Raw genomic sequence first — 55,958 nt, forward strand, 5'->3', positions numbered from 1 at the left:
TCGCGCACCTGTTCGAAGGCGGGCACCTGCAGGTCGCGCTTGTCGGCGACATGAACCAGGAACCAGCCCTGCCCGTTCTGCAGCGGTCGGGACACGACCTCGCCGGTCGAGGTTTCCGCCAGCTCGGCGGCGAAGTCCTCAGGCACCTGGCTGCGATCGACCCATCCCGGCGCCTCGACCCGGAGTCCTTCGGCTTCGGCTTCGGCCTGGAGCTCGGACACGGTCAGTTCCCCGTCCCGCAGCCGCTGGATGGCCTGCAGGGCGCGCGCCTGGTCCTCGTAACCGATGATCTCGATGCGGTACTGGGTGTCGCCGGAGCGTTCGAGCTGCGCCGCGTAGACGTCCCGCAGGTCCTGCTCGGAAATCGACCCGGACTGCCCGGCGCGATCGAGATAATGCCGGTAGAGCGACTGCATTTCGCCGAGTCGCAGTTCGGCGCGGACCTCCGGGTCATCGGCCAGCCCTTCCTGCCGGGCGGCATTGGCCACCGCCTGCATCCGGATGAGCTCGTCGAGCAACTCGCGCATGCCGTCGTGATCGGACTCCTCGACGCCACGGGCCTCCATCACGCGCTCGAGCATGGTCAGGGTCACCGGTGTCCCGTCGACCTCGACCAGCACAACCGTGTCCTCGTCGGCAGAGCCGGAACCACTGCCGGTCTCGCCGCAGGCGACGAGCAGAAAGGGAAGCATGAATATCGGATAGTTAAGTTTCATTTCTCGAAAGTGCCTCTATGTTGAGCGCGTGAATATCGGTCTGCATCAGGTCGCCGACGGCGGCATACACGCGTCGGTGTCGTGCCAGCCGCGGCAGGCCCGCGAATACGTCACCGACGATGCGCACCCGGAAATGCCCGCGTCCGTCGCGTGCGCCCGGATGACCGACGTGCAGGTGCGACTCATCGACGATTTCGAGCTCGTCGGGGTGCAGCCGCTCTTCCAGCCGCCGGCGAATCATCGCGACCCGATCCGTCACGGTAGCACCTGCTTGAACGGGTGAACCTCCGTGTCCTCCCAGGCGCCGCAGTTGAGGTAGGGGTCGGATATCGCCCACTCGCGGGCCGCCTCCAGGCTTTCGAACTCCGCCACGATCAGCGATCCCGCGAAACCGGCCGGTCCCGGATCGGCGGCGTCGATCCGGGGCAAGGGTCCGGCCAGGACGAGCCGCCCTTCGTCGAGCAGGACGTTGATGCGGGCCAGGTGTGATTCCCGCGCGGCGGCGCGGCGCGACAGGCTGTCCTCGGCATCGCGTCCGACAATCATGTAGAGCATTCCTTCCTCCGACGAGTGGCCTGCCTGCATTGTATCGGCATGTGCAAGACAGGGCATCGGGCCGTGGATGCAAGACATCGATGCCACCCCTGCGGGCGGAAACCGCTACACTTGCACCCCATGAGCGAGACACCGGAAACCCGGGCCCAGCAGGAGGAGATGCCCTTCGCCATCGTGCAGGGGGCGCCCGTGCTGAAACTGCCCGACGACCTCTACATTCCGCCCGATGCACTCGAGGTGTTTCTCGAGGCCTTCGAGGGTCCGCTCGACCTGCTGCTCTACCTCATCCGGCGGCAGAACCTGGACATTCTCGACATCCCCATTGCCGAAATCACGCGCCAGTACACCGGCTACATCGAGATGATGACGGAAATGCGCCTCGAGCTGGCCGCCGAGTACCTGGTGATGGCCGCCATCCTGGCCGAGATCAAGTCGCGCATGCTGCTGCCCCGCCCGCAGGCCGAGGAGGCCGAGGAGGAGGACCCGCGTGCGGAACTGATCCGGCGCCTGCAGGAATACGAGCGTTTCAAGCAGGCGGCCGAGGAGCTCGACGAGCTGCCGCGCCTGGAGCGCGACCTGGCCGTCGCCACGGCCGAGGTCGAGGATCAGGGCGAGGTCAGGCTTCCGCCGGAAGTCGACTTGCGCGAGGTTCTGCTCGCGCTCAAGGACGTGATGGCCCGGGCGGAAATGTTCGCCCATCACCATGTCCAGGCCGAACCACTTTCGGTGCGTGAGCGAATGTCGCGCATCATCGACCTGGTCTCCAACAACCAGTTCGTGGAATTCGACGCCTGCTTCGACTTCGATGAAGGTCGAATGGGTGCGGTCGTGACCTTCCTGGCCATGCTCGAGCTGCTGCGCGAGCACCTCATCGACCTGGTCCAGCAGGAACTGTTCGGCAGCATTTACGTGCGCACTCCGTCCCAAGCCTGAATTCGAAGAAGCCCCGATGGATATCGACTACCTCAAACGCATTGTCGAAGCCGCCCTGCTGGCCGCCGGCAACCCGCTGAGCCTCAACCAGCTCAACAGCCTGTTTCCCGACGGGGAGCAGCCGGGCCACGGCCCGCTGCGCGAGGCGCTCGCCGCGCTCGACGCCGAGCTCGAAGGCCGGGCCGTTGAGCTGCGCGAGGTCGGCAGCGGTTACCGGCTTCAGATCCGCACCAGCCTGATGCCGGTCATCTCGCAGCTGTGGGCCGAAAAGCCGCCCCGCTACTCGCGCGCCCTGCTCGAAACCCTGGCGATCATCGCCTACCGACAGCCCATCACCCGGGGCGAGATCGAACAGATCCGCGGCGTTTCGGTCAGTTCCAATATCCTGCGCACGCTGCAGGAACGCGAGTGGATCCGGGTCATCGGCCATCGCGACGTCCCGGGCCGTCCCGAGCTGATCGGCACCACCAAGGCGTTCCTGGATTACTTCAACCTGAAATCGCTCGATGAACTGCCGACGCTGGCCGAGATCAAGGACATCGACAACCTAGAGCCGGAGCTGGAACTGCAGAGCCCCCGATCCGAACCCGACTCGTCCCAAGCGGAGAACGACAGCCATGAGCAAGAAGACGAGAGGCAAGCCGACGAGAAACAAGGCGACGAAAAAGAAGTCGACGAGCACGCGCCGGAACAAGACAGCGGGCGAACGCCAGCCGCGGCGGGCGGGGACGGAGTCGACGAGGCCGAAGCGGGCACCGGAGAAGACATCGACCCGGCGGCCGAAGTCGAGCGCGAAGCGGCGCGCCACCCTGAAGAAGAGCCGGACCCCGAAAGCGGGCCCGACGAGCGTTCAGCCGGCTGAACCCGCCCTCAGCGAGCGACTCCAGAAGGTACTGGCCCGTGCCGGGCAGGGTTCGCGGCGCAAGATCGAAGCCCGGATCGAAGCCGGTGACATCCGCATCGACGGTGCCGTTGCCGAGCTCGGGGCCACGGTCGGCGAAGGCAGCCTCATCGAAATGGACGGCCAGCGCTGGCGCGTCACCTGCCAGCCGGCCGAACACCGCACCCTGATCTATCACAAGCCCGAAGGTGAAGTGACCACGCGCAGCGACCCGGAAGGCCGCCGCACGGTCTTCGATCGCCTGCCCCGGGCAAAAGAGGGTCGCTGGATCGCCATCGGTCGCCTCGACATCAATACCGCCGGCCTGCTGGTTCTCACGACCGATGGCGAACTGGCCAATCGGATGATGCACCCGTCCGGGCAGGTCGATCGCGAGTACCTGTGCCGCATTCGCGGTGCGGTCAGCGAAGAGCAGGTCGAACAGCTGCTGCGAGGCGTGCGCCTGGACGACGGCCCGGCACGCTTCACCGACATCGTCGCCGGTGAAGTCACCGGCGGTCACAGCTGGTACACGGTGGCGCTCATGGAAGGCCGCTATCGCGAAGTGCGGCGCCTGTGGGAGGCCGTCGGCGCGCAGGTCGCGCGCCTCAAGCGCGTGCGCTTCGGCCCGGTGTTCCTGCCCGCCCGGGTCAAGAGCGGACAGTACGAAGAACTCTCGTCCGCCGATCACCGCACCCTGCGCGAGGATGTCGGCCTGAAATCCGTGCCCGCCGAACTGACGGCCGAACCGGTTCGGCCGTAAGGTTCAGTCTTCGGTCACGGGCATCAGGGTCAGCTCAACCCGGCGATTGGCTTCGCGACCTTCCTCGGTGTCGTTGTCGGCGACCGGGTACTCGGGGCCGTAGCCGTAGGTTGCCAGCCGCACCGGCTCGACACCCTGGGCAATCAGGTAATCCCCGACCGACTCGGCCCGGCGTTGTGAGAGCTGCATGTTGTAGCTGCGCGATCCGGTCGAGTCGGTATGGCCGTCGATGACCAGTACCGTCTTGTCATATTCCTCCAGCACCAGCGCCACGGCATTGAGCACCTCGTAGAACTGCGAACGCAGGCTGGCGCTGTCGAAATCGAAGGTCACGTTGCCCGGCATGTTCAGGATGATTTCGTCGCCGCGGCGCGTGACGGTCACGCCCGTGCCCGCGAGCTTGCGACGCAGTTCGGCTTCCTGTCGATCCATGTAGTTGCCGATGGCGGCACCGCTGAGGGCACCGACGCCCGCGCCGATGGCCGCGCGCTCGAGGCGATCGCCACCGGAGACCGCACCGATGACGGCGCCGATCCCGGCACCGATGGCCGCACCCTGCGAGGTCCGGGTTGCCCGCTCCTCACCCGTGTACGGATCCGTGGTGGTCGCGCAGGCCGAAACGAACACGACTGCCATGACGGCAAGTGGCTTGGCAATTTTCTGTGTGAGGGGGCTCATGCGAACTCCTTGTGGTCTTCGAGTCGAAGGCGTTTCGGCAACGCCCTTCCAATGTGATGTTCTGAATAGCACGGGCGAGTTCAACCCGGGCTGAATCGCGCCGCTGGCAGCCCCGATCAGTCCTCGTCCAGCCAGCGGTAGAGCGTTCTGCGCCCCACGCCCAGCAACGCGGCGGCCCGGCGCTTGTTGCCGTCGACGCGATCGAGCACGTACCGGACATAGCGGCGCCGCAGCTCGTCCATGCTGGGCAGCATCTCACCGGAAGCCAGCATCGAATCGAGTGGATCCCCGGATTCGCCCTGGCTCGCGCCGGCACCGGCCGAGCGCCGCACCCGCTCGGGCAGGTGGCCGGCTTCGATCTCCTCGCCCTCGCAAAAGGTGACGGCGCGCTCCATGGCGTTGCTGAGCTCGCGCACATTGCCGGGCCAGGCATAGTCCCGGATCAGCATCAGCGCCTCGTTGCTGATCGATCGGGCCGGCCGCTGCCGCGCGGCGGCGAAGCGCCCTACGAACTGCATCGCCAGCATCTCCAGGTCCTCGCCGCGATCGCGCAGGGGCGGCACTTCCAGCTGGAAGGCCTCGAGGCGATAGTAGAGATCCTCGCGGAATTCGCCAGCGCCGACCAGTTCATGCAGGTCCTGGTTGGTCGCGGCGACCAGGCGTACGTCGACCTGGTGTTCGTGCTCGGCCCCCACCGGCCGGACCCGGCCGTCCTGGAGCGCGCGCAGCATCTTGGCCTGCAGGGAAAGCGGCATTTCGCCGATCTCGTCGAGAAAGAGCGTCCCGCCCTGTGCCTCGCGGAACAGACCCTTGCGCGCGCGATCGGCCCCCGAGAAGGCGCCCTCGACATGACCGAAGAACTCCGACTCCATCAACTCACCCGGTATGCCGGCACAGTTGACGACCAGGAAGGGCTCGCTCGATCGCGCGCTCTCGGCGTGGATCGCGCTGGCGACGAGATCCTTGCCGGTTCCGGACTCGCCGCTGATCAGAACGGGCCCGTCGGCGCGCGCGACCTGGCCGATGCGGTCGAACAGCACGCGCATGACCCGGCTCGAACCCTGCATGCCGTGGAACGACGGCCCCCCGAGCAGCTCGCGAAAGCGCCGGACCTCTTCGTGCAGGCGTCGATTGTCGAGTACCCGGCGGATGCTCAACATGAAGTGGTCCATGTCCAGGGGCTTGGTCAGGAAGTTCTCGGCGCCGGCCTGAAGCGCCGCCACGGCGCGCTCGACCGTGCCGTATGCGCTGATCATCAGGACGGCAGGCGGCGCGTGCCGCTTGCGCAGGTGTTCGAGCAGGGCCAGGCCGTCTGCGCCGGGAAGCTGCAGGTCGCTGACGACCACATCGGGCTCGAATTCGTCGATGATCTCCAGCGCCTGCTCGGCGGAGGACTGCGCATCGACGGTACAGCCTTCGGCTTCGAGCTCCTCGACCAGCAGCTCTGTCAGGCTCCTGTCGTCCTCGACGACCAGAACACGTGCACCCTTGCTCATTGCGACCTCGTCGGAAGCGTCAGTGTCATGCGGCTCCCACCCAGAGCCTCGCTTTCGCCCACCTCGATGGATGCGCCGTGCTCATCGACGACGCCCTGGACGATCGCCAGCCCCAGGCCGGTGCCGCCGCGCCCCTCCCGGGCCGTGTGAAAAGGTTCGAAGATGCGTTCGCGCTGCTCGGGCGGCACCCCGGGCCCGTCGTCTTCGACCACGACAACCGCCCCGCCCTGCGAATCCTCGTCCAGCGTGACCAGGACCCGCTCCCGGGCGGCCTGCACGGCGTTGCGCACCAGGTTGAGCAGCGCGTGCTCGAGCCGGGCCGACCAACCCTCGATCTGCACGTCACGTTGCTTGATCCGGCAATCCAGCGCAATACCCCGGCTCTCGCACTCCGGTCGCACGCCGGCAAGCACACGCTGGAGCAAACGATCGAGATGCACCATTTCAGGGTCACTGCTGTCGCTGCGGGCAAACTCCATGAGCTGATTGATCAGCTCGCGCGTGCGCGAGACCTGGCGACGAATCCTGTCGAGTCGGCGGCGCGAATCGGGCGAAACCGTTACGTCTTTCTGCAAGCGCCGGGTATCCCCGTCGATGACGGTCAACGGCGCGCCCAGCTCATGCGCGACCCCGGAGGAAAACTGTCCCAGGCGGGCAAGGCTTTCCTGCGAGAGCATCCGCCGTTCCATCCTGCGGCGCTCGCGCCGCTGCTCCGCGAGCTGTTCGGCCATCCGGTCCAGGCCGTCGAGCATGCGGTTGAAGGCTGCGGCAACGCCCGATATCTCGGTCGGCCCGTCAACGCGCGCGCGGTGTTTCCTGTCGCCGGATTCGATCCGGGCCATGGAATCGACCAGGCGCTCCACGTGACGCCCCAGGGCCAGCCTGTAGCCGACGATCACGATCACCAGCATCAGGCACATCACGCCGATCCAGGCCAGCCAGGTTCGATTCCGGATTTCGTCCAGGCGCTGCGCGATATCGCTTTCCAGGCGCACAACCTGCAGCAGGCCGTCGATTCGCCCGGTCGTGCCGGTCAGCGGCACGAAGTAGGAAAAGACTTCCTCGCCGCCAAGCTCGGCGTAGCGGCCGAGTTCCTCACCGATCTGCACCAGTTCGACCGCTTCGATCTGTTCGCGGCGGCCCGGCCTGGCCTCGCCGGCCACGGCAATGCGCCGACCGCCGGCATCGTAGACGTAGGCGCCGTAGACCCGCCCGATCTGGAAGACCGCATCGAGCGTTTGTTCGACGCCTTCGAGGTTTCCCTGCTGCAGGGCGCGCTCGACCGGGACGCGCATCGCACGAGCAACCAGCTCGATCTCCTTCTCCAGGCGGCGCTCGACCGCATCCTGAACGGCCTCGTGCGTAAGCCAGACGACGAGCGTGCCCAGGGCGGCGAGCGGCAGCACCACCAGTAACAGCAGCTGCAGTCGGAGGCTTTGCAGGAGTTTCATAAAGTACACATGCGCCATTATGGCACATAAGATGGCTCACTGCGTCGACGCTCATCTCCGTAACTTATTGTTTTTACTTGCGGCGCATGTTTGGCACGCCGATTGCTTATAGGTAACCGCCAACACAAATCCACACTCACAACCTCAAGGAGTGAATCATGACCTTTGGCAATTCTTTCAAGCTGTTCGCCGCCGCCGTTGCACTGACCTTCAGCGTGGCCACCATCGCCCAGGAACAACAGGGCCAGGGCCAAGGCCAGGGCATGCAACAGCAGCAGCAGGAAACGATCGATGTCAGCGATCAGCAGCTCGAGCAGTTCGCCGACGCGCAGACTGAAATCTCCACCATCCAGCAGGATTTCTCCTCGCGCCTGCAGAACGTTGAAGATCCGGAGAAGGCCCGCGATCTGCAGCGTGAAGCCAACGAGGAAATGACTGCGGCGGTTGAAGATGCCGGCCTGGACGTCGAATCGTTCAACCAGATCGCCATGGCGATCCAGAACGATCCGGAACTGCAGCAGAAGCTGACTGAAATGCTGCAGTAAGTATTCGCTAGCGCGAATCTTCCGGGCCTCGGCCCGGACCGGAAAAGCCGGGGCGCCCTGCGTCCCGGCTTTTTTTCGTTCATGCTTCAGGGGTTGTAGATCGTCTGTCCCCTGGCGGCATAGCGCGTCAGTACGCGCGCCGCCTCCTCCCGCATCACGCCGGTATTGACCGTGATGCCACGCCGTTCGAGCACCTCGATCCAGTCCTGCGGCCTCGTTCCTTCATCGAAGCCCGCAGCTTCGGCATCCGCCTTGGTCGCACCGGTGAGCAGGGACTGAATACCGGACCAGGGAATCGCGCCCAGGCACATGGCGCAGGGCTCGCAGGAACTGACCAGCTGCAGCGGGCCCAGGTGCGTGTCGGCGAGATTCCAGCTGCCCATCACCCGCTGCGCGACACTGAGCGCAACGATCTCGGCGTGCGCGGCCGAGCAAAGCTGGGGTTCGACCCGGTTGACGCCCAGCGCCACGACTTCACCGCTGTCTTCGGCCACCACCAGGGCACCGAACGGACCACCGGTCCGTCGACGCACGTTCTGGTCGGACAGGCTGACGGCCACGGCCATCCGCTCGCGCGCCTCGGGCAGGCGGTCGGGAAGCTTGGCCGCAAACTCGCGCATCCAGTCCGGAAGATCGACGCGAAATCCATGCATGACCATCACATTCTCCTTTCCACGGCGCTGAACAGGGCGACACCCGCCGCCACAGAGACATTCAGGCTCTCGATCGCGCCCGGCATGGGAATCTCCACCAGTTCGTCACAGTGCTCGCGGGTCAGCCGGCGCATGCCGCCCTCCTCCCCGCCGAGCACCAGGGCCAGCGCGCCGTCGAGACGGGCCCGGAAGAGACTCTGACCGGTGCCGGCCGCCAGCCCGACGCGCCACACGCCATGGTCGGCGAGCAGCCGCAGGCTGCGCGCCAGGTTGGTGACCACGAGCAACTCGACGCACTCGGCCGCCCCGGCCGCCGCGCGCCGTGCCGCCGGTGTGAGGCCGACGGCCTTGTTACGCGGGATGATCACGGCCGTCACCCCGGCCGCTGCCGCCGTGCGCAGGCAGGCGCCCAGATTGCCGGGGTCCTGAACGCCGTCGAGTACGAGGAAAAGGCTATGCCGTTCGATCGATTCCACCAGCTCGGACAAGCGCCGGTCGTCGCCGGGCTGGCGCGGTCGGAACTCGGCGACGACGCCCTGGTGGCGAACCCGGCCGGCCATACGGTCGAGGGCGCGCTCGTCGGCGTGTTCTACGGCGACGGCGAGCGCGGTCAGGTCCCGCTCGAGGGCCTTCAGGCGCGCCCCGCCCGGTTTGATCCAGACGCGCACCAGGCGCTCGGGCGCATTGCTCAGCAGCCCTTCGACGGCATTGATGCCCATCGCCAGTTCCCGCTTCATCGCTGCCGAACCTTCAGTCGTCCTCGTCCGCGTCCTCGACCAGGCGGAAATCGATCTTGCGCTCCTCGAGGTTGACCGCGATCACCTCGATGCGCACCTTGTCGGCGAGGCGATAGCGCAGTCCGCGCCGCTTGCCGGTCATGCTCGAGCTGACCGGATCGAAATGATAGTAGTCATTCGGCAGAGCCGTGACATGCACCAGGCCGCTGACGGCCAGACCGTCGAGTTCGACGAACAGACCGAAACTCGTCACGCCGGAAATGATCCCTTCGAACTGGTCGCCGACATGGCGCTGCATGAACTGGCACTTGAGGCGCTCCTCGACATCACGCGAGGCATCCTCGGCCCGGCGTTCGGCCCAGGAGCAGTGCCGACCCAGTTCCTCCATGCGCGCGTATCCGTACTGGAACTCGCCGCGGTCGCGCTTGCGGCAAAGATGCTTGATCGCGCGATGCAGCAGAAGGTCGGGGTATCGCCGGATGGGCGAGGTGAAGTGACCGTAGTGCTCCAGCGCCAGACCGAAGTGGCCCTTGTTCTCGGGCTGGTAGACGGCCATGCTCAGGCTGCGCAGCAGCTGGGCGTTGATCAGGGATTCGTTGGGCTTGCCGGCAACCTTGCGCTGAATGGCGGCGAACTGCTGCGGATCGGGCGTTTCCGACCAGCGCACCTGGATGCCGTTGACCCGCAGGAACTCCTCGAGCGATTCGAGCTTCTCCGTCGGCGGTGGCTCATGCACCCGGTAGAGCATGGGCAGCTTGCCGCGGCCGACGAACTTCGCCGCCTCGACGTTGGCCGCGACCATGAGTTCCTCGATCAGGCGATGGGCATCGTGGCGCTGCTGGAGCCGGATGTTGGCCACGCGCCCGTCCGTGTCGAACTCGAAATAGGCTTGCTGCGAGTCGAAATCCAGCGCGCCGCGCTGTTCTCGACGCTGGAAGAACAGCCGGTAGACCTCGTAGAGCGCCTGCAGGTTGCCCAACACGTGGCCGAATCGCTCGACCAGGGCCGGATCGCCGGCCTCCATGATGCGTCGTACCTGGTCGTAAGTCAGTCGCGCCTGTGAACGCATGACCGCCTCGTGGAAGCGGCTGGACGTCACCTTGCCCCGGGCGTCGACGAACATCTCGCAGACCGTGCACAAACGATCGACCTCGGGGTTGAGCGAGCACAGCCCGTTGGACAGGGTCTCGGGCAGCATGGGAATGACGCGATCGGGAAAGTAGACCGAGGTACCGCGCTTCTCGGCCTCGGCGTCGAGCGGCCGTCCGGGCTGAACGTACTCGGCCACATCGGCGATGGCCACCAGGACGCGGAAACCGTCCTCCCGCGGCTCGGCGTAGATCGCATCGTCCAGGTCGCGCGCATCGGCACCGTCAATGGTCACCAGCGGCAGGTCGCGCAGATCCAGGCGACGCCCGGCGGTTGCCGGATCGACCGCGTCGCCGAAGCGCTCCGACTCCCGGACCACCTCTTCGGGGAATTCCCAGGGAAGCTGGTGGCTGTAGACGGCGATGTCGGTGGCAATACCCGGTTCGTCGGCATGCCCCAACACGGCGATGATCTCGCCCACGGCGCCCCGCTTGAGGGTCGGGGGCTTGTTGATCTGCACCACCACGACCTCGCCCGACCTGGCCTTGCCGACACGCTCGCTCGGCACCAGGATGTCCTGCGTGAGGCGCGGGTCATCGGGCACGACCACCGCCACGCCGGAGTCGATCAGCAGGCGGCCGGCCACCTGGGCATGCACGCGTTCGACCACTTCGACGATGGCGCCTTCCTTGCGACCGCGCCGATCGACCGCGGTGACGGCCGCCAGCACGCGGTCGCCGTTGAACACCTGCCGCATCTGCTTCGGCGCGAGGAACAGGTCGTCGCCGTCGCCCTCGACCACGACGAACCCATAACCGTCCGGGTGAGCGCTGATGCGTCCGGCGACGAGATCCATCTGCGACGGCAGTCCGTAGGCCGCACGCCGGTTCTTCACCAGCTCGCCAGATGCAACCATCTCCATCAGCACCGGTCTGAGCAGTTCATCGGATTGCGGTTTGTCCAGGCCGAACTGGTGTGACAGCTGGCGACGTGAGACGGGCCGATCGGCCGCCTCGAGCGCGGCGCGGATGCGCTCGCGCGAGATATGCGAAGATTGTTTTGTCATGTTTGATATTGTACCTGTCCCGCTGAACGTGCACCGCATCCGCTCAATCGACTTTTGTATTCATCGCGGCATGTGAACGCTGCACGAGCCCGAAGACATTCATGCGAACAAGAACCCATTCGAGTCCTGCAGTTTGCAGGCCGCACCACGTTCGGCTCGGAATCGCCGCATTGATCCTGTTCGGCTCCGGCTGCGCCGTGATCGAAACCGATCCGGCACCGACCGATCCGCCCCCCCAGCGCAACCCGGTCGACCTGCCCGATCCGTTCGCCGTGGTCGAGGAAGCCACCCGCCACCTCGGCGACGACCTCGAGCCGGAACCGCAACCGCCCCGCCCGCCGCATCTGTGGGCGCGCGTGGTCGACCGCTTCGAGTTCACCCGCTGCGCGGCCGACAGCCGGTCCGAGCAGTGGGCGCAATGGTACGGCGAGCACGAGGACTACATGGATCGCGTCCTCGACCGCGCCCGGCCCTGGCTGTACGACATCGCCGACGAACTCGAGCGTCGTCAGCTGCCCGGCGAACTGGCGCTGCTGCCCATCGTCGAGTCCGCCTACGATCCCTTCGCCTACTCGCACGGGCAGGCAGCGGGGACCTGGCAGTTCGTCAGCGCAACCGCGCGCGAGCGCGGCATCGAAATCAACGACTTCTACGACGGTCGACGCGATGTCTGGGCCGCCACCCGCGCGGCCCTGGACTATCTCGAGTACCTTCACAACAAGTTCGGCGACTGGAACCTGGCGCTCGCCGCCTACAACGGCGGCCAGGGGCGTGTTCAGCGCGCAATCGATCGCAACCGGCGCAGCGGCCAGGCGCTTGCCTGGAACGCGCTGCGGCTGCCGCGCGAAACACTCGGCTACGTGCCCAAACTCAACGGGCTGGGCTGCCTGTTCGCCGAGCCGGCTCGCTACGGCTTCGATCTGCCGGTCTGGGACAATCGCCCGCAGATCACCCGGATCGAACTGGACGGGCCGGTGGATATCGTCGCGCTGTCGGCCACGGTCAATATCGACATTGCCGAACTGGTCGCCATCAACCCCGGCCTAAACGGCCACCTGACGCCGCCCGGCGGCCCGCACCACTTGATGGTGCCGGCGGCCCGCGCCGACCGGGTCCGCGCGGCGCTCGATAATCTCGGCACCGATGACATGATCGTGTGGCGGGAGATCCGGGTGCGCTCCGGCGACACGCTCTCCCACCTCGCCCGACGCCACAACACCACGGTCCGCCAGCTGCGCGAAGCCAACAATCTCGACAGCGATCTTCTGCGCGCCGGGCAAAAACTGCGCCTGGCCGACAACGGCCGCACGCCGGAGAACTCGCCGCATGCCGAGCGCTATGCGCAACTCGAAAGCCTGCATCAGCGCCTGCTGCCGTCCCGACGGTTCCAGCACCAGGTGCAACCCGGCGAGAGCCTTTGGATCATTGCCCGTCGCTACGGCGTCACGGTCGACGAACTGCAACGCTGGAACGGCCTGGGCCGCAACAGCCTGATCCGCCCCGGTGATCGCATACTGGTCAACATGACGCAGCCCGGCGGTTCACCCGCGGCGCGCGAATACACCGTCCGGCGCGGGGACTCGCTGTGGACCATCGCCCGCCGCCACGATGTCTCGGTACGCGAGCTGATTCGCTGGAACGGCCTGAGCGAAGAAGTCACACTACAGCCTGGGCAAACTCTGACCATCCGCGGAGGCGGCAATGCCTGAGATCAAGCATCTTTCGCTGGCGTTCACATTCGCCCTGCTGGTGCTCGCCCCGGCGCTGCCGGCCCCGGCCGCCGACGAAGCGGTCGAGTTCGAGGGCGAGATCGTCCAGGGCGGCATGGTCGTCGGGCAGGCCCCGCCGGGCAGCTCGGTAAAAGCCGACGGCGAATCGATCATGGTCAGCACCGACGGCCGCTTCCTGCTGGCCTTCGAACGCGAGCGAACCGAAGCGATCAGGGTCGAGGTCGGGCTGCCCGGCGGCGAGCGCATCGAGCGACAACTCGAGCCGCGCGCACGGGAATTCGACATCCAGCGCATCGACGGCCTGCCGCAGGAGCAGGTCACGCCGCCGGAATCGGTCCTGGCGCGCATCCGCGAGGACGCCCGCCAGACCCGCCGGGCGCGCGAGCGCCGCGACACCCGCAACGACTGGTCGAGCGGTTTCAGTTGGCCGTTGACCGGCCCGATCACCGGCGTCTACGGCAGCCAGCGCATTCTCAACGGCGAGCCGCGCAACCCGCACTGGGGCATCGACATCGCCGCGCCCACCGGCACACCCGTCGAGGCACCGGCGGCAGGCATCGTGACCCTGGCCCACCCGGACATGTATTACTCCGGCGGTACCCTGTTCATCGACCACGGTCACGGGCTGGTGTCGGCCTTCCTGCACCTGGAGGCCATCCACGTCGAGGTGGGCGAGCGGGTCGAGCGCGGCCAGCGCATCGCCGAGGTCGGGGCAACGGGGCGCGCCACCGGACCGCACCTGGACTGGCGGATGAACCTGCGGGACGTGCGCATCGACCCCGCCCTGCTGCTCGACTGGAGCGAGAATCCCGATGCCGATGCGCCCTGATAACCACCGACGCATTGCGGCTTTCTGCGCGCTGGCCTGGGCCATGTCGCTGGTCCTCACCGGCTGCGCGACGACCGATTCGCCGGGGTCGGCGACGCGTGAGGCCCCGCCGCCGGCATTGCAGCAGATCGCCGCCCGCCTGCCCGGTGGCTATGTCAGTGTTCGCAAGGACGACCGGTCGGCGCAAACGCTCGACATCGCGCACCGCCCGGGAGAGACACACGACAAACTGAAACTGTCGATGGTTCAGCAGGACATCGACGGCGGCAACATCCGCCGCTACGGCCTCGAGCTTGAACCGACCGCCGTCGAAAACCGCCTCGACGGCCGCTTCGCCTTGCTCGACGAGGACGATCGCGTGCAGCGGAGCTGCCCGATGCGATTCCACCTTACGGATAAAGGCCTGGTCGGAGAAACCGAGCCCGGCGATTGCCTGTTCGGCCAGGGACCCGAAGTGGTCGGCCTGCTCAAGGAAATCCTCTTCGACGGCCGACGCATTACCATCGGCGATCGCCTGATCGACCCCGATTCGGGCGAGTCGCGCGGGGATGACCGGGTCATCGATTTCCTCCCCGCGCCGGTTTTCGACGGCTGGCTGGGGGTGCGTGAAGGCGGCGAATGGCGGGTCGCACGGAGTTTCGAGCTTCGCGCGGGCCAAGCCGTCGAGCCGCAGGATGCTGCAGACATGAGCCTGGGCCACCGGGTCGAACTACAGTACTACCGCATGGAACGCAACGACTCGGCCATACTGATGCGCCTGAGCGTCGTCGATTCGGAATCCGGCGAAGTCACCGCCGAGGCCTGGGCCGAGCCAGGCTCGTCGAACCTCGGAGTCGCCCTGCCCGACCTCCAGGTCGGGCTGGGCGCTCAAGAACGGTAGGGCCCGTCGGTTCGTGAGCCTCGCGGCTCGTCAGTCGTGGCGCCAACCCGAGGGCTGACCGTCGATCGGCTTGTAGCCGCCTTCGATTCCCTTGGTCACGATCGCCACCGCATTGTGCGGATGCAGGCTCTCGAAGTGGCGACAACGCGCCCAGAAGTCGATGATCCGGTCCTGTGATTCGAGCGCGGTCTGCAGGCGGCGAGCCGCGTCCTCGCAGAACATCAGGTTCTGACCGTTGAGCAGCGCAAATGCCTGCTCGTCCTCGCGCTTGACGGCGGCCTGGACGGGGGTTTTCAGGCACCCCTCGACGGCGTCAATCATTTCCACGAAGGGAAACGCCTCGAAGCTGGGCGCCAACTGCAATCGGACATCGGCAGCACTTCGCTGGCTGTGCGGCGTGGCCACGATGCCTTCCTCGCTACCCAGCCATTCCAGAACCGCCGAGGCGTCGACCGCGCCATCGGCGCCGAAATCCTTGCGGAACTGATCCTGGATCAGCTGACGGGCCAGCGCCGCGGAACACGGGCAGGTGCTCGAATAGGCGATCTGCAGCGCCATCTCGATCTCGAAACCCTGGTCGTCGAGGCTGGCGATCAGGCTGATCGGGTAGCGTTTCCAGCCGCTGTTGTCGCTGACCAGGGACTTGCGGCGCAGCATGTAGTCGAAGTCGAGGCGAACCATCGCACGCGAACTGAGATCCTCGTGCGAGGCAAGAAAATCGCGCAGCAGATGACGCAGCAACGCCGGCGTGACGGCATGCTCGGCGAGGGCACGATCAAGGTGCAGGTACAGGCGCGACATATGGATACCGCGCTTTTCGGGCCGTTCCAGGTCCACGAAAGCACTGACCTGGGCGGTCGTCTGCATGTGCCGGCCGTCGGTCGCATCCAGAAGGATGGGCAACTCGATGCTGTTCATGCCGACCCAGTCCAGCTGCCCGGCAACCTGGGCCCTGGCGTGCGTGGCGATATCCGGCATGTCGGCGACGTTGGGTCGATTTTTCATAAGTGGCTCTCTGCTGCGTTTGGGTCGGTAGTCGCCCTGAATCATTCGGGGCAATTGTATTGCGGAGCTATATTGAACGCCACTCGCAATGAAAAACCCGTGAATCAGGACGCTGCCGCAGAAGGCGCGTGGGAAGGAGAAAATGGTCGGAGCGGGGAGATTCGAACTCCCGACCCCCACAACCCCATTGTGGTGCGCTACCAGGCTGCGCTACGCTCCGACCGAAACTTGCTTGGGGTTAAAACATGCATTTTACCGCGAAATGCCTATCCTGTGCGAGACAGGAAGGGTTCTTTTTCTGGAACCACCGAACACACCGAAGGCACCGAATAACTAACACTAAACCATGAATACAACTAGCTGATTTTAGAGATCTTAAGCGTTCCGTTACGGAGAGCTGGCTTTTCTCGTTCGGTGTATTCGGTGTATTCGGTGGTTCCCGTGTTTTCAGGGACCTACCTTCTCAGGACATGGAGGATTTCTTCCAGTTCGATGCGCATCTGCTTGAGCAGCTGCTGGCTGCGGGAAACGTCGTTCTGGGCGGTATCGCCTTCGAGCCGCTGTCGCGCACCCTGGATGGTGAAGCCCTGCTCGTGCAGCAGGCTGCGGATCTGGCGCACCATCAATACATCATGCCGCTGGTAATAGCGGCGATTGCCGCGCCGCTTGACCGGTTTGAGTTGCGGAAACTCCTGCTCCCAGTAGCGCAACACGTGCGGCTTGACCGCACAGAGTTCACTGACTTCACCGATCGTGAAATAGCGTTTCGCCGGGATCGGCGGCAGCTCCTGGTTACTCCGCGGATCCAGCATACGCCTCTACTCTTGCTCGAAGTTTCTGACCCGGCTTGAACGTCACCACCCGCCGCGCGGAAATCGGGATTTCCTCGCCCGTCTTCGGATTCCGCCCCGGTCGCTGGTTCTTGTCCCGCAGCTGGAAGTTGCCGAAGCCGGACAGCTTGACGTGGTCGCCGTCCTCGAGTGCCTGACGAATGGTTTCGAACCAGGAGTCCACGAACTCCTTGGCTTCGCGCTTGTTGAGACCGACTTCGTCGAACAGCGCTGAAGCCAGATCAGCTTTGGTCAAGGACATCCCCTTTTCAACCTCTCAATTTGGCACCGAAGCGACTCTCGAGATCGGCCAGCACAGTCTGGACCAGCGCGTCGACCTCCCGATCCTTAAGGGTGCGCGAAACATCGCGCAAAATCAAGCCAATAGCCAGACTTCTGAAGCCACTTTCAATCCCCTCGCCGCGGTACTGGTCGAAAACCACGCAGTTTTCTAGCAGCCCGCCGGCCGTTTCGCGCACCGCTTCGATCAGGCCCGAAGCCGGATACTCGTCCGATACGACAATCGCGATATCCCGCCGAACGGCCGGGAAGCGGCCGCTGTCGCGGTGCTCCGGCAGGCGCCGCGGGCTGATGCGTTCGCCGTCGAACTCCGCCACGAAAACGGGCTGGTCGAGCTCCAGCGATTCGATCAGTGCCGGGTGCAGCTGACCCAGCCAGCCGGCCTGTTCACCGTCGATCAGCAAGCGCGCCGCCTGGCCCGGATGCAGCCAGGGCAACTCGACGCGCTCGAACGCCATCTCGCCGTCGATGGCGTTGAACGCCAGCAGCTGCTCGAGCTCGCCCTTGAGATCGAAATAGTCGATCGAGCGCGATCGACCGCTGAAATGCTCGGGCCGGGCATCGCCGGTCATCAACAGGCCCAGACGCCAGGATTCGTCGAAGCCGGCCGTGTCGCTGACGAAGCAATGCCCCGTCTCGAACAGCCGGAGATTGCGCGTCTGGCGCCGAAGATTTCGACCGGCAACGCTCAGCAGGCCGGGCAGAAGACTGGTTCGGAGCACCGCCATTTCGCGGCTGAGCGGGTTGGCCAGCGGCTGAGCACCCTCGCCCATCGACAGGGCGTCGAGCTCGGACTGGCTGACGAAACTCCAGGCGATGATTTCCTGGAAGCCGCGTGCCGCCAGCTGCTCACGAAGCGATCGCTCGCCGGTGCGCGTCTCCCGCGGCGCCTTGACCACGATCTCGCCGCCGGGGTGACGGGTCGGCAGGCGGTCGTAGCCGAAGATCCGCGCCACCTCCTCGATCAGGTCGGCCTCGATCTCGATATCGCGCCGGGCCGAAGGCGCCGTCACTTCAAAGCCGCCTTCGCCGCGACTGACCACCATGCCCAGGCGCTCTAGAATGGCTTCTACCGTGTCGGCGTCGAGATCCGCACCCAGTACCCGGTTGAGGCGCTCGAGGCGCAGGGCCACCCGCGCGACGGCGGGCAGATGCTCCCCGTCCCGGGCCTCGACGACCGGTCCGGGGCGGCCGCCGGCGATTTCGAGAACCAGCCGCGTGGCCCGCTCGAGGGCCAGGCGCTGGAGCGCGGGATCGACGCCGCGCTCGAAGCGGTGCGCCGATTCGGTCGACAGACCGAGCCGACGTGCCCGGCCACTGATGGTCGCCGGATTGAACCAGGCCGATTCGAGCAGGATATCGCGCGTCGACGCGCCCACGGCCGAATCCTCACCGCCCATGACGCCGGCGATGGCGAGCGGCCGCTCATGATCGGCGATCAGCAGCATGTCTTCGTCAGGCTCGACTTCCTGCCCGTCGAGCAGCGTGATCTTCTCGCCCTTGTTCGCCCGGCGTACCCGGATGCCACCGGCGATGCGCTCGAGATCGAACGCATGCATCGGCTGACCGAGTTCCAGCAGCACGTAGTTGGTGACGTCGACAATCGGGCCCAGGCTGCGGATGCCGGACCGACGCAGGCGCTCGACCATCCACAGGGGCGTGGCGGCGTTCACGTCGATACCCTCGATTACCCGACCGACGTAGCAGGGGCAATCCTGCGGGCTGTCTAGGGAAATCTCGATGCCGCGCCCGGTCTCGGCCGCGACCTCGTCGATCCGCGGCTCGAGCACGGGCCGGTCGGCAATCGCGGAGAGCTCTCGTGCCAGGCCCCGCACCGACAGGCAGTCGGCGCGATTCGGCGTCAGGTCGATTTCGAGCACCTGGTCGTCCAGGCCCAGGTAGGCGGCCAGCGACTCGCCCACCGGCGCATCGGCGGGCAGCTCCATCAGGCCGCCGGCTTCGTCGCCCAGGCCCAGTTCCGGCTCGGAACAGAGCATGCCTTCCGAGCCGATCCCGCGCAGCTTCGCGGGCTTGATCTTCATGCCGCCCGGGAGGCGGGTTCCAAGCGTGGCCAACGGCGCCTTCAGGCCCTTTCGGGCATTGGGCGCGCCACACACGATGGTGCGTTCCTCGCGATCGCCGCCGACGCGGCAGACGCGCAATCGATCGGCGTCGGGATGGGGTTCAATCGACAGGATTTCGCCCACGACCACCCCGTCGAGCGGCGGCGCGACGGCTGCGATGGAATCCACTTCGAGCCCGGCGAGGGTGAAGCGCTCGGCGATCTCGGCGGCATTCAACCCGGAATCGACCCATTCACCGAGCCAGCGATGACTGATCTTCATGAGGTTTCCTCTTGGCCTCCCTGATTCATGACGCGTTCGTCGCGAAACGTTCCCAAGTCGTGTAGCTGGTGACTTTTGCGACCGAGCGGACCGGAATCGTACTCGCCTGTACGGTGAGGATTCGCGACCGAGCGAAAGGCAGCAGATGCGCGGCTTGGGGACGTTGCAGTAGAAGGCGTCATGAATCAGGGAGGCTCCTACCGAAACTGGCGCAGGAAGCGCAGGTCGTTATCGAAAAACAGGCGCAGATCGTCGACCCGATAGCGCAGCATGGCGAAGCGCTCGACGCCCAGGCCGAAGGCGTAGCCGGTGTATTCCTCGGGGTCGACGCCGCAGTTTTCCAGCACGTTGGGATGAACCATGCCGCAGCCGAGCACTTCCAGCCAGTCGCCGGCCGTGCCGTCGGCGTGGCGCCAGCGCACGTCGACTTCGGCCGAGGGCTCGGTAAAGGGGAAATAGGACGGGCGCAGCCGCATCTCGAGATCGTCCTCGAAGAACGCGTTGACAAAGTCCGACAACATGCCCTTGAGGTCGGCAAAAGTGACGTCGCGGTCGACCAGCAGGCCCTCGACCTGGTGAAACTGCGGGGTATGTGTCTGATCGGAATCCGAGCGAAACACGCGCCCCGGGGCGACGATGCGAACCGGCGCACCGCGCTCCTTCATGACGCGAATCTGGACCGGAGAGGTATGCGTCCGCAGCAGGCGCCCGTCGGGCAGGTAGAAGGTGTCGTGCATCGCCCGCGCGGGGTGGTGCGGCGGAAAATTCAGCGCCTCGAAATTGTAGTAGTCGTCTTCGACCTCGGGGCCGGTGGCGACTTCGAAGCCCAGGCGCTGGAAGATATCGAGCAGCCGATCGAGCGCCCGGTTGACCGGGTGCACGCCACCGGCCTCGGCCGAGCGTCCCGGCAGGGTGACGTCGATGGTTTCGGCGGCGAGCTGCGCGTTCAGGCGATCCCTGGCGAGCACTTCCCCGCGCTCGGAGATGGCCTGCTCGAGCGTCTGCTTGGCGCGGTTGATCTGCTGACCCGCCTCGCGGCGCTGTTCGGGTTCGAGCTGACCCAGCGCCTTGAGTTGCGCGGTCAGCGCCCCCTTCTTGCCGAGAAAGCGAACCCGGACCTCGTCCAGGGTTCGCTCGCTATCGGCTCGGGCCACCTGCTCGAGGGCGTCCTCGAGCAGGTCCTGCGATGCCGGCGTGTCCATGCTCAGCCCAGGCTGGACTGAGCTTTCTCGGCCAGCGCCTTGAAGGCGGCCTTGTCGTGAACGGCCAGGTCCGCCAGGACCTTGCGGTCGATCGTGACCTCGGCCAGCTTCAGGCCGTTGATGAACCGGCTGTAGGACAGGCCGTGCTCGCGCGCGGCGGCATTGATTCGCTGGATCCACAGGCTGCGGAAATCGCGCTTGCGCTGACGACGGTCGCGGTACGCGTACTGGCCGGCCTTGATGACCGCCTGCTTGGCGACGCGATAGACCTTGCGGCGGGCGCCGTAATAACCCTTGGCCCGGCTGAGCACCTTGCGGTGACGACGACGGGCGACTACTCCACGCTTGACTCTTGCCATGATCGCTCTCCTTTACAGCTTCGGCAGCATCTGACGCACGGCTTTTTCTTCCGAGCGGTTGACCAGAGTGGTGGTGCGCAGGCGCCGCTTGCGCTTGGTATCCTTCTTGGTGAGGATATGGCTGTGGTTGGCACGCTTGCGCTTGATGCGCCCGCTGCCCGTGGCACTGAAGCGCTTGGCCGCGCCCCGGTTGCTCTTCATCTTCGGCATTGTCTTGTCTCCTTGTTTTACCTTCGTGCAGCGGTTACCCGGGCCGTCCGGGCAACGCTTGCGAGCTGCATTCCGGCTAGTTGTATCCGACAGCTCGTGCTGCCGGTTCGTTCAGCGTTCGCGTCCGGAAGGAATCCTTCCCTGTCAGGAAGTCTTCTTCGGCGACAGCATCATGACCATCTGCCGGCCTTCCATTCGCGGGCGCTGCTCCACGACCGTTTCCTCGGCCATGTCCTTTTCGACCCGCTGCAGGATCTCGAGACCGAGCTCCTGGTGGGCCATTTCGCGACCACGGAAGCGAAGGGTCACCTTGACCTTGTCGCCCTCTTCGATGAACCGGCGCAGGTTGCGCATCTTGACGTCGTAGTCGTGGTCATCGGTACCGGGGCGGAACTTCACTTCCTTGATCTGAATCTGTTTCTGCTTCTTGCGCGCGGCCTGCGCTTTCTTGGACTGCTCGAAGCGGAACTTGCCCCAGTCCATGATGCGGCATACCGGCGGCTCGGCCTGCGGCGCGATTTCCACCAGATCCATGCCTTCCTCCGAGGCACGGGCCAGCGCATCCCTGATCGCCATCACCCCGATCTGATCGCCTTCGGATCCCACCACGCGTACTTCGCGCGCCGTGATGTCCTCGTTGCGTCGGGTCTTCTTATCCGTTGCGATGTGTGCTGCTCCTTTTTGCGTTCAGTGCAAGTGAACCGTCAATTATCCGTGATCGGGCCGCGTTGCGCCACCTCGGTGGACAATCGATTGATCAGGTCGTCGATCGGCATGGCCCCCAGGTCGGTGCCGTCGCGCAGACGCACCGCCACCTGGCGATTGTCGACCTCGCGATCGCCCACGACCAACAGATACGGAATCTTCTCGAGCGTGCGGCCGCGGATTTTATAGCCGATCTTCTCGTTACGCAAGTCCGACTCGACCCGAAAACCCTGCTGATTCAGGATCTTGGTCACTTCCTGCACATAGTCGGCCTGGGCGTCGGTGATATTCATCACCACCGCCTGCACGGGCGCGAGCCACAGCGGCAGGTCGCCGGCGTAGTGCTCGATCAGCACCCCGATGAAACGCTCGATCGAGCCCAGGATGGCCCGGTGCAGCATCACCGGCACGCGGCGCTCGCCGTCTTCGTCGACGTATTCCGCACCCAGGCGGCCGGGCATGGAGAAATCGACCTGCATCGTGCCGCACTGCCAGACGCGACCGATGCAGTCGGTCAGCGAGAACTCGATCTTGGGCCCGTAGAAGGCGCCCTCGCCCGGCTGCAGCTCGTACTCGATGCCGGCGGCCTCGAGCGCCTCGGCCAGGGCCTTCTCGGCCTTGTCCCAGACGGCGTCGGAACCGACGCGCTTTTCCGGGCGGGTCGAGAGCTTGACCGCGACGTCGGTGAAGCCGAAGTCATTGTAGACGTCGAACACCAGCTTGTTGAAAGCCAGCACCTCGTCGCGGATCTGGTCCTCGGTGCAGAAGATGTGGGCGTCGTCCTGGACGAAATTGCGCACCCGCATCAGGCCGTGCAGCGCGCCCGAGGGCTCGTTGCGGTGGCAGGAGCCGAACTCGGCCATGCGCAGCGGCAGGTCGCGGTAGCTCTTCAGGCCCTGGTTGAACACCTGCACGTGGCAGGGGCAGTTCATCGGCTTGACGGCGTAGACGCGGTCCTCCGAGGAGGTGATGAACATGTCGTCGCCGAAATTCTCCCAGTGCCCGGACTTCTCCCACAGGCTGCGGTCGACGATCGAGGGGGTGTGGATTTCCTCGTAGTCGGCCTCACGCAGGCGGCCGCGGATATAGTCCTGCAGCGCCAAGTAGATGCGCCAGCCGCGGTCGTGCCAGAACACCATGCCCGGGGCCTCGGGCTGGATGTGGTAGAGATCCAGGCGCGCGCCGAGCTTGCGGTGGTCGCGCTTTTCGGCCTCTTCCAGGCGCTTGAGATAGGCCTTGAGCTGCTTCTTGTCCGGCCAGGCGGTGCCGTAGATGCGCTGCAGCATCTCGTTGTCGGAATCGCCGCGCCAGTAGGCGCCGGCCAGCTTGGTCAGCTTGAACGCGCCGAGCTTGCCGGTCGATGGCACGTGCGGGCCGCGGCACAGGTCGATGAAATCACCCTGGCGATAAAGCGACAGCGTCTCGTCGGCCGGAATGTCGGCGATGATCTTGGCCTTGTATTCCTCGCCCTTCTGGCGAAAGAAGTCGATCGCCTCGTCACGTCTCATCACCGAGCGCTCCACGGCGATATCCTCGGCGACGATCTTCGCCATTTCCTGCTCGATGGCTTCGAGATCCTCGGGCCGGAAGGGCTCCTCCCGCGCAAAATCGTAGTAGAAGCCGTTGTCGATCACCGGCCCGATCGTCACCTGGGTATCGGGAAACAGCCGCTGGACCGCCTGCGCCATCAGGTGCGCGGTGGAGTGACGAATCAACTCCACGCCCTCCTCGTCGCGCGCGGTAATGATGCGCAGCTCGGCGTCGCGCTCGATCGTGTAACTGGTATCCACCAGCCGACCCTCGACCTCGCCGGCCAGGGCCGCCTTGGCCAAGCCCGGACCGATCGACTCGGCCACCTCGTGTACCGTCACCGGATGATCGAAATCCTTCCGGCTACCGTCTGGAAGCGTAATCTGAACCATGGTTGCGAATTCTACCGCCTGTCAGCCCCCAAGATTGGGGCAAATTCCAAAAAAGTGAAGCCTTCCCGGCCCGCTCCGTGGGGGCTTCGATCCCGGCCCGATACGGGATGGCCTGCTTCAGTTCGACGCGGTGGCGAGGCCCTCAGCAGGCCATCCCGCATCGGGCCCGCTCAGGAAGCAACCGTAGGATGTGTGGAGGCCGAAAGGCCGGAACGCATCAGCCAGCATCAAAGGGGAGCCGATGCGTTCCGCTAACGCTCCACGCATCCTACGAACTTCCTGGACTCGTCGATTTCGGCGGCGGGCGCAGCGCAGGCGGAAAACGGATGCGCCTTGCGCAAAGCGCAAGCAGCGTCCGCTTGCAGCCGTCGCGCGTGTACCTTGACGGTACATGAGGATTTCGAGCACGCGTTTTACGGGGCTCCGCCTTGGCTTCTTTCCTCCGGAAAACCACCAAGGCTCCGCCGCCTACGCTGCCCGGCGCCCCGAATCTTCCGTAAGACTCGCTACCGAACCGAATGCTTTCCAGCGCTTTCTGGGTGCGTCGATTTCGGTGGCGGACGCAGCACAGGAACCGCAGTGTACCTAAATGGTACATGAGGATTCCGAGCAGCGCCCGACGCCGAAAGCGGCGTGCACAGGAAGGGCTGGGAAGCATTCGGTGGTGGGCGATGCTGGATTTGAACCAGCGACCTCTGCCATGTCAAGACAGCGCTCTAACCAACTGAGCTAATCGCCCTTCCGAATCAAGCCAGCAAGTCTACCCGATGTTGCCGAAATCGACAAGCAGCAGCCTTGTCCAATGACACATGAGGCTGAATAGGAAGTGTTTCCAGCCATGCCAAAGCTCTCAAACCGAAAGAAAATCGTCCGGCGGAACACCTCCCTGCTTGAGGATCGCCCGCAGCGTGCCTTCGGGCAGGTCACCGGGATGGTTGGGAATGGTCGTATAGCGCTGGGTGTCCGGATGGAACCAAATCTCGTGCGATCCGGAGGCCTGCCGGTCGAAGACGAAGCCCAGCTTCTTGGGTTTCCTTATGACCTGACGATACTTGAACCCTGCCAGTTGACCCACAACGCCGGCTCAGCCTCCGATGACCAACGGACAATCGAAATCGTCTCCTGCCGACGGCAGAATCGGCGGATCGGCGCGCTCTGCACGGGCTTCAAGCAGCTTTTTGCCCACATCGCGAGCGATCTCCAGAGTCTCCTGAATGGTACGGCCCTGCGCAACCAGGCCCGGCAAATCGTCGCAGGTGGCCAGATACACGCCTTCTGGCAATTTTTCAATGTGGAGGTTGATCACTACTTCCATGGCGATTCCGATTCTACATCAGGCAATCGAAAGGACTGCGCCGCCTAGCGGGACCGACCAGCCGCCCACGGATCTCGAATTTGTCGCTGAACTCCGTTTCGATCCTGTTGCTCACTGCCATGCCCGAGAACCGGCGTAATACTGAAAGCAATTCAAGCCAGTTGGACTGCCCCAAAACCCAGGTGGCGGAAGAATCTCGCCTTGTGGCGCCCAACCGGGTGATCCGATGAAAGCAGATAGCCGCGAATCTTTTCCTCGGCAATCTCCGTCTTTTCCCGTGCGGGCAACTTCAAATCCAACCAGCTCCACACAATTCAAATACTTATGCCAGAACCGTTTTCGGACTGGCAGACGGTCGCAATTCAGTCTATGGACCCTAGTGTGTCATTCCCAGCATGCGGATGCTACGAAGAAAACCAAGAAGAACTAGCAGAAAAATAAGTTGAAAACCAAGGAGATATATGGACGCCTCCGGTCTGTCAACCCGCAGATTCTTGCGAGGACTGAGCTGCCCCGGCTCTTCCGGAGAGTTCCGCTTTTCCTCAGGACTCCTGCCAGCTCTGCACGGCTTCCTTGCCGTACTGCTCACGCCACTGGTTGAGGGTCTTGTGATTGCCGCCGCGGGTCTTGACCACCTCGCCGGTGTGCGGGTTCCTGTAGGTCTTCAGGGCGCGCTTGGGGCGGCTGCTCTTGACCTCCTGCTCCACGCCCGGGTCGATCGCGGTCAGCACCTTCAGGACATCGCGCGCTGACTTGTTGTACCCTTCCATGAGCTGCCTGAGCTCGTTTTCGAACGCCAGCTCCTTCTTGAGCGACTGGTCTTTCTCGAGCGACTGCAGCTCCCGGGAGAGCTGTTCGTGCAACTGTTTCTTCTGGTAGTAGTCGTTGATGTCGGTCATGGGGGCATCACCTTGGTTTTGAAGTCACAAGTAATCAATCATACTGACTGATTTAGGCGGCTTTGTTGATTCGAATTCTTGGGGAGGCGGTCAATGATATCGATTCATGGCACGGTTATTCGTATTTCGGGTTTGCTTTTCGTTGCAGGGGCGCTGGTCACGGGAAGTGGTGAGGCGCAGGACGGGATCTTTATCGACGAATTCCAGCAGCAGCTCGTCGCCAATATCCGCGGCCTGGAAGAAGGCTTCGAAGGGTATCGATCCGTCCTGGCCAGAGTCTGTGACTATGATGAGGCGGGCTTGGACTCCGTCCTGTTGAATTACCGCGCCGCGGGAACAGATGGTTGGGTTGAAGTAGATTTAGTGCCAGCAGGAGATGGTGAAACTTCAACTGCAAATACTTCAGCGTGTCAAGAATATCAGTCTATGAACGATCTACCTTTAGTGTATGGGGAAGCTCTTAATGATAATGGACTTATTGAGTGGGAATTTCAAGTTAATAGACCAAATGGAGATGTTGATTTTTATCCATCTGGTGGAGTAAATACTACAAAGTATTGGGCAAATGAAGATACAGCTCAACAAACTATTGAAGATGTGTTGAATAATGATGATAATGTGCATGTTTTTTGTTATGATTGTACTGTAAATATTGGAGGAACAGATTATGGGCCATATGATGTTAATGCATTAAGACTTTCAGATGGAAGAAACTTTGTTTTAGAATATAATGGAGAGGGTAGAACAGAAGATGAAATGCACCAATTAAAAAATCAATATGAAGATGCATCTCAAGGCTCAGGAGATTTTGTAGATATTTTAGAGAATTCTATTGAAAAAATTAGTGATAAAACTACTCAATATACAAATAATAGTTCTAATTAGTAGCAACAAAGCTTTAAGTTTAGTTTAAAAAAACAAGGACACACATTATTTGAAAGCCCCGCTTGACCGCTCGATCGCCCTGCCCTACGAAACTGATTTCCCCCTACCGTTCCCCTTCCACTCTGATTCTTGCCCGACCTGACCGCTGTCTTCAGGCCGCCGTTTCCATTTCCCGAATTTCGCGCACGCCAACACCCGGTCAGTGCCGGTACGTTCGTAGTTGCATTGTTGCTTCAGTCGGTCAGGTCGGTCGTTGCTTGAGGATTTTTCGGGCCGTTTCTGCCGCCACACCCTTCATCCACACCTGGCCCAGCGCTTCGGCCTTGGCCATCAGGGCTTCGGCCGAGCCCACGGCGCGGTAGTAAAGGCTCTCGGTGCCCCGAACCTGGCGCAGCCAGACTTGCGGATGGCTGGCGACCTGCCAGATGCCGGCCGGGGCTGCGGTGCCGGCATCACCCAGCGGTTTGAGCTTGCCGCGCTTGTCCGAGCGGGCCTGTTCGCCGGTCCACTGCACCAGTGCGATATAGCTCGATTCGGTCATCTCGAGCAGCGCATCGGCGTCCAGGCCGGCGACGGGCTTGAGCGGGTGATCGAGCGGGTTGTGGGCGCGCAGTCGTCGCTGGATGGTGGTGTGATGGGAGTCTTTCAGAGTGTCGCACATGGCGGCGCGAGCGGGGTTGAGATCGACGTAGGCCATGCACGAGAGTACGGCGTGATCTTCCAGCAGCGCCTGGCACTTGTAGCGGCTTTCCCAGAATTTTCCCTTGCAGCCGTCTTCGCGGTTGGCCCGGCGGGCAATGGGCTCGTTGAGCGCCTTCATGAACCAGCTCAGGCTGCTCAGACGCTTTCTCAGTTCAACCAGCCGCTCCGGGTTGCCGGTGATGGCCAGTTTCAGGCGTTCGGCGGTCTCCGGGCTGTTGTCGACCTTGAGCGGCCCCGGAAACGCGGTCAGCCAGCGGCGCGCCACCTCCTCGTCGGACAAATCCCGGGCAGCGTGCGGATCGACGCGCAAAACGACATGGTAATGATTGCTCATCACCGCGTAGGCATACACCGACACCGTGAAGCAATCCGCCAGCTCGAGGATGCGCATCTCGATCCACTGTCGCCGGTGTTCGAAGCATTGGCCGGTGAGCTTGTCGCGGCCACACAGGAAGGCGCGCCGGACACATCTGGAAACGACGTGGTAGAAACCGGGTTCTTCTTCCGAAACGATCTGGCTGCGCGGGTAAGTCATGGCGACATTTTCGCCGGGCCCTTGCCGCACGGCATCGGGAGATTTCTGAAATCATTGAAGGAAAAAAGCCACTCGAAGGTTGCCAGCCCTATGTTCGTGGCGAACGCCGTGGCAGGCGCCGCCGCGTCGATCGCTTATTGATCGGGGATGATTTGCCGCAGTCGCATGACAAGCTCCGGAATATCTTCGCTGGCACTGCGGAAAAGCAGTTCATGGTCGATCTGTCCGTATTCATGCGCCAGGATGTTTCTTTGCCCGATAATCTGGCGCCACGGAATGTCGGAGTAAGCTTCTCGAAAGCCAGGCGACAGTCGCCCTGCCGCTTCACCGATGATTTCCAGATTGCGCTCGATTGCGCGCATCAGCATACGGCTGCCAAGAAACGCTGTGACATCCCGATCCCCGAGCATTTCCCGTATTTCTTCAGCCGCCTGGAGCATGTCCCAGGCATAGGCCTGATCGCGTTCTTCAGGCCGCATGCAACACTTTCAGATCACGGTTGATGGCACGACGGCGACGAAAAACAAGGACACACATCATTTGAAAGCCCCGCTTAACCACCCGATCGCCCTCCGCAACTGATTTCCCCCTACCGTTTCCCCCTTCCAGTCCGATTCTCGCCCGACCTAGCCACTGTTTTCAGGCCCCCATTTCCATTTCCCGAATTTCGCGCACGCCAACACCCGGTCAGTGCCGGTACGTTCGAAGTTGCATTGCTTTAGTCGATCAGGTCGGTCGTTGCTTGAGGATTTTGCGGGCCGCTTCCGCCGCCACACCCTTCATCCACACCTGGCCCAGCGCTTCGGCCTTGGACATCAGGGCTTCGGCCGAGCCGACGGCGCGGTAGTAGAGGCTCTCGGTGCCCCGGACCTGGCGCAGCCAGACTTGCGGATGGCTGGCGACCTGCCAGATGCCGGCCGGCGCTGCGGTATCGGCATCATCCAGCGGCCTGAGCTTGCCGCGCTTGTCCGAGCGGGCCTGTTCGCCGGTCCACTGCACGAGCGCGATGTAGCTCGATTCGGTCATCTCGAGCAGCGCATCGGCGTCCAAGCCGGCGACGGGCTTGAGCGGGCGGTCGAGCCGGTTGTGGGCGCTCAGTCGTCGCTGGATGGTGGTGTGATGGGAGTCGTTCAGAGTGTCGCACATGGCGGCGCGAGCGGGGTTGAGATCGACGTAGGCCATGCACGAGAGCACGGCGTGATCTTCCAGTAGCGCCTGACACTTGTAACGGCTTTCCCAGAATTTTCCCTTGCAGCCGTCTTCGCGGTTGGCCCGGCGGGCAATGGGCTCGTTGAGGGCCTTCATGAACCAGCTCAGGCTGCCCAGACGCTTTCTCAGTTCAACCAGCCGCTCCGGGTTGCCGGTGATGGCCAGTTTCAGGCGTTCGGCGGTCTCCGGGCTGTTGTCGACCTTGAGCGGCCCCGGAAACGCGGTCAGCCAGCGGCGCGCCACCTCCTCGTCGGACAAATCCCGGGCAGCGTGCGGGTCGACGCGCAAAACGACATGGAAATGATTGCTCATCACCGCGTAGGCATACACCGACACCGTGAAGCAATCCGCCAGCTCGAGGATGCGCATTTCGATCCACTGTCGCCGGTGTTCGAAGCATTGGCCGGTGAGCTTGTCGCGGCCGCACAGGAAGGCGCGCCGGACACATCGGGAAACGACGTGGTAGAAACCGGGGTCATCTTCGGAAACAATCTGGCTGCGCGGGTAAGTCATGGCGACATTTTCGACGCGCCCTGGCCGCACCGCATCGGGAGATTTCTGAAATCATTGAAGGAAAAACGCCACTCGAAGGTTTCCAGCCCTATTTCCATGGCGAGCGCCGTGGCAGGCGCCGCCGCGTCGATCGCTTATTGATCGGGGATGATTTGCCGCAGTCGCATGACAAGCTCCGGAATATCTTCGCTGGCACTGCGGAAAAGCAGTTCATGGTCGATCTGTCCGTATTCATGCGCCAGGATGTTTCTTTGCCCGATAATTTGGCGCCACGGAATGTCGGAGTAAGCTTCTCGAAAGCTAGGCGACAGTCGCCCTGCCGCTTCACCGATGATTTCCAGATTGCGCTCGATTGCGCGCATCAGCATACGGCTGCCAAGAAACGCTGTGACATCCCGATCCCCGAGCATTTCCCGTATTTCTTCAGCCGCCTGGAGCATGTCCCAGGCATAGGCCTGATCGCGTTCTTCAGGCCGCATGCAACACTTTCAGATCACGGTTGATGGCACGACGGCGATACGGATTGTTGAGGATCGAGGGTGTTGCCAGGTCGACCCGACGCCCGCCCAGCAGATCCGACAATCGATCGCGCAATTCGACCAGGCCGCCCAGAGATGGTGCGCTGTTGGGCCTGAATTCCACGAGCAGATCAATATCGCTTTCTTTGGTCATCTCCCCCCGTGCCGCCGAGCCGAACACCGACAATTGCCGCACCCCGTACTCAGCCAGCAAGGAATCGAGCGCCTCTCGGTCAACCTGAATCCGATCACCAATAGCAATTGTTGTGGCTTCCGTCATGGCTTACTTCACTGCTGCGCCCGCCGCCCGGCAAGCTTTCCAAAATGATCTTACTACAGGAAGACTATCGCGGCCCAAGGGGCGCTATCAATCGTCTCATCGGCCGTTCCGGTGCATTTTCCCAACACGTCGACGCCCGTTTGGCGTAGTGGCGGGAATCGGGGGCAATGAAGTCGTGGATGGACCGGAGGTCGGCCTTCGCCGGCTCGGTCCAGATCACCACGACTCGATTTCCCGCTTCAGATCCTCGTTGCTGATGGTCCGTCCTTGCTCGGCCGCTTCCTGCCCCTTGCGGACTTTGTCGAGCACATAAAGCCGGTACATGATCTCATCCGTATCGGCATCGTCGGGCAGCTTGCCGATGGTATCCAGAGCGTCCTGTTTGGTGAGTTGCATGGGGGTTCTCTCATTCTCAGAAATAAGCAATACCAAGGATACCCGTTACTTGAAGCTCGAACGCCCATCGAAACGCATTCCCCGGCCATTTCCCCCTTCCAGGTAGATCTGGACGTCCGTTGCACAAACTCACACTTGTAGTAAATTGCAGAATTCAAGTCAAACTCCAGGGAGAGCCGCCATGAGCCGCCTCACCATCGATGTCACCGAACTGCAGCATCAGACACTCAAGGCCCTCGCCGCCCTGGAAGGTAAGACCCTCAGACAATATGCACTTGAACGCTTGTTCTCGGCGGATGCAGCGGGAGAGAAGGCGCACGAAGAGCTCAAGGTTTTTCTCGCCGAACGCCTGGCCGAAGCCCAGTATGGCGGATTGGTCCAGGGCAGCATCGGCGAGCTCGCTCAGCAAGCACTGAGCACTGAATCCGGGGAATGACAGCGACCGCAATGTCGCTCATACCCGGCACAATCATTCGGATTCACCCGGCCCAGCCCCCTGCGCTTGCTAAAATGCACGGTTTATCAAGCCGCCACCATCCATGTCCGAGCGTTTTTCCGTATTCAATCCGCCCCGCGACGGCGATGGCCGCAGCGACTGGCCGCTGCTCGAGGGCCTGCCGCTGGCGCTGGCCATCTCCGCCTATGCCGGTCGCAAGGGCGGGCCGGTGCTGGTGGCCGTGCCCGACGGCTATGCCGCGCGCAACCTGCGTGACGACATCAACCATCTCGAAACCGTCGAGGCGGAGCTGTTCCCGGACTGGGAAATCCTGCCCTACGATCTGTATTCGCCCCACCCGGACCTGATTTCGCGGCGGCTGGACCTGCTCTCGCGTCTGCCGGGCATGGACTCGGGCGTGGTCATCGCACCGATTACGGCGCTGATGCAGCGCCTGCCGCCGGTGGCCTGGGTGCAGGGACAGACCCTGGACCTGGCCGTCGGCGAGCGAATCGACGTCGAGTCGTTCCGAGGCCGACTACACGCGGCCGGCTACCAGGTGGCCGAACAGGTCTGGCAGCCGGGCCAGTTCGCCGTACGCGGCGCGGTCATGGATCTTTGGCCGATGGGCCGTCCGGACCCGTATCGCCTGGAGCTGTTCGACGACGAGATCGAGTCGATCCGCACCTTCGATGCCGAAAGCCAGCGCTCGACCGGCAAGCTCGAGCGCATCGACATGCTGCCGGCACGCGAGTACCCGTTCGACGAGGACAGCCGGCAGGCCTTCCGGCGCGCCTTCCGCAACCGCTTCGACGTCGACCTCAGGCGCGCCCTGCCCTACCAGGAAGTCGGCGAGGGTCATCACAGCCAGGGCCTGGAGCAGTACCTGCCGCTGTTTTTCGAGTCCACCGCCAGCCTGACCGACTACCTGCCCAGCCCGCACCGCCTGGTGCTGCTGCCCGGCGTCGACGAGGCGGCGGCCGAATTCTGGCGCGAGGTCGAGCACCGTCACGACCAGCGCGGCGGCGATATCGAGCGCCCCGTGCTGGACCCGAACGAACTGTTCGTGCCCGCAGCCGATCTCACGCGAACCATGGAAGACGATGCCGCCGTCAAGGTGACGCGGCGCAAGCCCTCTATCGATGCCGTAGCGCCCGCACCCAGCCTGGATCTCGACGAAAAAGCCGAGGAAACGGCCCGTCACCTGCGCGCCATGAGCGAACGCGATCGCGTGCTGATCGCGGCCGACACCGCCGGCCGGCGCGAACTGATCCGCGACGCGCTCCGCGCCGGCGGGCTGCAGCCGAAACTGCTCGATTCATGGTCGGCCTTCGTCAGCGGCGACGACCCGCTTGTGGTGGTGGAGATGCCCGTATCGGGCGGCTGCCGCCTGGGCGATCGCGCGATCACGGTCCTGACCGAAAGCGAGCTGTTCCCGGGCCATACGCGCACCGTACGGCGCGAACGTCGCAGCGGCCAGGACCCGGAGACCATGATCAAGAGCCTGGCCGACCTGCAGCCCGGCGCGCTGGTCGTGCACCTGGAACACGGCATCGGCCGCTACCTGGGCCTGGAAGTGCTCGACGCCGGCGATACCACGGCCGAGTACCTGTGCCTGGAATACGCCGGCAGCGACAAGCTCTACGTGCCGGTGACCGACCTGCACCTGGTCAGCCGCTATACCGGGGCCGACCCGGAAGCGGTCGACCTGCACAAGCTCGGATCGGACCGTTGGGCGCGAACGCGTCGCAAGGCGGCCGAGAAGGTGCGCGACGCCGCCGCGGAGCTACTCAATCTGCAGGCTCGCCGGGCGGCCCGGCAGGGTCAGAGCTTCGACATCGACCGCGGCCTCTACGCCCGCTTTTGCGCCGGCTTCGAGTACGAGGAGACCGAGGATCAGCAAACGGCCATCGACGGCGTGCTGGCCGACCTGGCCTCGAGCGAACCGATGGATCGGGTGGTATGCGGTGACGTCGGCTTCGGCAAGACCGAGGTCGCGCTGCGCGCCGCCTTCGTCGTGGCCAACTCCGGCCGCCAGGTCGCCATGCTCGCGCCCACCACCCTGCTGGCCGAGCAGCACTACCGCAACTTCTCCGACCGCTTCGCCGACTGGCCGGTCAATGTCCGCCTGCTGTCACGTTCGGGCGGATCGGCCGCCAAAACGGTCCAGGGCCTGGAAGACGGCACGGTGGATATCGTCATCGGCACCCACCGGCTGCTGCAAAAGGACATCAAGTTCCGCGATCTCGGCCTGGTCGTCATCGACGAGGAACAGCGCTTCGGCGTGCGCCAGAAGGAGCGGCTCAAGGCGCTGCGCGCCGAGGTCGACCTGCTGACACTCACCGCCACGCCCATCCCGCGCACGCTCAACATGTCGATGGCGGGCCTGCGCGAGCTGTCGATCATCGCCACGCCGCCGGCCAAGCGCCTGGCGGTTCGCACCTTCGTGTCCGAGTGGGACACGCCCACGATCCGCGATGCCGTCCAGCGCGAGTTCCAGCGCGGCGGGCAGGTCTATTTCCTGCACAACGAGGTGCGCACCATGCCGCGCCAGGTCGCCGAGCTCGAGGAACTGTTCCCCAACGCGCGCATCGGCATGGCCCACGGCCAGATGCCGCCGGGCGAGATGGAAAAGACCATGCGCGACTTCTATGCGCGCCGCATCAACCTGCTGGTGTGTTCGAGCATCATCGAAAACGGCATCGACGTACCCACGGCCAACACCATCATCATCAACCGCGCCGACAAGTTCGGCCTGGCGCAGCTCCACCAGCTCAGGGGCCGCGTCGGTCGCTCGCATCACCTGGCCTACGCCTACCTGATCACCCCGCCGTGGAAGGTTCTCACGCGCGATGCCAAGAAAAGGCTGGAGGCCATCCAGTCGCTGGAAGACCTGGGGGCGGGCTTCACCCTGGCCAGCCACGACCTGGAGATCCGCGGCGCCGGCGAACTGCTGGGCGAGGACCAGTCCGGCCAGATCGAAGCGATCGGCTTCGCGCTCTACTCCGACCTGCTCAACCGCGCCGTCGAGGCCTTGAAGAACGGCGAAGAGCCGGATCTCGACGAACCGATGTCGATCACCAGCGAAGTGGACATGCACATCACCGCCATGATCCCCGACAGCTACCTGCCCGACGTGCACCAGCGCCTGGTGCTCTACAAGCGCATCAGCCAGGCCGATACCGACAAAAAGCTCCATGACCTGCAGGTGGAAATGATCGACCGCTTCGGCCTGCTGCCGCAGGAAGTCAAGAACCTTTTCGCCACGGCCGAACTGCGGCTGCGCGCAAAGAAACTCGGCATCAAGCGACTTGAAGTCGGGCCCGCCGGCGGCCGCGTGGAGTTCAAGGCCAAGCCGGACATCGACATGGGCGAGCTTCTGAAGATGATCCAGAAGGAATCGCACACCTTCGAGCTGCCCGACAACGACAAGCTGCGCATCAAGGGCGAGTTCGAGGAAATCGAGGACCGCTTCCACATGGCAGAAGAACTGCTCGAGCGCCTGGCGCCTGCCGAGCGCGCGGCCGCCTGACGGGACGAGGGGTCAGGAGTCAGGGATCAGGACTCACGCACGGGCAGCCTTGCGCTTGATCCCCGAACCTACGCCTGGCCATCGAGTCCCGCAAGATAAGCGGTGACGGCGTCGCTGATGCCATTGATCACGAACTGAACCGCGATCACCGCCAGAATCAGGCCGAAGACCTTGGTCAGGATGCGCCGACCGCTGTTGCCCAGCCAGCGAATCACGACGTTGGAATAGACCATCGTGAAATAGCACGAGACGGTGGTCACGGCGATGGCAAACAGCACGACGATGGAGTACCAGAAACCCGGCGCTTCGCTGGTCAGGATCATGGCCGTGGCGATGGCACCGGGGCCGCTGATGAAGGGGATGGACAAGGGCACGATGGCGATGTCCTGGGCCAGCAGGGCCCGCGAGGGTCGGGCTTCGGACTTGGCGTGATCCGGCGCTTCGCTCTTGTTGAGCATGTTCATGGCAATGCCGAACAGGATCATGCCGCCGGCGATGCGGAAGGCCGCCAGCGTGATGCCGAACAGTTGGAAGATCAGTGAGCCCATCAGGGCGAAGACGAAAAGCATCGCCGTCGAAGCGATCACGGCCCGGCGTGCAATCGCTTCCTGTTCCTCGTCATCGCATTCGGACGTCAGCGACGCAAAGGCAAATGCGGTGGTGAGCGGATTGACGATCACGAACATGCCGACGATCGCGATCAGGAAATACTCGATGATGGATGCCATGGGTATCGAGCTGCAAGATATTTCGAATTCCTGTGAACGATAGCATGGAGGATGGAATCGCCTGCCGGGAGCAGCGTGGTGGTCCTGGCACGCTACCGATAGGCGTCGCTGCGATGGGTATTGAAACCAAACGGTTCCAATTCAAACAATCAATCCGCAAACAGCTTTCCAGGATTGAGAATGCCGTCTGGATCAAAGGCAGCCTTGATCTGACGCATCAATTCGATCTCCGATCGTGAGCGGCTGAAGTGCAGGTCGTCGCGCTTGAGAAGGCCGACGCCGTGTTCGGCCGAGACGCTGCCCTCGAACTTGCGCACCAGTTCGAACACGCGTGGGCTCAATTGCCTGCCGGCGGCGTGGAAGTCCTCGATCGACCAGTCCTCGGGCCGAAGTACGTTCATGTGCAGGTTACCGTCGCCGATATGACCGAACCAGACAACCTCGAACTCGGGGTAGTGCTCGCTGACCAATTGATCCAGTGATTCCAGGAATTCCGGAACGCGCGAGACGCGCACCGACAGGTCGTTCTTGTACGGGGTGCGCGGGCTGATCGCTTCGCTGATCGCCTCGCGCCAGCGCCAGAGTTCTTCGGCCTGCGCCCCGGACTGGCTGACGGTGCCGTCGGCGACATGGCCGGCTTCGGCCAGGCGTTCGAACAGGTCCAGCGCCCTTCCCTGGAAGGCCTGGCCGGGATCATCGAACTCCACCACCGCGTAGTACGGGCACTCGCCGTCGACCGGGAAAGACTCGCCCGTCATCCCGGCGACATACTCGATCGAGCGTCGATCGAAGAACTCGAAAGCCGACAAGCTCAGGCCTGCCCGCAACTCGGCGAAGGCCGGCATGATTGCAGCCCGGTCAGTGAAACCCACCAGCAAGACCGACTGCTCCGGCGGCGGCTGAGTCAACGCCATCGTCGCCTCGGTGATGATACCCAGCACGCCCTCGGAGCCGATCATCAGGTGGCGAAGGTCGAGGCCGGTATTGTTTTTCACCAGCCCGCGGTTGAGCTCGAGCACCTCGCCGTTGCCGGTGACCACGGTCAATCCCCGCACCCAGTCGCGCGTCATGCCGTAGCGAAGCACGCGGATACCGCCGGCGTTGGTGGCGATCGAGCCGCCGATCTGGCTCGAGTCGGCCGCCGCCCAGTCGACCGGGTAATACAGCCCTGCATCGGCCGCTCGGCGCTGCAGTTCCCCCACCGGCAGACCGGCCTGGGCCCGCAGGCTGGGCTCGGCGGCGTCGAGCTCGAGCACCTCGCGCATCTTCTCCAGCGAAACCACCACTTCGCCCTCACTGGCCACGGCGCCGCCGGACAGGCCGGTTCGACCGCCGCTGGGCACCAGCTTGAGCCCGTCGCGTCGCGCAAGGCGGACCAGTTCCACGACTTCGTCGGTACTGCGCGGAAACACCACCGCCTCCGGGCGGGCCGGCCAGAAACGCGTCCAGTCCCGGCCGTAATGCGCCAGGGATTCGGCATCGGTCAGGGATTCGATCGGTTCGAAGCGGCTCATGACGTTATTATCGCTCCATCAGCCCACAGAAACCGAGTCGATTGCCGCATGGCCTCCAAGCATTCGCTGCCCAAGGACAAGATCAAATTCCTGCTGCTCGAGGGCATCCACGACCGGGCCGTCGACAGTATTCGCCGGGCCGGCTACGAGAGCCTGCGGGTGGAACCCACGGCGCTGGAGCCCGACGCGCTGCGCGAGGGCCTTTCAGGCGTCCACTTCCTCGGCATCCGCTCGCGCAGCCAGATCACCGAAGAAGTGCTCGCGTCTGCCGACAAGCTGACCGCCATCGGCTGTTTCTGCATCGGCACCGACCAGGTCGACGTCAGTGCTGCCCGCCGGCGCGGCATTCCGGTTTTCAATGCGCCCTACGCCAATACCCGCTCCGTGGCCGAACTCGTGCTGGCCGAGATCATCATGCTCATGCGCGGCATCCCCGAGAAGAACATGGCCGCGCACCGCGGGCAGTGGCTCAAGACCGCCAGCGGCTCGCACGAGGTGCGGGGAAAGACCCTGGGCATCGTCGGCTTCGGGCATATCGGCTCCCAGCTCGGCATCCTGGCCGAGGGCATGGGCATGAACGTGGTCTTCCACGATATTGTCGACAAGCTGCCGCTGGGCAATGCCCGGGCCGCCTCGGGCCTAGCCGAAGTGCTCGAGCAATCCGACATCGTCAGCCTGCATGTGCCCGACACCGACCAGACCCGCGGCATGATCGGCGAGCGCGAGCTGGCGACCATGCGAAGCGGGAGTCGGCTGATCAATGCCTCACGCGGCAAGGTGGTCGACATTCCCGCGCTGGCCGGATCGCTGCAGTCAGGTCACCTGGCCGGGGCGGCCATCGATGTGTTTCCCTCCGAGCCCTCCGGGCCGGACGAGGAATTCCTCAGCGAACTCAGGGGCATGGACAACGTGCTGCTGACGCCGCACATCGGCGGTTCCACCCGCGAGGCGCAAGAGAACATCGCGCTAGACGTAGCCGGCAAGCTGGTGCGCTACTCCGACAACGGCTCGACCATGGGGGCGGTCAACTTCCCGGAAGTCGCCCTGCCCGACCACGCTACCGCCCGGCGCATCCTGCACATCCACCGTAACGAGCCGGGCGTGCTGCAGGCCATCAACAGCGTGTTTTCAGATGCCGGCGTCAATATCGTCGCCCAATATCTTCAGACCTTGCCCGATGTCGGTTACGTGGTGATGGATGCCGAGACCACCGACGCGACGCGCATCATCCGCGGACTGGAAGCCATTCCCGCCACCATCCGCACTCGTTTTCTCTACTGATCCCAAACAGAGGAGTCCCGCCATGAGCGAACTGGACATCCAACTCGACCGCGAGGCCGGCCGCTTCGAGGCCCTCGTCGAAGGCCATTCCTGCGTGCTCGACTTCACCATCGACGGCGAAGTGGTGAGCATGAACCACGTCGGCGTGCCCGAGGCGGTCGGCGGCCGCGGCATCGCCGGGCAGCTGACGCGGCATGCCCTGGATTGGGCGAAGGATCAAGATCTCAAGGTGCGCGCACGCTGTCCGTACGTGGCGGCCTGGATCGAACGCCACCCCGAGTATCAGCGCTCGCTCAAGTGAAGCGGAGATAGGAAGCCGCACTCGCTCACCACCGCCCTGCCCGAAATCTGCCGCCAGCTCGTGCAGCGCTGAACTCGAAGCGATCGCCGGGGTCTAGGACATTGATGAGTGTTAGAATCGAAACATGATCGGGATTTCCCGCACATTGCTGTACAGCCTGCTCACCGTCGCCCTGATGATCGGCGGGCTGCCGGCGTGGGCTGGCGGCACCATGAGCGGGCACGATGCACCGGCGGTCTCGACGGACTCCGGCAACCCCGGGAAGTCCGACTGTCATTCCGACGATGCGCCAGGTGATTCAGCCGCTGACGAGTCGGCGCACGAGTGCTGCGACAGCGGCGAGTTCTGCGAGCACGACGACTGCCGTTGCCTCTGCCTCGCCTTGACCCTGGTTGTCCCGGTCCGTGCAACAGCCACCGCATGGGCGGCGCCGGCCAGCCCGGCCTGGGCCTCGACGGCACCCTCCCCCACAAAGATCACCTCAACACTGCTTCGCCCCCCAAGGGCCTGACCTCCTCCGCTTGTTCGTAGGCGGCGCTTTGCCGCCTGATCGATTCTTTCCAATAGCAAGAGAGGTCTGCCATGCAGACGCCCAATCGATGGCATCTTGTCGCCGTCATCCTTTTGACCGCCGCGGCACCCGGTGCAGTGGCGATGGAACTGGCGCTGGCCGAATCGCTGGCGCTCGAAAACGACCCGGGATTGCAGGCGCTCGAGCAGCGCGTACTCGCACACAAGGCCTCGGCCCGCGCCGACGGCGCCCTTCCCGACCCGGAAGTGTTCATCGGTGCCCAGGGCCTGCCCGTGGACGATCCGCTCGACGCGGACATGATGACCCAGTACCGGATCGGCTTTCGCCAGCGCCTGCCCGCCGGCGACACGCTGGCGCTCAGGCGCGAGTCCGGCAACCAGGAAACGCGCGCGCTCCAGGCGCGATACCAGGCGCGCAAGCTGGAAGTGCTCCGACAGACCCGCTCGGCCTGGATCGACTGGGCCGCGGCCCGACAGGCCCTGGTAATCGCCCGCAGCAGCCGACAGTCTTTCGAGGACCTGCTGGAAATCACCGAGGCACGTTATCGCGCCGGCACCGGCCGGCAGCGCGACATCAGCCAGGCCAGGCTGGAATTGGCGCTGCTCGACGAACGCATCCTGGAGCGAGAAACCGCCGTCGACGAGGCCGCCAGCCGCCTCGAACGCTGGACCGGGCGCACTCCGGACCCCGGCCGCCAGCCGCAACTGCCCGACTGGCCGAGCCCGCCGGGCTTTTCCCGGCTTGAGAACGATCTCCGCGCCCACCCGATCCTGGCCGAGCTGGAATACCGGCAGGCGGCGGAGGAGTCGCGTGTTGGCCTGGCGCGCGAAGCCTACCGGCCGCAGTGGATGATCGAGGCCGGCTACGGCCATACCCGCGGCAACGACCCGATGAGCGGCAATCGCCAGTCCGACAAGCTGTTCGCCATGGTCAGCTTCAGCCTGCCCCTGTTCACCGCCAACCGGCAGGACCAGCGCCTGGCCTCAGCGCAGGCCGAACAACGCGCTCGCGGGCACGACATCAGCGATCGGCTCGAGGAACTCCGCGGCGAACTCGACCGCCATAACCGCCTGTGGCAGCGACGCAACCAGCGCCTTGAACTACTGGAAAGGCAGGTCCTGGTGGCGGCCGAAAACACCGTGGAATCGACCATGAACTCCTACCGATCCGACCGCGCCAGCTTCGACGAACTGATCCGCGCCCGCCTGGCCCTGCTGGACCAGGAGCTGGCCGCCATCGACCTGCGGCGCAAGCGCCTGCAGGCCGCCGTGCAACTTCGCTACCTGGCCGGAGAGACCCAATCATGAAGATCCTTGTCGCAATACTCGCACTGACCCTGGCCCTGCCGCTTTCGGCCCGCCAGGATGATCATGACAACCACGACCATGCCGAGCATTCGCCCGCCGAGACCGCCGGCGAGGCGAGCGCCGTCGACCAGATGACCGAGGCCTCGTCCGGCAGCGACTGGACCTGCCCCATGCACCCGCAGATCTCGCGCGACGGCCCGGGACAGTGCCCGATCTGCGGCATGGACCTGGTTGAACGCGAGCAATCCTCTGAAGACGAAACGACGGTACGCGTTCCCGGCCGCATCCAGCAGAGCATGAACCTGCGCACCGCCGAGGTGCAGCGCGGCCGCCTGTGGCGGCGCATTGACACCGTCGGCCGCATCCAGGTCGACGAGACGGGCCTGGCCCACCTGCATCCGCGTGTGGAAGGCTGGATCGGCGAGCTCGACGTCAATGCCATGGGCGAGCCGGTCGAAGCCGGCCAGCGCCTGTTCACGCTCTACTCGCGCGAGCTGGTCAACGCCCAGGAGGAGTTCCTGCAAGCCCTGCGCTCCGGCGGTGCGGAGATGGCCCGCGCGGCGCGCCAGCGCCTGGCCGCGCTCGATGTCCAGCCGCAGGTCATCGAACGCATCGAGCGGGATCGGCAGGTGATCGAGTACATGCCCTGGTATGCCACGCAGGACGGCTACGTTCGCACGCTCAACATCCGCCCCGGCATGTTCGTCGCGCCGGGCAGCGACATGCTGGTCATCGCCGATCCCGACCGTGTGTGGGTGATGGCGGATGTCTTCGCCGCGCAGATGGCCTGGATCGAAGCCGGCCAGACGGTCGAGATCTCGCGCGAGGCTCGGCCCGGCGAAACCCTCGAGGCCGAGATCGACTTTGTCTATCCGGAACTCGACGAGACGACCCGAACCGCCCGCGCCCGCATCGCGATCGATGACGCCGAAGCCGGCCTCCGTCCCGGTGAGTGGGCAACGGTCACGATCTACGCCGGACCCAGGGACGACCTGCTGTTCGTGCCGACCGAGGCACTGATCCGCACCGGCACGGCCACGCGCGTGATCCTGCGCGACGGCGAGGAGCAGTTCGAGGTGCGCGAGGTCCGCGCCGGCATGGAGAGCGGCGAATACACCGAGATCCTCTCGGGAGTCAGCGAAGGCGAGGAAATCATCACCTCCGGGCAGTTCCTGATCGATTCGGAGGCCAACCTCCGCGCCGGCCACGACCGGCTGGGAGGAAGTCATGATCACTGATTACGATTCATCGGTCGTGTATCTCTCGCAAAGCCGCAAAGTCGCAAAGAAGAATGAAACCCTTTCATTCAAGTTCTTCAAAGCGAGCATGTCATTTCTGGGAACCTTCGACTTCGCCCGGAACATGATCGCTGAATTCCTTGCATCCCTCGCGCCTTCGCGCCTTTGCGAGAGCTTCCGGGCCAATCAACGTGCCCACGGAGGTCGATCATGATTGAAGCCATCATCCGTTGGTCATTGGCCAATCGCGCGCTGGTGCTGCTGGCCGCGGCGATCCTGACCGTGCTCGGGATCTTCGCCATCCGCGCCACGCCAGTCGACGCCATTCCCGACCTGTCCGACCCGCAGGTGATCGTGCGCGCCTCCTTCCCGGGCCAGGCGCCGCAGGTGGTCGAGGACCAGGTCACCTACCCGCTCACCACCGCCCTGATGGCCGTGCCGGGCGCACACACCGTGCGCGGCTTCTCGATGTTCGGGGATTCGTTCATCACCATCCTGTTCGAGGAGGGCACCGATCTCTACTGGGCGCGCTCGCGGGTGCTGGAGTACCTCAGCCAGGTCTCCGGTCGCCTGCCCGAAGGCGTCCAGGCCCAGCTCGGACCGGATGCGACGGGCGTGGGCTGGGTCTACAAGTACGTGCTCGTCGATCGCAGCGGCGAGCACGACCTGGCCGAGCTGCGGGCCCTGCAGGACTGGTTCCTCAAGTTCGAGCTGCAGTCGGTCGCCGGCGTCTCCGAGGTCGCGACCATGGGCGGCATGGTGCGCCAGTACCAGGTCGCGCTCGACCCCAACCGACTGCGCGCCTACAACCTGGACGTCGCGCGCGTGAAGAACGCCATCGAGCGCGCCAACAGCGAGGCCGGCGGTTCGGTCATCGAGCGCGCGGAAGCCGAGTACATGGTGCGCGCCACCGGCTACCTCCAGGGTCTGGATGATCTCGAGCAGGTCAGCCTCGGCCTGGTCGAGGACGGCACGCCGGTCATGCTCGGCGACGTGGCCGAGATTCGCCGCGGCCCGGCGGCGCGACGCGGCATGGTCGATCTCGACGGCGAAGGCGAGGTAGTCGGCGGCATCGTGGTAATGCGCTCGGGCGAGAACGCCCGCGAGGTCATCGATGCGGTTCGCGGGCGGCTCGACGAGCTCGCCAGCGGCCTGCCCGATGGCGTCGAGATCGTCGAGACCTACGACCGCTCGGCCCTGATCACCTCGGCGGTGAACACGCTGTGGGAAAAGCTGGCGCTGGAGTTCATCGTGGTGGTGCTGATCGTCGGCCTGTTCCTGTGGCACCTGAGGTCGTCAATCGTGATCCTGATCTCGCTGCCGCTGGGCGTGATGGCCGCCTTCGTGATCATGCACCTTCAGGGCATCAACGCCAACATCATGTCGCTCGGCGGCATCGCGATCTCCATCGGCGTGATGGTCGACGCCGCCATCGTTCTGATCGAGAACGTGCATCGCCGCTTCGAAATGCACCGGCCCGGTGACCCGCACTGGAAGGTGATCGAGGATGCCACGCTGGAAGTCGGCAGGCCGATCTTCTTCAGCCTGTTGCTCGTCGCCCTGAGCTTTCTGCCGGTGTTCGCCCTGCAGGCCCAGGAAGGTCGGATGTTCGCGCCGCTGGCGTTCACCAAGACCTATGCCATGGCCGCCGCGGCGGGGCTGGCGATCACACTGGTGCCGGTTCTGATGGGCTACTTCATTCGACCCGGGACTCAGGATCCGGGACTCGGGACTCGGCACGACTCACGCAGTCCGGTTTCAAGGTGGCTCGAGAAGGCCTACCGGCCCTTGATCGGCTTGTGCACGCACCATCCCTGGCCGGTGTTGCTGATCACGGTCGTGCTCGCGATCAGCACTCTGTGGCCGGCCGGCCGCATCGGCAGCGAGTTCATGCCCGAGCTCGACGAGGGCAGCCTGATGTACATGCCGACCACCCTGCCCGGCATCAGCCCGGACAAGGCGCGCGAGCTGCTGCAGCAGACCGACAGGATGATCGCCGAGCATCCCCGGGTCAAACGCGTGATGGGCAAGATCGGCCGCGCTGCAACAGCCACCGACCCGGCGCCGCTGACCATGATCGAGAGCTTCATCACCCTCGAACCGAGGGACGAGTGGCCGGCGGGCACGACCACCCAGACGATCATCGACGAGCTCGATGACATGCTGCAGTTTCCCGGCCTCACAAACGCCTGGGTGTTTCCGATCCAGACGCGCCTGGACATGCTGCAGACCGGTATACAGACCGATGTCGGGATTCTCGTCACCGGCCCCGACCTGGGCGAGATCGAGCGTCTGGCGCGCCGGGTTTCCGACGAAGTGAGCACCCTGCCCGGCACCGTCAGCGCCTTCGCCGACCGGCCCACCGGCGGGCGCTACATCACCGTCGACATCGACCGCGGCGCGGCCGCCCGCCACGGCCTCGACATACGCAACGTGCAGGACACGGTGCGCTACGGCATCGGCGGGGCCGATGTCACCGAGACGGTCGAAGGGCTGGAGCGCTTTCCCGTCAACCTGCGCTACCTGTCCGATTTCCGGGACTCGCCCGACGACTTGCGGCAGCTTCCGCTGGTTACGCCCAAGGGCACCCACGTCCCGCTGGGCGAGATCGCCGAGATCCGCATCGAAGACGGACCGCCGCGCATCCGTACCGAGAACACCCGGCCGGCCGGCATCGTCTTCGTCGAACTCGACACAGAGGACCTGGCCGCCTGGGTCGACTCGGCGCGGGCGACGATCGCCGAGTCGATCGACTTTCCGGCCGGCTACAGCTTCGCCTTCCGCGGCCAGTACGAGTACCTCGAGCGCGCCGCAGAGCGCATGCAGTTGATGATCCCGGTGACCCTGGCGATCATCATCGTGCTGCTGATGCTGACCTTCCACCGCATCGTCGACGTCGTGATGGTGCTTCTGGTCGCGCCCCTGTCGCTGGTCGGCGGCCTGTGGCTGATGTGGCTGCTCGGCTACAACTTCTCGGTCGGCGTCTCGGTGGGCTTTATTGCCCTGGCCGGGCTGGCGGCCGAGGTCAGCGTGCTGATGCTCGTCTACCTCAACCAGGCCTGGCGCGAACGCGCCGCGCTGGGGAATACCTCGATCACGCGCGCCGACCTGCGCACAGCCATCGTCGAAGGCGCCCTCAAGCGCATCCGTCCGATCACCATGACACAGGCCACCGTCTTTCTCGGCCTGCTGCCGGTGATGCTTACCAGCGGCACGGGCTCGGAGATCATGCAGCGCATCGCCGCCCCGATGGTCGGCGGCGTGTTCGCCGTGTGGCTTTCCGCCCTGCTGGTTCTACCGGCAATCTACTATCTTTGGCACGGCCGCGGCCTGCCCGACCGCCATGAAACCGAAGGAAACCATGCATGAAAACTCGTAATGCAATCGCAACAATGATCGCCCTCACTGCACTCCTGCTGACCGCCGCATGCACCGGTCAGTCACCGACGCCGACCGAAGGCGCCAAGGATGAATCCGGTCACGCCATGACCGTCTACCACGACCCCCAGTGCGGCTGCTGCGGCAAGTGGGTCGAGCACATGCAGGCCAACGGCTTCGAGGTCGAGACGGTCCCGACCAGCGACATGAACCGCGTCAAGCGCGAGCTGGGCGTGCCGCGGGATCTGCCCTCTTGCCATACGGCCCGGGTCGGCGACTACGTCATCGAAGGTCATGTTCCGGCCGAGGACGTTCTGCGCCTGCTGGCCGAAAAACCCGACGCCGCTGGCCTGAGCGTGCCGGGCATGCCGATCGGCTCGCCGGGCATGGAAGCCGGTGAACGCCGGATGGCCTACGACGTGATCCTGTTCGACGACGACGAAACCAGCGTCTTCAACCACTACCCTGAAATCGAGTAGCCCCGCCGCGCGGCTCGCCTGCCCGGGCGGAATCGGCCATAATCCCCGCGCATGGGAGACTCGACACAGCCGCCGAAGCGGCGACGATGGAAGCGGCCAACGCTTTACGCGCTGGCCGCACTGGCGCTCGTCTACCTGGGCACGCTTGCCTGGCACCAGGTCAAGCCGCTGCCCGAGGGCCTGAACTTTGCCGGAGAGTGGCGACCGGTCGCGGAACTGCACTTTCACGCCGACTCGACCTGGCTGGATGCCGGGGGGCAGCAGCACAACGAGCGACAGATCTTCGATGCGGCCTTCGCCATGATCGAGCGGGCCGAGAGCCTGGTGATCAGCGACTTCTTCCTGGTCAACGGCTTTGCCGGCAAGGGCGGCGACGGCCATCGTCCGCTCTCCAGCGAGCTGGTCGAAGCCATGACGACCGAACGGCGCAGGCACGACGCCCTGGAGGCGGTGCTGATCACCGATCCGTTCAATGATCTCTACGGCGGTGTTCAGCAGCCGCTGTTCGCCGAACTCAAGCAGACCGGCGTCGATGTCATCGAGACGGATCTCAAGCGATTGCGCGATCCCAACCCGCTCTGGTCGGCAGCATGGCGCATCTGCTGCCAGTGGTTCGGAAACGGGCACGAGGGAGGCTGGCTGCCCAATCCCGTGGGCGAAGGATCGGTCACCTTGCGAACCTACCTGACCCTACTCAATTTCAAGGCCAACCACCGCAAGACCCTTATAGTCGACGGCGACAACGGGCCGGAGGGCCTTGTCACCTCGGCTAACCCGCACGATGCCAGCAGCCGGCACGACAACATCGCGTTTTCGTTCGACGGGCCGGCAGTCGTCGACCTTCTCGAGACCGAAAGCAGCGTCGTGGCGTTCTCGACCGGAAGCAGACCCGAGTGGTCCGACGGCATCGCCGGGCCGATCGGCGTCGGCTCGGCCCAACTCCGGATCCTGACCGAGGCGGCCATTCTCGACGCCGCCCTGAACATGCTCGACTCGGCGCAAGGCGGCGATTCACTGGACCTGCTGATGTTCTATCTCTCGCACCGGGAGATCATCGAATCACTGGTCGACGCCCACGATCGGGGCGCGCAGGTGAGAGTCCTGCTCGATCCCAACGAAGACGCCTTCGGACGCAAGAAGAACGGCGTTCCCAACCGCCAGGTGGCCTGGGAACTGCACCAGGCGGGCGTGCCGGTTCGCTGGTGCAATACACGCGGCGAGCAGTGCCACGGCAAGATGCTGGTCCTTCGCCCCACCGAAGGCCGGCCCTTGATCCTGGCCGGCTCGGCCAATTTCACACGTCGCAACCTCGACAACTACAATCTGGAAACGAACGTGCAGGTGAGGGCCTCGCGCGACGCCGCGGCGATGCAGTCAGTCAACGCCTTTTTCGAGGAGCGCTGGTCGAACACACCCGACCGCATCCACAGCCTGCCTTATGAACGCTACGCCGACCATTCCCGGCTGCGCTACTGGCAGTACCGCGTCATGGAAGCGACGGGCCTTTCGACATTCTGAGCTTCCATTCTGAGGTTCAATGAGATGACAACTTTGGACAACTCGACTCGGACGGCCAGACTGGCTTTCATCATCGTCGCCGTCACATACTGGATCACGCTCTGGCTGCCGCCGGTGCCCGGAAGCTGGATTCTCAAGTTCACGCCGATGCTGATCGCGGCGGCCGTGCTGGCGAGGTTTCTGCAGCCGAGCGCCGCCTGGCCGATGACCATCGGTTTCGTCGCCGCGGCCGCTGGCGATCTTTTTCTCGCGCTGGATCGGCACGACTACTTCACCTTCGGCCTGGGCTGCTTCCTGGTCACCCAGATTGCCTATTCGGTCGCCTTCTTCCGTCACCGCCGGGCATTCATGACTCGATGGGCCTGGTGGCTGCCCGTCATTGCTTTCGGGTTCGGCGTATTGGCCTGGATGTGGCCGGCACTCGGCGCCGACCGCGGTCCCGTCACCGTCTACGTCGCAGCCCTGGTGATGATGGCGGTTATGGCATCCACGGTCGAAGCCCGGCCGGGTCGCATCTTCGCCGGCGCGGCGCTGTTCGTCGTCGCCGACGCATTGATCGGCATCACGCGCTTCGCGGCGGATTTCGAGCATTCGGTGCCGACCATCATCGCGCTCTACATGCTGGCCCAGTACCTCATCTTCACCGGCAGCCTGCGGGCACTGCCGGCTCGCGGGGCGGCGTGAGCGGCTGTCTTCTCGCCCCATGAGCGCCCGCCCGGAAGCCAATGGCAGCTTGCGACCGCGCATCGGCCTGATCGCCGGCCCGCTGCTGTTCGTGACCATGCTGGTCCTGCCGGCGCCCGAGGGCATGTCCGAAGCGGCCTGGCATGTCGCGGCGGTCGCCGCGCTGATGGTCCTGTGGTGGATCAGCGAGGCGCTGCCGATTGCCGCCACCGCCCTGCTGCCGATCGTGCTCTTTCCGCTTCTGGGCGTGACCGATATCGCCGGGGCGACGACGCCATTCGCCAACCCGCTGATCTATCTCTTCCTGGGCGGATTCATCATCGCCCTGGGCATGGAGCGATCCGGCCTGCATCGGCGCATTGCGCTGAACATCATCAAGCGCGTCGGCACACAGCCCAAGGCGATCATTGCAGGCTTCATGCTGGCGGCTGCCTTTCTGAGCATGTGGGTATCGAACACGGCTACGGCCATGATGATGTTGCCCATCGCGCTGTCGGTCACCCGGCTGGTCGAGGGCGAGGCAGACCGGGACCATCGCTCCGGTTTCGCCCTGGTCCTGCTGCTCGCGCTGGCCTATGCCTGCAATATCGGCGGCCTGGGTACGCTCATCGGCACGCCGCCCAACGCCCTGCTGGCGGCCTACCTGCTCGACAATCACGGCCTGGAGATCGGCTTCGGCCAGTGGATGCTCGTCGGCCTCCCGCTCGTGGTGATCGCCCTGCCTGTGGTCTTTATCCTGCTGACCCGGGTGATCTTCCGGCTTGGAATCGGCGAGCTGCCCGGCGGCCGGGAACTGATTCGCGGCGAACTGGCGCGCCTGGGCCGCATGGATCGCGCCGAGAAACAGGTCGCGGCGGTCTTCGTACTCACCGCCGCACTCTGGGTCACGCGCCCGCTCCTCCAGACCTGGCTTCCGGGTCTGTCCGACACCGGTATCGCCATTTTCGGCGCCCTGCTGCTGTTCATCGTGCCCGTCGACTGGCGCGCGTGGCGCTTCGTGCTGTCCTGGCGCGACACGGCCCGCCTTCCCTGGGAAGTCCTGATCCTGTTCGGCGGCGGCCTGAGCCTGGCGGCCGGCATCAGCGATTCGGGCCTGGCCGAATGGATCGGCGCGGCCTTCCAGCAGCTCGACGGGCTACCCGTCTTGTTCCTGATCGTCCTGGCCGTCAGCGCCGTGATCTTTCTCACCGAAGTCACCAGCAATACCGCCACGGCCGCGGCCTTCCTGCCCATCCTGGGTTCGGTCGCGCTCGGCATGGGCCTCGATCCGATCGTGCTCGCCGCCCCCGCCGCGGTGGCCGCGAGTTGCGCCTTCATGCTGCCGGTGGCTACCCCGCCCAACGCCATCGTCTACGGCAGCGGCCTGGTCACCATCCCCCAGATGGCCCGCGCCGGCCTCCTCATCAACCTGCTCATGATCGGCCTGGTAACGGGCATCATGTACGTCTTGCTAGGCTGGATTTTTGCCGCCGACATGATCCCGGGTTGAACCCCCGCCAGGAACCGCTGTCGGTTGTACCGGAAACCGGAAACCGGAAACCGGAAACCTGAAACCTGAAACCTGAAACCTGAAACCTGAAACCTGAAACCTGAAACCTGAAACCTGAAAATCTCCGGGGACACCGAATGACAAAACTGAATCACCTCCTGACAGCCGCCGCCCTCCTGGCCCTGATCGGCGCGCAGGCCCACGCCGACGACGCCTCGCCCGAAGCCAGGCTCGGCGATTGGGGCGTCGAAACCTCGAACATCAGCGCATCCGCAACACCGGGCGAGGACTTCTTCACCTGGGTCAACGCCGGCTGGCTGGAATCGACCGAGATTCCGCAGGGCTTCTCGCGCTGGGGTTCGTTCAACGAGCTGCAGATCCTGTCCGAGGAGCGGGTCGACGAGATCATCCGGGACCTGGGAGAGAATTCGCCCCAGCCCGGCAGCCCGTCGCAGCAAGTCGGCGATCTCTACGCGAGCTACATGAACACCGACCGCATCGAGGAGAAGGGCCTGTCGCCGATCCGCGAGACTCTCGACGAGCTGTTGGCCATCGACTCGCACGAGGCCGCCGCGCGCTGGATGGGTCGCCAGGGCACCGGCTCCATCGTGGCCGCCTACGTCACCCTGGACCAGGGCAATCCCGAACGCTACCTCGCCCATCTCTACCAGAGCGGCCTGGGCCTGCCCGACCGCGACTACTACACGCGCGAGGACGAGCCCTTCCCCGGCCACCGCCAGGCCTACCGGGACTATGTCGCCGCCACTTTCGAGCGCGCCGGCGTCGACAACGCCGACGAGCGTGCCGACGCGGTGCTGGCGCTGGAGACCAAGCTCGCCGCCAACCACTGGACACGGGTCGAGGCGCGCGACCGCGAGGCCAACTACAACCTGATGACGCCCGCCGAGCTGGCCGAAAAAGCACCGGAATTTCCGTGGCAGACCTTCCTGGCCGAGCGCGGGCTCGACGGCATCGAGGAAATGGTCGTGGCCACCGACACGGCGATTCATGCCAACAGCGAAGTCTTTGCCGCAACACCGGCCAAGGACTGGGCGGCCTGGCACGCGTTCCACTGGATCAACAACCACGCCCCGCTGCTGTCGAGCGACTACCAGCAGGCGCATTTCGAGCTGTTCGACCAGCGCCTCGACGGGGTCGACGAGCAGCGCGAGCGCGAGAAGCGCGGCATCAATTTCGTCAGCTCCCGCCTGGGCGAGCTGGTCGGCCAGGTCTACGTCGAGCGCCACTTCCCGCCCGACTACCGCGAACAGATGATGGAGCTGGTCGAGTACCTGCGCCGCGCCTTCGCCGAGCGCCTCGACAGCCTCGCCTGGATGGACGAGGAGACACGTACCGAAGCCCACCGCAAGCTCGAGGCCTTCCTGCCCAAGATCGGCTACCCCGAGAAATGGCGCGACTACTCGGACGTCGCCATCGCGGCCAACGACCTGGTCGGCAACAGCCACCGCATCAGCCAATGGTCCTGGAGTGACCAGCTGGCAAAACTCGATGAGCCGGTGCGCGAGTGGGAATGGGGCATGACGCCACAGACGGTCAACGCCTACTACAACTCCACCCGCAACGAGATCGTCTTCCCGGCCGCCATCCTGCAGCCGCCGTTCTTCGATCCCAACGCCGATCCGGCCGTCAATTTCGGTGCCATCGGCGGCGTGATCGGCCACGAAATGGGCCACGGTTTCGACGACCAGGGCTCGCGCTCGAACGCCGACGGCGTACTCAAGAACTGGTGGACCGATACCTCCCGCGAACAGTTCGAGCAGCGCACCGGCCGGCTGGTCGAACAGTACAACGGCTTCGAGCCCATCGAGGGCATGTCGGTCAAGGGCGAGCTGGCCCTGGGCGAGAACATCGGCGACCTGGGCGGCCTGTCGATCGCTCATCACGCCTACAAGATGTACCTCGACGACCATTCCGGCGGCGAAGCGCCGGTGCTCGACGGCTACACCGGCGACCAGCGCTTCTTCATGGCCTGGGCCCAGGTCTGGCGCAACCTGTGGGCGAGCGAGGAATCCTTGCGCGCGCAGCTGGTTCGCGGTCCCCACAGCCCGCCCCGCTACCGGGTCAACGGCGTGGTGCGCAACATCGATGCCTGGTACGAGGCCTTCGACGTCGATTCCGGCGACGAACTCTACCTGGCGCCGGAAGAACGCGTCAGCATCTGGTAGGCAACAACTCCAGGGGCGGCGGCCCGGCCCGCCGCCTTCATCTTCGGCCCAATGTCGCAATCGCCATTGCGTAGCGCCAAGCAACTGGCAGATGGCAACACAACGGTTCGAACATTTGAATTTCTGTCATTCGAATTTGTTTGGTACCTGGTGCTTCTGGTGCTTCGGATTTGAAAATCTGAGGCGCAACGCTGCCCAAGACGCGGTCAGCGCCCCCCCAGCCTCTCGACCGCCCTCAGCACCACCCCCCAAGCCGCTTCGACATGCCTACGTTCAACCCGCGTCTGGCCCGGCACGATCCGAAGCGCGTAGCGTCCACCCAGGCGAGTATGCGTCAGATACAGATCGCCGCCGTCCTGGATCTCGGCCAGCAGGGCCTGGTTGGCTTTCTCGATCGCAGCTTCGTCGTCTTCACCCGGCGGTAGCCAGCGAAAGCAAACGCAGTTCAGCGGCGCCGGCGCCATGCGCTCGAAGCGCTGATCGGCGTCGACGGTTTCGGCCAGCCACTGCCCATACTCGATATGACGACGCAGCATGGCCTGAAGTCCCTCGAGCCCGAACGAGCGCATCACGAACCAGAGCTTGAGCGCGCGGAAACGGCGACCGAGCTGGATGCCCCAGTCGCGGTAATTGCGCACCTGGTCATCGGCGCGGGTCTTGAGGTACTCGGGCTGGATCTCGAAAGTCCGCACCAGGGCCTCGACATCGCGCACGTAGTAGGCCGTGCAGTCGAAGTTGGTGGCCATCCACTTGTGCGGATTGACGACGAAGGAATCAACGTTCGTCGCCGCGCCGAGCATCCAGCGAAACTCCGGCAGCAGCAGCGCCGTGCCCGCGTAGGCCGCGTCCACATGCAGCCAGATGCCGTGACTGGCGCATACCTCGCCGATGGCATCGATCGGGTCGATGGCGGTGGAACTGGTCGTGCCCAGCGCTGCGATCACGCACAAAGGCGTCACGCCCTCGGCCCTGTCGGCCTCGATTCGCTCGGCCAGCGCATCCGGACGCATGGCGAAGTCGCCATCGACCGGAACCTTCCTCAGCGAAGCCGAGCCGAAGCCAGCAATCTTGACGTCCTTCTCGATCGAAGAGTGCGCCTCGGTCGAACAGTAGATGGCGAAGCGCTGATCGCCCTGCCCGGCGAAGCCGCGCTCGTTGACGGCGAAGCCGGTGGCCCGTTCGCGGGCGCTTAGCAAGGCGCACAGAGTGGCCGTGGAAGCCGTATCCTGGATTACGCCCTCGAACTGCGCCGGCAGACCCAGCCATTCGCGCAGCCAGTTCATGACCCGACCCTCCAACTCGGCCGCCGCCGGCGAGGTTTCCCAGCTCATGCACTGGGCGCCCAGGGTGGCGGTCAGCATTTCGGCGAGCACGGAGGGATAGGAACTGTTGGCCGGGAAATAGCCCATGAACATCGGATGCTGCCAGTGCGTCATGCCCGGCAGGATGATTTCCCGGAAATCTTCGAGAATGGCCTCCATACCCTCGCCATTCAGCGGGCCTTCGGTGGGCAGGCTTTGGGTGATCTCGCCGGGCGCCACTCGCGCCTTGACCGGCCGGTCTTCGATGGTGTCGATATAGTCGGCCATCCAGTCGACCAGGGCGTGGGCGTGGCGGCGAAACTCGTTGCTGTCCATGCTGGTGAATCCGGGTTATCTGTCAGGAGGCCACGGCCCGGCGCCACCAGGGCCGCCTGGCGAGCCTGGCCTGTCCGGTCCGCAGGTAGTGCGCCACGTCGGGATCCATGGCCACCGCCCAGATCAGCTCGGCCGAATGCGGCGTGCCGCAAAACAGGATGCGATCACCCATCGCCAGCGGCTCGTCGTCATCAGGCAGCAGTATCACCCGCTCATCGCGAATGACCATCAGGACCAGGGCATCGAGTTTCTCCTCCCGATTGCCGGGATCAAGCGTCAGCATCCCGACCGTGAAGGTCTTCCCGGCCTCGATCGCTTCGGCCAGCGGCGGCGTGCGCTTGTCGCTGACGCGGCTGCTCCAGAACTGAACGCGTTCGTCGCCGATGCGCTTGCGCAGGCGCTCGAGACAATCCCGGTTCCAGTCCTCGTCGTGTTCGAGCATGCTGTCAATGAACTCCGGAACCATCGGCGCTTCAAGCACGGGGCGAATGGCCGACGCGATGATTCCGCTGACCGAACAGGTCAGGTGCGTTCCCGCCTCCTCGAAAAGCTGACGATTGTGCAGGTAGTTCTCGCGCGCGATCACCAGCAGGTCGGGGTTGAGCATTCGTGCAGTCATGATGGTCGAGAGGTTCTCGGCGTCACTCGCGTGTGCTGCAACCAGCCCGGTCACCTCCGCGACACCCGCCTTTTCGAGCGTGGCGGCCTCCGAGCTGGGGCCGAAGACGCTGCTCGAAGGCCAATCGTCCTGGCCATCTTCGACGGCGATGATCCGCGTGGTCACGCCTTCACTTCGCAGGCGCTCGGCCAGCAGACGACCATGATCGTCCTGGCCGCAGACCAGCCAGGTGCCGTCCAGTCGGGTATCCGGTTCCCATTTCTGGCGCGCGCCGGCTTCCGACAGGCGTTCGTAGAGTTGATAGGCCCAGGGGCGAGTGATGGCCAGGGCGATCCGACGCGAAAATTCCTCGGCCGGACGAACAACGAAGCCGGTTTCGAAGGAGGTCATGTTCCGGGCCGTGGCCTCGGACTTCGCGCGCGCTGCAACATGCAGCTTCTGGTTCAGCAAGCGGCCGGCCAGCGCGATCTTGAGATTGGTTTCATCGCTGTCGGTCAGCGCGAGCAGGCCCGCGCACCAGCGATTCTGCAGCCCGGCCTTGAGCAGACTCTCGGGTATCGAGGCATCGAGCCGGAAGCCCGGCACCAGCACGGGATAATCGCGCAGCTGGAGGTCCCGGATGGCCTCGGCCGATTGGTCCACCACGACCACTCGACGCCCGCTCTGGACAAGATTGTCCACCAGCATGGCGCCGCCGCCGCCAAAACCGCAGACCAGGTAGAACGGCGAGCGAATGGCGCGGATGCTTCGCTGCAATCGATGCCGCCCCAGCGCTTCGTGGAAGGCATCGTCTCGGATCAGGCCGACGAGGCTGCCGATGGCGAACAGCCAGGCAAAGACCGTCATGTAGATACACACGATCGTCCACAAGCGCTGGGCATTGCTGAATTCGGCCGGCAGCTCGCCGAAACCGATGGTGCTGCCGGTGTAGCTGACCACGTAAAAGGCGTGAAGGAAACTCATGGTCCAGGGCTCGCCGGCTTCGTCGAAGCCCGGGACCAGGGTGTAGCCCACTGTCGCGACGGAATAGGCGCCGATCAGCACGACCAGCGGCAGCCGCATGCGCTGAAACAGGAGTGACAGCGGTGTGCTCATGGCCTGGAATCCGGCTCAGCGCCGGAAGCGGTTGGTCTCGATCAGCACCACGACCATGGACACGATATTGGCCAGCAGCGCACCGCCGGAGAGCGAGACCACGGACGCCATCACCGCCGGCGTGAGCCCTGCGTCGGTCATGTGCAGGGCCACGCCCCAGACCAGCGCCGCGGCCAGGAGATGAAGATCGGCCACGAGACTCGAGGCCAGCAGAACGGCCCCGATGTGCGTGCGCTCGCCGAGCTTCATGACCGTGGCGATCAGGCTGACGACGATGGCGGCGAACAACTCGTAGGCGTTGTGGTGATCGGGGTTGTCCATATCGCCGAGGAAGAAGCCGAAGTTGAGCGTCAACGCCAGCAGGATGAAGAACGCGAATACTACTTTCTCAGGATTCATGGGATCCCCGGCCGATCAGCGAGCACAGCGATCACGTTAGCCGACCGGCACGAGAGCGTCAATTCAATCACGACCGCTTCGCCAGATCGAGATCAACAGCCAGACACCGCCGAGCGTCGCACCGACGAAGCCCAGGAAGCCGAACAAGGGCAAGCCGAAGGCCTGCTTGTCGCCCTGGACGTTCATGACGATGGCCGACCCGATGATCAGGGCCGCGGTCACGATGCCGAGGGTCAGGCGGCTGGCGGCCTGGTCGAGCTGGTTGCTGACTTCCTTGAGAGAGCGGATATCGACGTGCACCTCGATGCGGCCCTTGCTGGCGTTGCGCAGCAGTCGGCTGAGGTCGGCCGGCAGGTCGCCGAGCAGGCGCAGCGTCTGCAGCGCACTCTTGCGCATGCGCCGGGCCAGGTTGACCGGCGCATAGTGACGGCGAAGCACTTCCTCGATGATCGGTGCCGCCTCACCGGCCATGTC

General features: G+C 64.5%; 57 protein-coding genes and 2 tRNA genes (2 of these 59 only partly in view). 23 read left to right on the forward strand and 36 right to left on the reverse strand.

What is annotated here, in order from left to right; all coding sequences use genetic code 11:
- The 3 genes in view from ACDC67_RS11985 to ACDC67_RS11995 are tightly spaced (each overlapping or abutting the next) and all read right to left on the reverse strand, a layout consistent with a single transcriptional unit that may run on beyond the window.
- A protein-coding gene (locus ACDC67_RS11985) for a peptidylprolyl isomerase (RefSeq protein ID WP_376693435.1) crosses the window boundary here: on the reverse strand, positions 1–716 show its 5' portion. It extends 124 nt beyond the left edge of the window; 716 of the gene's 840 nt are visible here — the first part of the coding sequence; its start codon is at positions 714–716; its stop codon lies off the left edge, out of view.
- Positions 706–975, reverse strand: a complete 270-nt coding sequence (locus ACDC67_RS11990) for a BolA family protein (protein WP_376693437.1) — start codon at positions 973–975, stop codon at positions 706–708. Before ACDC67_RS11990 ends, ACDC67_RS11985 begins: the two co-directional genes overlap by 11 nt.
- Entirely contained in the window at positions 972–1,271 is a 300-nt protein-coding gene (locus tag ACDC67_RS11995) for a YciI family protein (protein WP_376693439.1), read from the reverse strand. The genes ACDC67_RS11990 and ACDC67_RS11995 overlap by 4 nt, the downstream gene beginning before the upstream one ends.
- 120 nt (positions 1,272–1,391) lie before the next feature.
- On the opposite strand from ACDC67_RS11995, the gene ACDC67_RS12000 reads away from it, so the two are divergent.
- From ACDC67_RS12000 to rluB, 3 genes are read left to right on the forward strand one after another with little or no spacing between them, the layout of a single operon-like run.
- Complete coding sequence (locus ACDC67_RS12000) at positions 1,392–2,204, forward strand: segregation and condensation protein A (protein ID WP_376693441.1); 813 nt, start codon at positions 1,392–1,394, stop codon at positions 2,202–2,204.
- A gap of 16 nt (positions 2,205–2,220) precedes the next feature.
- A complete protein-coding gene (gene scpB / locus ACDC67_RS12005; protein ID WP_376693444.1) occupies positions 2,221–3,066 on the forward strand; it encodes an SMC-Scp complex subunit ScpB in 846 nt (281 codons plus the stop codon).
- The gene (rluB, locus tag ACDC67_RS12010; RefSeq protein ID WP_376693545.1) at positions 3,014–3,847 is read left to right on the forward strand and encodes a 23S rRNA pseudouridine(2605) synthase RluB; all 834 of its coding nucleotides are present in this window, start codon (positions 3,014–3,016) and stop codon (positions 3,845–3,847) included. The genes scpB and rluB overlap by 53 nt, the downstream gene beginning before the upstream one ends.
- Positions 3,848–3,850: 3 nt before the next feature.
- Here the strand turns inward: rluB and ACDC67_RS12015 are convergent, their stop codons facing one another.
- The 3 genes from ACDC67_RS12015 to ACDC67_RS12025 all read right to left on the reverse strand — a co-directional run bounded on the left by ACDC67_RS12015 (position 3,851) and on the right by ACDC67_RS12025 (position 7,472).
- Positions 3,851–4,525 carry an OmpA family protein gene (locus ACDC67_RS12015; RefSeq protein ID WP_376693446.1) on the reverse strand — a complete coding sequence of 225 codons (675 nt, stop codon included), beginning with the start codon at positions 4,523–4,525 and terminating at the stop codon, positions 3,851–3,853.
- 116 nt (positions 4,526–4,641) lie between these two features.
- On the reverse strand, positions 4,642–6,021 hold the full coding sequence (locus ACDC67_RS12020; protein ID WP_376693448.1) for a sigma-54-dependent transcriptional regulator: 1,380 nt from the start codon (positions 6,019–6,021) through the stop codon (positions 4,642–4,644).
- Positions 6,018–7,472, reverse strand: coding sequence for a sensor histidine kinase (locus tag ACDC67_RS12025; protein WP_376693450.1), 1,455 nt, complete (start codon positions 7,470–7,472; stop codon positions 6,018–6,020). The genes ACDC67_RS12020 and ACDC67_RS12025 overlap by 4 nt, the downstream gene beginning before the upstream one ends.
- 158 nt (positions 7,473–7,630) lie before the next feature.
- On the opposite strand from ACDC67_RS12025, the gene ACDC67_RS12030 reads away from it, so the two are divergent.
- Entirely contained in the window at positions 7,631–8,017 is a 387-nt protein-coding gene (locus ACDC67_RS12030; protein WP_376693452.1) for a DUF4168 domain-containing protein, read from the forward strand.
- An 86-nt stretch (positions 8,018–8,103) separates the two neighbouring features.
- Here ACDC67_RS12030 and ACDC67_RS12035 read toward each other — a convergent pair whose 3' ends face one another.
- Genes ACDC67_RS12035 through rnr form a run of 3 tightly spaced genes read right to left on the reverse strand, consistent with a single transcriptional unit; the run spans position 8,104 to position 11,562 of the window.
- Complete coding sequence (locus ACDC67_RS12035) at positions 8,104–8,670, reverse strand: nucleoside deaminase (protein WP_376693454.1); 567 nt, start codon at positions 8,668–8,670, stop codon at positions 8,104–8,106.
- A 5-nt stretch (positions 8,671–8,675) separates the two neighbouring features.
- A complete protein-coding gene (gene rlmB, locus ACDC67_RS12040; RefSeq protein ID WP_376693456.1) occupies positions 8,676–9,407 on the reverse strand; it encodes a 23S rRNA (guanosine(2251)-2'-O)-methyltransferase RlmB in 732 nt (243 codons plus the stop codon).
- Positions 9,408–9,420: 13 nt separating this feature from the next.
- Complete coding sequence (gene rnr / locus ACDC67_RS12045) at positions 9,421–11,562, reverse strand: ribonuclease R (RefSeq protein ID WP_376693457.1); 2,142 nt, start codon at positions 11,560–11,562, stop codon at positions 9,421–9,423.
- Positions 11,563–11,732: 170 nt separating this feature from the next.
- Between rnr and ACDC67_RS12050 the strand changes: the two genes are divergently transcribed.
- Genes ACDC67_RS12050 through ACDC67_RS12060 form a run of 3 tightly spaced genes read left to right on the forward strand, consistent with a single transcriptional unit; the run spans position 11,733 to position 15,001 of the window.
- Positions 11,733–13,271 carry a LysM peptidoglycan-binding domain-containing protein gene (locus ACDC67_RS12050; protein ID WP_376693459.1) on the forward strand — a complete coding sequence of 513 codons (1,539 nt, stop codon included), beginning with the start codon at positions 11,733–11,735 and terminating at the stop codon, positions 13,269–13,271.
- On the forward strand, positions 13,264–14,121 hold the full coding sequence (locus tag ACDC67_RS12055) for a M23 family metallopeptidase (RefSeq protein WP_376693461.1): 858 nt from the start codon (positions 13,264–13,266) through the stop codon (positions 14,119–14,121). Before ACDC67_RS12050 ends, ACDC67_RS12055 begins: the two co-directional genes overlap by 8 nt.
- Positions 14,111–15,001: a hypothetical protein gene (locus ACDC67_RS12060; RefSeq protein WP_376693463.1), complete on the forward strand. Its 891-nt coding sequence runs from the start codon at positions 14,111–14,113 to the stop codon at positions 14,999–15,001. Before ACDC67_RS12055 ends, ACDC67_RS12060 begins: the two co-directional genes overlap by 11 nt.
- Positions 15,002–15,031: 30 nt before the next feature.
- On the opposite strand, the gene folE2 is transcribed toward ACDC67_RS12060, so the two are convergent.
- From folE2 to ACDC67_RS12135, 15 genes are all read right to left on the reverse strand, one after another.
- Positions 15,032–16,006, reverse strand: a complete 975-nt coding sequence (folE2, locus tag ACDC67_RS12065; RefSeq protein ID WP_376693464.1) for a GTP cyclohydrolase FolE2 — start codon at positions 16,004–16,006, stop codon at positions 15,032–15,034.
- Between the two features lie 143 nt (positions 16,007–16,149).
- A tRNA-Pro gene (locus ACDC67_RS12070) sits at positions 16,150–16,226 on the reverse strand.
- Positions 16,227–16,461: 235 nt separating this feature from the next.
- The gene (locus ACDC67_RS12075) at positions 16,462–16,818 is read right to left on the reverse strand and encodes a MerR family transcriptional regulator (protein ID WP_376693466.1); all 357 of its coding nucleotides are present in this window, start codon (positions 16,816–16,818) and stop codon (positions 16,462–16,464) included.
- A complete protein-coding gene (locus ACDC67_RS12080) occupies positions 16,799–17,098 on the reverse strand; it encodes an integration host factor subunit alpha (protein ID WP_376693468.1) in 300 nt (99 codons plus the stop codon). The genes ACDC67_RS12075 and ACDC67_RS12080 overlap by 20 nt, the downstream gene beginning before the upstream one ends.
- A 7-nt stretch (positions 17,099–17,105) precedes the next feature.
- Positions 17,106–19,481 (reverse strand): phenylalanine--tRNA ligase subunit beta, encoded by a 2,376-nt coding sequence (gene pheT, locus ACDC67_RS12085; protein ID WP_376693470.1) that lies wholly within the window; start codon positions 19,479–19,481, stop codon positions 17,106–17,108.
- Between the two features lie 197 nt (positions 19,482–19,678).
- On the reverse strand, positions 19,679–20,683 hold the full coding sequence (gene pheS / locus ACDC67_RS12090; protein WP_376693472.1) for a phenylalanine--tRNA ligase subunit alpha: 1,005 nt from the start codon (positions 20,681–20,683) through the stop codon (positions 19,679–19,681).
- Positions 20,684–20,685: 2 nt separating this feature from the next.
- A complete protein-coding gene (gene rplT / locus ACDC67_RS12095; RefSeq protein WP_376693474.1) occupies positions 20,686–21,042 on the reverse strand; it encodes a 50S ribosomal protein L20 in 357 nt (118 codons plus the stop codon).
- Between the two features lie 12 nt (positions 21,043–21,054).
- Positions 21,055–21,252 carry a 50S ribosomal protein L35 gene (rpmI, locus tag ACDC67_RS12100; RefSeq protein WP_376693476.1) on the reverse strand — a complete coding sequence of 66 codons (198 nt, stop codon included), beginning with the start codon at positions 21,250–21,252 and terminating at the stop codon, positions 21,055–21,057.
- A gap of 144 nt (positions 21,253–21,396) precedes the next feature.
- Positions 21,397–21,918, reverse strand: a complete 522-nt coding sequence (gene infC, locus ACDC67_RS12105; protein WP_376693547.1) for a translation initiation factor IF-3 — start codon at positions 21,916–21,918, stop codon at positions 21,397–21,399.
- Between the two features lie 38 nt (positions 21,919–21,956).
- A complete protein-coding gene (gene thrS, locus ACDC67_RS12110; protein ID WP_376693477.1) occupies positions 21,957–23,879 on the reverse strand; it encodes a threonine--tRNA ligase in 1,923 nt (640 codons plus the stop codon).
- Between the two features lie 662 nt (positions 23,880–24,541).
- Positions 24,542–24,618 (reverse strand) — tRNA-Val (locus ACDC67_RS12115).
- A 111-nt stretch (positions 24,619–24,729) separates the two neighbouring features.
- The gene (locus ACDC67_RS12120) at positions 24,730–24,954 is read right to left on the reverse strand and encodes a type II toxin-antitoxin system HicA family toxin (RefSeq protein WP_376693479.1); all 225 of its coding nucleotides are present in this window, start codon (positions 24,952–24,954) and stop codon (positions 24,730–24,732) included.
- A 9-nt stretch (positions 24,955–24,963) separates the two neighbouring features.
- Positions 24,964–25,194, reverse strand: coding sequence for a type II toxin-antitoxin system HicB family antitoxin (locus tag ACDC67_RS12125; protein WP_376693481.1), 231 nt, complete (start codon positions 25,192–25,194; stop codon positions 24,964–24,966).
- A 152-nt stretch (positions 25,195–25,346) separates the two neighbouring features.
- Entirely contained in the window at positions 25,347–25,505 is a 159-nt protein-coding gene (locus ACDC67_RS12130) for a DUF6883 domain-containing protein (protein WP_376693482.1), read from the reverse strand.
- Positions 25,506–25,736: 231 nt separating this feature from the next.
- Positions 25,737–26,093, reverse strand: a complete 357-nt coding sequence (locus ACDC67_RS12135; protein ID WP_376693484.1) for a histone-like nucleoid-structuring protein, MvaT/MvaU family — start codon at positions 26,091–26,093, stop codon at positions 25,737–25,739.
- A gap of 93 nt (positions 26,094–26,186) precedes the next feature.
- Between ACDC67_RS12135 and ACDC67_RS12140 the strand changes: the two genes are divergently transcribed.
- Complete coding sequence (locus tag ACDC67_RS12140) at positions 26,187–26,978, forward strand: hypothetical protein (RefSeq protein ID WP_376693486.1); 792 nt, start codon at positions 26,187–26,189, stop codon at positions 26,976–26,978.
- A gap of 241 nt (positions 26,979–27,219) precedes the next feature.
- On the opposite strand, the gene ACDC67_RS12145 is transcribed toward ACDC67_RS12140, so the two are convergent.
- The 3 genes from ACDC67_RS12145 to ACDC67_RS12155 all read right to left on the reverse strand — a co-directional run bounded on the left by ACDC67_RS12145 (position 27,220) and on the right by ACDC67_RS12155 (position 29,736).
- Complete coding sequence (locus ACDC67_RS12145) at positions 27,220–28,215, reverse strand: transposase (RefSeq protein ID WP_376693488.1); 996 nt, start codon at positions 28,213–28,215, stop codon at positions 27,220–27,222.
- 134 nt (positions 28,216–28,349) lie between these two features.
- Entirely contained in the window at positions 28,350–28,694 is a 345-nt protein-coding gene (locus tag ACDC67_RS12150; RefSeq protein ID WP_376693490.1) for a HepT-like ribonuclease domain-containing protein, read from the reverse strand.
- A gap of 247 nt (positions 28,695–28,941) precedes the next feature.
- Entirely contained in the window at positions 28,942–29,736 is a 795-nt protein-coding gene (locus ACDC67_RS12155) for a transposase (RefSeq protein WP_376693491.1), read from the reverse strand.
- Between ACDC67_RS12155 and ACDC67_RS12160 the strand changes: the two genes are divergently transcribed.
- Positions 29,719–30,078, forward strand: a complete 360-nt coding sequence (locus ACDC67_RS12160) for a hypothetical protein (protein WP_376693493.1) — start codon at positions 29,719–29,721, stop codon at positions 30,076–30,078. The two genes, ACDC67_RS12155 and ACDC67_RS12160, sit on opposite strands and share 18 nt — an antisense overlap.
- Here the strand turns inward: ACDC67_RS12160 and ACDC67_RS12165 are convergent.
- From ACDC67_RS12165 to ACDC67_RS12175, 3 genes are all read right to left on the reverse strand, one after another.
- A complete protein-coding gene (locus tag ACDC67_RS12165) occupies positions 30,072–30,416 on the reverse strand; it encodes a HepT-like ribonuclease domain-containing protein (RefSeq protein ID WP_376693494.1) in 345 nt (114 codons plus the stop codon). The genes ACDC67_RS12160 and ACDC67_RS12165 overlap by 7 nt on opposite strands.
- Positions 30,406–30,735, reverse strand: a complete 330-nt coding sequence (locus ACDC67_RS12170) for a nucleotidyltransferase family protein (RefSeq protein WP_376693496.1) — start codon at positions 30,733–30,735, stop codon at positions 30,406–30,408. Before ACDC67_RS12170 ends, ACDC67_RS12165 begins: the two co-directional genes overlap by 11 nt.
- A 216-nt stretch (positions 30,736–30,951) precedes the next feature.
- Positions 30,952–31,131, reverse strand: coding sequence for a hypothetical protein (locus ACDC67_RS12175; protein WP_376693498.1), 180 nt, complete (start codon positions 31,129–31,131; stop codon positions 30,952–30,954).
- 181 nt (positions 31,132–31,312) lie between these two features.
- On the opposite strand from ACDC67_RS12175, the gene ACDC67_RS12180 reads away from it, so the two are divergent.
- A complete protein-coding gene (locus ACDC67_RS12180) occupies positions 31,313–31,567 on the forward strand; it encodes an antitoxin (RefSeq protein ID WP_376693499.1) in 255 nt (84 codons plus the stop codon).
- 103 nt (positions 31,568–31,670) lie between these two features.
- Positions 31,671–35,099 (forward strand): transcription-repair coupling factor, encoded by a 3,429-nt coding sequence (gene mfd, locus ACDC67_RS12185; protein ID WP_376693501.1) that lies wholly within the window; start codon positions 31,671–31,673, stop codon positions 35,097–35,099.
- Positions 35,100–35,167: 68 nt separating this feature from the next.
- Here mfd and ACDC67_RS12190 read toward each other — a convergent pair whose 3' ends face one another.
- Both ACDC67_RS12190 and ACDC67_RS12195 read right to left on the reverse strand, forming a co-directional pair.
- Positions 35,168–35,827: a MarC family protein gene (locus ACDC67_RS12190; RefSeq protein ID WP_376693502.1), complete on the reverse strand. Its 660-nt coding sequence runs from the start codon at positions 35,825–35,827 to the stop codon at positions 35,168–35,170.
- A gap of 149 nt (positions 35,828–35,976) precedes the next feature.
- On the reverse strand, positions 35,977–37,341 hold the full coding sequence (locus ACDC67_RS12195) for an FAD-binding oxidoreductase (protein ID WP_376693504.1): 1,365 nt from the start codon (positions 37,339–37,341) through the stop codon (positions 35,977–35,979).
- A gap of 48 nt (positions 37,342–37,389) precedes the next feature.
- Here ACDC67_RS12195 and serA point away from each other — a divergent pair, with 48 nt between their 5' ends.
- The 12 genes from serA (at position 37,390) to ACDC67_RS12255 (ending at position 51,734) form a co-directional block, all read left to right on the forward strand.
- Positions 37,390–38,622, forward strand: a complete 1,233-nt coding sequence (gene serA, locus ACDC67_RS12200) for a phosphoglycerate dehydrogenase (RefSeq protein ID WP_376693506.1) — start codon at positions 37,390–37,392, stop codon at positions 38,620–38,622.
- 22 nt (positions 38,623–38,644) lie between these two features.
- Positions 38,645–38,923, forward strand: coding sequence for a GNAT family N-acetyltransferase (locus tag ACDC67_RS12205; protein WP_376693508.1), 279 nt, complete (start codon positions 38,645–38,647; stop codon positions 38,921–38,923).
- Between the two features lie 124 nt (positions 38,924–39,047).
- Positions 39,048–39,434, forward strand: a complete 387-nt coding sequence (locus ACDC67_RS12210) for a CopL family metal-binding regulatory protein (protein WP_376693510.1) — start codon at positions 39,048–39,050, stop codon at positions 39,432–39,434.
- A gap of 71 nt (positions 39,435–39,505) precedes the next feature.
- Positions 39,506–40,762 (forward strand): TolC family protein, encoded by a 1,257-nt coding sequence (locus tag ACDC67_RS12215; RefSeq protein ID WP_376693512.1) that lies wholly within the window; start codon positions 39,506–39,508, stop codon positions 40,760–40,762.
- On the forward strand, positions 40,759–42,000 hold the full coding sequence (locus tag ACDC67_RS12220) for an efflux RND transporter periplasmic adaptor subunit (protein ID WP_376693514.1): 1,242 nt from the start codon (positions 40,759–40,761) through the stop codon (positions 41,998–42,000). The genes ACDC67_RS12215 and ACDC67_RS12220 overlap by 4 nt, the downstream gene beginning before the upstream one ends.
- Positions 41,990–42,214, forward strand: coding sequence for a hypothetical protein (locus ACDC67_RS12225; RefSeq protein ID WP_376693516.1), 225 nt, complete (start codon positions 41,990–41,992; stop codon positions 42,212–42,214). The genes ACDC67_RS12220 and ACDC67_RS12225 overlap by 11 nt, the downstream gene beginning before the upstream one ends.
- The gene (locus tag ACDC67_RS12230; RefSeq protein ID WP_376693518.1) at positions 42,211–45,369 is read left to right on the forward strand and encodes an efflux RND transporter permease subunit; all 3,159 of its coding nucleotides are present in this window, start codon (positions 42,211–42,213) and stop codon (positions 45,367–45,369) included. Before ACDC67_RS12225 ends, ACDC67_RS12230 begins: the two co-directional genes overlap by 4 nt.
- Positions 45,366–45,857, forward strand: a complete 492-nt coding sequence (locus ACDC67_RS12235) for a DUF411 domain-containing protein (protein WP_376693520.1) — start codon at positions 45,366–45,368, stop codon at positions 45,855–45,857. The genes ACDC67_RS12230 and ACDC67_RS12235 overlap by 4 nt, the downstream gene beginning before the upstream one ends.
- Before the next feature lie 51 nt (positions 45,858–45,908).
- Positions 45,909–47,375 (forward strand): phospholipase D-like domain-containing protein, encoded by a 1,467-nt coding sequence (locus ACDC67_RS12240; protein ID WP_376693522.1) that lies wholly within the window; start codon positions 45,909–45,911, stop codon positions 47,373–47,375.
- Between the two features lie 33 nt (positions 47,376–47,408).
- The gene (locus ACDC67_RS12245) at positions 47,409–48,059 is read left to right on the forward strand and encodes a lysoplasmalogenase (protein WP_376693524.1); all 651 of its coding nucleotides are present in this window, start codon (positions 47,409–47,411) and stop codon (positions 48,057–48,059) included.
- Between the two features lie 19 nt (positions 48,060–48,078).
- Complete coding sequence (locus tag ACDC67_RS12250; RefSeq protein ID WP_376693525.1) at positions 48,079–49,548, forward strand: SLC13 family permease; 1,470 nt, start codon at positions 48,079–48,081, stop codon at positions 49,546–49,548.
- A gap of 137 nt (positions 49,549–49,685) precedes the next feature.
- Positions 49,686–51,734 carry a M13 family metallopeptidase gene (locus ACDC67_RS12255; protein WP_376693527.1) on the forward strand — a complete coding sequence of 683 codons (2,049 nt, stop codon included), beginning with the start codon at positions 49,686–49,688 and terminating at the stop codon, positions 51,732–51,734.
- A 206-nt stretch (positions 51,735–51,940) separates the two neighbouring features.
- Here ACDC67_RS12255 and ACDC67_RS12260 read toward each other — a convergent pair whose 3' ends face one another.
- From ACDC67_RS12260 to ACDC67_RS12275, 4 genes are all read right to left on the reverse strand, one after another.
- Positions 51,941–53,371, reverse strand: coding sequence for a pyridoxal phosphate-dependent decarboxylase family protein (locus ACDC67_RS12260; protein WP_376693529.1), 1,431 nt, complete (start codon positions 53,369–53,371; stop codon positions 51,941–51,943).
- A 22-nt stretch (positions 53,372–53,393) separates the two neighbouring features.
- Positions 53,394–55,085 (reverse strand): NAD-binding protein, encoded by a 1,692-nt coding sequence (locus tag ACDC67_RS12265; protein ID WP_376693531.1) that lies wholly within the window; start codon positions 55,083–55,085, stop codon positions 53,394–53,396.
- 15 nt (positions 55,086–55,100) lie between these two features.
- Positions 55,101–55,484 carry a DUF6394 family protein gene (locus ACDC67_RS12270; protein WP_376693533.1) on the reverse strand — a complete coding sequence of 128 codons (384 nt, stop codon included), beginning with the start codon at positions 55,482–55,484 and terminating at the stop codon, positions 55,101–55,103.
- 63 nt (positions 55,485–55,547) lie between these two features.
- Positions 55,548–55,958, reverse strand: the 3' portion of a protein-coding gene (locus ACDC67_RS12275) for an ABC1 kinase family protein (protein WP_376693535.1). 1,269 nt of this gene lie beyond the right edge of the window; 411 of the gene's 1,680 nt are visible here — the last part of the coding sequence; its start codon lies off the right edge, out of view; its stop codon occupies positions 55,548–55,550.

Source organism: Wenzhouxiangella indolica (assembly GCF_042310355.1).
Lineage (GTDB): Bacteria > Pseudomonadota > Gammaproteobacteria > Xanthomonadales > Wenzhouxiangellaceae > Wenzhouxiangella.

Coding starts and splice junctions, on each gene's coding strand:
- ACDC67_RS11995 (WP_376693439.1), bottom strand. CDS start 1,271: ATGCTCTACATGATTGTCGGACGCGATGCCGAGGACAGCCTGTCGCGC.
- ACDC67_RS12000 (WP_376693441.1), top strand. CDS start 1,392: ATGAGCGAGACACCGGAAACCCGGGCCCAGCAGGAGGAGATGCCCTTC.
- scpB (WP_376693444.1), top strand. CDS start 2,221: ATGGATATCGACTACCTCAAACGCATTGTCGAAGCCGCCCTGCTGGCC.
- ACDC67_RS12015 (WP_376693446.1), bottom strand. CDS start 4,525: ATGAGCCCCCTCACACAGAAAATTGCCAAGCCACTTGCCGTCATGGCA.
- ACDC67_RS12020 (WP_376693448.1), bottom strand. CDS start 6,021: ATGAGCAAGGGTGCACGTGTTCTGGTCGTCGAGGACGACAGGAGCCTG.
- ACDC67_RS12025 (WP_376693450.1), bottom strand. CDS start 7,472: ATGAAACTCCTGCAAAGCCTCCGACTGCAGCTGCTGTTACTGGTGGTG.
- ACDC67_RS12030 (WP_376693452.1), top strand. CDS start 7,631: ATGACCTTTGGCAATTCTTTCAAGCTGTTCGCCGCCGCCGTTGCACTG.
- ACDC67_RS12035 (WP_376693454.1), bottom strand. CDS start 8,670: ATGCATGGATTTCGCGTCGATCTTCCGGACTGGATGCGCGAGTTTGCG.
- rlmB (WP_376693456.1), bottom strand. CDS start 9,407: ATGAAGCGGGAACTGGCGATGGGCATCAATGCCGTCGAAGGGCTGCTG.
- rnr (WP_376693457.1), bottom strand. CDS start 11,562: ATGACAAAACAATCTTCGCATATCTCGCGCGAGCGCATCCGCGCCGCG.
- ACDC67_RS12055 (WP_376693461.1), top strand. CDS start 13,264: ATGCCTGAGATCAAGCATCTTTCGCTGGCGTTCACATTCGCCCTGCTG.
- ACDC67_RS12060 (WP_376693463.1), top strand. CDS start 14,111: ATGCGCCCTGATAACCACCGACGCATTGCGGCTTTCTGCGCGCTGGCC.
- folE2 (WP_376693464.1), bottom strand. CDS start 16,006: ATGAAAAATCGACCCAACGTCGCCGACATGCCGGATATCGCCACGCAC.
- ACDC67_RS12075 (WP_376693466.1), bottom strand. CDS start 16,818: ATGCTGGATCCGCGGAGTAACCAGGAGCTGCCGCCGATCCCGGCGAAA.
- ACDC67_RS12080 (WP_376693468.1), bottom strand. CDS start 17,098: ATGTCCTTGACCAAAGCTGATCTGGCTTCAGCGCTGTTCGACGAAGTC.
- pheT (WP_376693470.1), bottom strand. CDS start 19,481: ATGAAGATCAGTCATCGCTGGCTCGGTGAATGGGTCGATTCCGGGTTG.
- pheS (WP_376693472.1), bottom strand. CDS start 20,683: ATGGACACGCCGGCATCGCAGGACCTGCTCGAGGACGCCCTCGAGCAG.
- rplT (WP_376693474.1), bottom strand. CDS start 21,042: ATGGCAAGAGTCAAGCGTGGAGTAGTCGCCCGTCGTCGTCACCGCAAG.
- rpmI (WP_376693476.1), bottom strand. CDS start 21,252: ATGCCGAAGATGAAGAGCAACCGGGGCGCGGCCAAGCGCTTCAGTGCC.
- thrS (WP_376693477.1), bottom strand. CDS start 23,879: ATGGTTCAGATTACGCTTCCAGACGGTAGCCGGAAGGATTTCGATCAT.
- ACDC67_RS12125 (WP_376693481.1), bottom strand. CDS start 25,194: ATGGAAGTAGTGATCAACCTCCACATTGAAAAATTGCCAGAAGGCGTG.
- ACDC67_RS12135 (WP_376693484.1), bottom strand. CDS start 26,093: ATGACCGACATCAACGACTACTACCAGAAGAAACAGTTGCACGAACAG.
- ACDC67_RS12140 (WP_376693486.1), top strand. CDS start 26,187: ATGATATCGATTCATGGCACGGTTATTCGTATTTCGGGTTTGCTTTTC.
- ACDC67_RS12145 (WP_376693488.1), bottom strand. CDS start 28,215: ATGACTTACCCGCGCAGCCAGATCGTTTCGGAAGAAGAACCCGGTTTC.
- ACDC67_RS12150 (WP_376693490.1), bottom strand. CDS start 28,694: ATGCGGCCTGAAGAACGCGATCAGGCCTATGCCTGGGACATGCTCCAG.
- ACDC67_RS12160 (WP_376693493.1), top strand. CDS start 29,719: ATGGAAATGATTGCTCATCACCGCGTAGGCATACACCGACACCGTGAA.
- ACDC67_RS12155 (WP_376693491.1), bottom strand. CDS start 29,736: ATGAGCAATCATTTCCATGTCGTTTTGCGCGTCGACCCGCACGCTGCC.
- ACDC67_RS12165 (WP_376693494.1), bottom strand. CDS start 30,416: ATGCGGCCTGAAGAACGCGATCAGGCCTATGCCTGGGACATGCTCCAG.
- ACDC67_RS12170 (WP_376693496.1), bottom strand. CDS start 30,735: ATGACGGAAGCCACAACAATTGCTATTGGTGATCGGATTCAGGTTGAC.
- ACDC67_RS12175 (WP_376693498.1), bottom strand. CDS start 31,131: ATGCAACTCACCAAACAGGACGCTCTGGATACCATCGGCAAGCTGCCC.
- ACDC67_RS12180 (WP_376693499.1), top strand. CDS start 31,313: ATGAGCCGCCTCACCATCGATGTCACCGAACTGCAGCATCAGACACTC.
- mfd (WP_376693501.1), top strand. CDS start 31,671: ATGTCCGAGCGTTTTTCCGTATTCAATCCGCCCCGCGACGGCGATGGC.
- ACDC67_RS12190 (WP_376693502.1), bottom strand. CDS start 35,827: ATGGCATCCATCATCGAGTATTTCCTGATCGCGATCGTCGGCATGTTC.
- ACDC67_RS12195 (WP_376693504.1), bottom strand. CDS start 37,341: ATGAGCCGCTTCGAACCGATCGAATCCCTGACCGATGCCGAATCCCTG.
- serA (WP_376693506.1), top strand. CDS start 37,390: ATGGCCTCCAAGCATTCGCTGCCCAAGGACAAGATCAAATTCCTGCTG.
- ACDC67_RS12205 (WP_376693508.1), top strand. CDS start 38,645: ATGAGCGAACTGGACATCCAACTCGACCGCGAGGCCGGCCGCTTCGAG.
- ACDC67_RS12210 (WP_376693510.1), top strand. CDS start 39,048: ATGATCGGGATTTCCCGCACATTGCTGTACAGCCTGCTCACCGTCGCC.
- ACDC67_RS12215 (WP_376693512.1), top strand. CDS start 39,506: ATGCAGACGCCCAATCGATGGCATCTTGTCGCCGTCATCCTTTTGACC.
- ACDC67_RS12220 (WP_376693514.1), top strand. CDS start 40,759: ATGAAGATCCTTGTCGCAATACTCGCACTGACCCTGGCCCTGCCGCTT.
- ACDC67_RS12225 (WP_376693516.1), top strand. CDS start 41,990: ATGATCACTGATTACGATTCATCGGTCGTGTATCTCTCGCAAAGCCGC.
- ACDC67_RS12230 (WP_376693518.1), top strand. CDS start 42,211: ATGATTGAAGCCATCATCCGTTGGTCATTGGCCAATCGCGCGCTGGTG.
- ACDC67_RS12235 (WP_376693520.1), top strand. CDS start 45,366: ATGAAAACTCGTAATGCAATCGCAACAATGATCGCCCTCACTGCACTC.
- ACDC67_RS12240 (WP_376693522.1), top strand. CDS start 45,909: ATGGGAGACTCGACACAGCCGCCGAAGCGGCGACGATGGAAGCGGCCA.
- ACDC67_RS12250 (WP_376693525.1), top strand. CDS start 48,079: ATGAGCGCCCGCCCGGAAGCCAATGGCAGCTTGCGACCGCGCATCGGC.
- ACDC67_RS12255 (WP_376693527.1), top strand. CDS start 49,686: ATGACAAAACTGAATCACCTCCTGACAGCCGCCGCCCTCCTGGCCCTG.
- ACDC67_RS12260 (WP_376693529.1), bottom strand. CDS start 53,371: ATGGACAGCAACGAGTTTCGCCGCCACGCCCACGCCCTGGTCGACTGG.
- ACDC67_RS12265 (WP_376693531.1), bottom strand. CDS start 55,085: ATGAGCACACCGCTGTCACTCCTGTTTCAGCGCATGCGGCTGCCGCTG.
- ACDC67_RS12270 (WP_376693533.1), bottom strand. CDS start 55,484: ATGAATCCTGAGAAAGTAGTATTCGCGTTCTTCATCCTGCTGGCGTTG.